General features: G+C 68.3%; 55 protein-coding genes and 1 tRNA gene (2 of these 56 cut by a window edge). 24 read left to right on the top strand and 32 right to left on the bottom strand.

The window, feature by feature from the left end:
• From F3H57_RS11755 to tig, 3 genes are all read left to right on the top strand, one after another.
• Positions 1-301: the 3' end of an NAD(P)H-hydrate dehydratase gene (locus tag F3H57_RS11755; protein WP_149756097.1), read on the top strand. The gene continues 551 nt to the left of window position 1, outside the view; only the last 301 of its 852 coding nucleotides appear in the window; its start codon lies beyond the left edge, outside the window; the stop codon is at positions 299-301.
• A gap of 129 nt (positions 302-430) precedes the next feature.
• Positions 431-515, top strand: a tRNA-Leu gene (locus F3H57_RS11750).
• Positions 516-542: 27 nt separating this feature from the next.
• Positions 543-1,874, top strand: coding sequence for a trigger factor (gene tig / locus F3H57_RS11745; RefSeq protein ID WP_149756096.1), 1,332 nt, complete (start codon positions 543-545; stop codon positions 1,872-1,874).
• Between the two features lie 74 nt (positions 1,875-1,948).
• On the opposite strand, the gene F3H57_RS11740 is transcribed toward tig, so the two are convergent.
• The 6 genes from F3H57_RS11740 to rpsF all read right to left on the bottom strand — a co-directional run bounded on the left by F3H57_RS11740 (position 1,949) and on the right by rpsF (position 5,669).
• On the bottom strand, positions 1,949-2,893 hold the full coding sequence (locus F3H57_RS11740; RefSeq protein ID WP_316633143.1) for an acyl-homoserine-lactone synthase: 945 nt from the start codon (positions 2,891-2,893) through the stop codon (positions 1,949-1,951).
• Between the two features lie 174 nt (positions 2,894-3,067).
• Positions 3,068-3,769, bottom strand: coding sequence for an autoinducer binding domain-containing protein (locus F3H57_RS11735; RefSeq protein WP_149756095.1), 702 nt, complete (start codon positions 3,767-3,769; stop codon positions 3,068-3,070).
• Positions 3,770-3,813: 44 nt separating this feature from the next.
• A complete protein-coding gene (locus tag F3H57_RS11730) occupies positions 3,814-4,191 on the bottom strand; it encodes a helix-turn-helix domain-containing protein (protein WP_149756094.1) in 378 nt (125 codons plus the stop codon).
• A 219-nt stretch (positions 4,192-4,410) separates the two neighbouring features.
• The gene (gene rplI, locus F3H57_RS11725; protein WP_149756093.1) at positions 4,411-5,046 is read right to left on the bottom strand and encodes a 50S ribosomal protein L9; all 636 of its coding nucleotides are present in this window, start codon (positions 5,044-5,046) and stop codon (positions 4,411-4,413) included.
• Between the two features lie 10 nt (positions 5,047-5,056).
• A complete protein-coding gene (rpsR, locus tag F3H57_RS11720; protein ID WP_043765662.1) occupies positions 5,057-5,284 on the bottom strand; it encodes a 30S ribosomal protein S18 in 228 nt (75 codons plus the stop codon).
• Positions 5,285-5,309: 25 nt separating this feature from the next.
• On the bottom strand, positions 5,310-5,669 hold the full coding sequence (gene rpsF / locus F3H57_RS11715) for a 30S ribosomal protein S6 (protein ID WP_149756092.1): 360 nt from the start codon (positions 5,667-5,669) through the stop codon (positions 5,310-5,312).
• Positions 5,670-5,910: 241 nt separating this feature from the next.
• Between rpsF and F3H57_RS11710 the strand changes: the two genes are divergently transcribed.
• Positions 5,911-6,189: a hypothetical protein gene (locus F3H57_RS11710; RefSeq protein ID WP_149756091.1), complete on the top strand. Its 279-nt coding sequence runs from the start codon at positions 5,911-5,913 to the stop codon at positions 6,187-6,189.
• A gap of 79 nt (positions 6,190-6,268) precedes the next feature.
• Positions 6,269-6,856, top strand: coding sequence for a YceI family protein (locus tag F3H57_RS11705; RefSeq protein ID WP_149756090.1), 588 nt, complete (start codon positions 6,269-6,271; stop codon positions 6,854-6,856).
• Positions 6,857-6,932: 76 nt separating this feature from the next.
• Here F3H57_RS11705 and F3H57_RS11700 read toward each other — a convergent pair whose 3' ends face one another.
• Positions 6,933-8,135 (bottom strand): cytochrome b/b6 domain-containing protein, encoded by a 1,203-nt coding sequence (locus F3H57_RS11700; RefSeq protein WP_149756089.1) that lies wholly within the window; start codon positions 8,133-8,135, stop codon positions 6,933-6,935.
• A 193-nt stretch (positions 8,136-8,328) separates the two neighbouring features.
• Between F3H57_RS11700 and fabD the strand changes: the two genes are divergently transcribed.
• The 3 genes from fabD to F3H57_RS11685 all read left to right on the top strand — a co-directional run bounded on the left by fabD (position 8,329) and on the right by F3H57_RS11685 (position 10,620).
• The gene (gene fabD, locus F3H57_RS11695) at positions 8,329-9,261 is read left to right on the top strand and encodes an ACP S-malonyltransferase (RefSeq protein ID WP_149756088.1); all 933 of its coding nucleotides are present in this window, start codon (positions 8,329-8,331) and stop codon (positions 9,259-9,261) included.
• A 111-nt stretch (positions 9,262-9,372) separates the two neighbouring features.
• Positions 9,373-10,110 carry a 3-oxoacyl-[acyl-carrier-protein] reductase gene (fabG, locus tag F3H57_RS11690; RefSeq protein WP_149756087.1) on the top strand — a complete coding sequence of 246 codons (738 nt, stop codon included), beginning with the start codon at positions 9,373-9,375 and terminating at the stop codon, positions 10,108-10,110.
• Positions 10,111-10,386: 276 nt separating this feature from the next.
• Positions 10,387-10,620 (top strand): acyl carrier protein, encoded by a 234-nt coding sequence (locus F3H57_RS11685; RefSeq protein WP_149756086.1) that lies wholly within the window; start codon positions 10,387-10,389, stop codon positions 10,618-10,620.
• A gap of 301 nt (positions 10,621-10,921) precedes the next feature.
• Here the strand turns inward: F3H57_RS11685 and F3H57_RS11680 are convergent, their stop codons facing one another.
• The 4 genes from F3H57_RS11680 to F3H57_RS11665 form a co-directional block, all read right to left on the bottom strand.
• Positions 10,922-11,923 (bottom strand): YihY/virulence factor BrkB family protein, encoded by a 1,002-nt coding sequence (locus F3H57_RS11680; RefSeq protein ID WP_188129667.1) that lies wholly within the window; start codon positions 11,921-11,923, stop codon positions 10,922-10,924.
• Between the two features lie 505 nt (positions 11,924-12,428).
• Positions 12,429-12,833, bottom strand: coding sequence for a DUF1499 domain-containing protein (locus F3H57_RS11675; RefSeq protein ID WP_149756125.1), 405 nt, complete (start codon positions 12,831-12,833; stop codon positions 12,429-12,431).
• Between the two features lie 40 nt (positions 12,834-12,873).
• A complete protein-coding gene (speB, locus tag F3H57_RS11670; RefSeq protein ID WP_149756084.1) occupies positions 12,874-13,848 on the bottom strand; it encodes an agmatinase in 975 nt (324 codons plus the stop codon).
• Between the two features lie 445 nt (positions 13,849-14,293).
• Positions 14,294-15,454, bottom strand: coding sequence for a M20 aminoacylase family protein (locus F3H57_RS11665; RefSeq protein ID WP_149756083.1), 1,161 nt, complete (start codon positions 15,452-15,454; stop codon positions 14,294-14,296).
• 61 nt (positions 15,455-15,515) lie between these two features.
• On the opposite strand from F3H57_RS11665, the gene mazG reads away from it, so the two are divergent.
• Positions 15,516-16,319, top strand: a complete 804-nt coding sequence (gene mazG / locus F3H57_RS11660) for a nucleoside triphosphate pyrophosphohydrolase (protein ID WP_149756082.1) — start codon at positions 15,516-15,518, stop codon at positions 16,317-16,319.
• A gap of 94 nt (positions 16,320-16,413) precedes the next feature.
• Here mazG and F3H57_RS11655 read toward each other — a convergent pair whose 3' ends face one another.
• Positions 16,414-16,695, bottom strand: coding sequence for a hypothetical protein (locus F3H57_RS11655; protein WP_149756081.1), 282 nt, complete (start codon positions 16,693-16,695; stop codon positions 16,414-16,416).
• 63 nt (positions 16,696-16,758) lie between these two features.
• Between F3H57_RS11655 and prfA the strand changes: the two genes are divergently transcribed.
• The 3 genes from prfA (at position 16,759) to F3H57_RS11640 (ending at position 19,699) form a co-directional block, all read left to right on the top strand.
• Entirely contained in the window at positions 16,759-17,808 is a 1,050-nt protein-coding gene (prfA, locus tag F3H57_RS11650; protein ID WP_149756080.1) for a peptide chain release factor 1, read from the top strand.
• Positions 17,805-18,656 carry a peptide chain release factor N(5)-glutamine methyltransferase gene (gene prmC, locus F3H57_RS11645; RefSeq protein ID WP_149756079.1) on the top strand — a complete coding sequence of 284 codons (852 nt, stop codon included), beginning with the start codon at positions 17,805-17,807 and terminating at the stop codon, positions 18,654-18,656. Before prfA ends, prmC begins: the two co-directional genes overlap by 4 nt.
• Before the next feature lie 206 nt (positions 18,657-18,862).
• Positions 18,863-19,699, top strand: coding sequence for a DUF4167 domain-containing protein (locus F3H57_RS11640; protein ID WP_149756078.1), 837 nt, complete (start codon positions 18,863-18,865; stop codon positions 19,697-19,699).
• A 7-nt stretch (positions 19,700-19,706) separates the two neighbouring features.
• On the opposite strand, the gene rsmA is transcribed toward F3H57_RS11640, so the two are convergent.
• The 10 genes from rsmA to F3H57_RS11590 all read right to left on the bottom strand — a co-directional run bounded on the left by rsmA (position 19,707) and on the right by F3H57_RS11590 (position 32,369).
• A complete protein-coding gene (gene rsmA / locus F3H57_RS11635; RefSeq protein ID WP_149756077.1) occupies positions 19,707-20,549 on the bottom strand; it encodes a 16S rRNA (adenine(1518)-N(6)/adenine(1519)-N(6))-dimethyltransferase RsmA in 843 nt (280 codons plus the stop codon).
• Between the two features lie 128 nt (positions 20,550-20,677).
• Positions 20,678-21,649 (bottom strand): 4-hydroxythreonine-4-phosphate dehydrogenase PdxA, encoded by a 972-nt coding sequence (pdxA, locus tag F3H57_RS11630; protein WP_149756076.1) that lies wholly within the window; start codon positions 21,647-21,649, stop codon positions 20,678-20,680.
• Positions 21,646-22,881, bottom strand: coding sequence for a peptidylprolyl isomerase (locus F3H57_RS11625; RefSeq protein ID WP_149756075.1), 1,236 nt, complete (start codon positions 22,879-22,881; stop codon positions 21,646-21,648). Before F3H57_RS11625 ends, pdxA begins: the two co-directional genes overlap by 4 nt.
• Positions 22,866-25,010 (bottom strand): LPS-assembly protein LptD, encoded by a 2,145-nt coding sequence (locus F3H57_RS11620; protein ID WP_149756074.1) that lies wholly within the window; start codon positions 25,008-25,010, stop codon positions 22,866-22,868. Before F3H57_RS11620 ends, F3H57_RS11625 begins: the two co-directional genes overlap by 16 nt.
• Positions 25,007-26,101 (bottom strand): LPS export ABC transporter permease LptG, encoded by a 1,095-nt coding sequence (lptG, locus tag F3H57_RS11615; protein WP_149756073.1) that lies wholly within the window; start codon positions 26,099-26,101, stop codon positions 25,007-25,009. The genes F3H57_RS11620 and lptG overlap by 4 nt, the downstream gene beginning before the upstream one ends.
• The gene (gene lptF, locus F3H57_RS11610; protein ID WP_316633128.1) at positions 26,098-27,225 is read right to left on the bottom strand and encodes an LPS export ABC transporter permease LptF; all 1,128 of its coding nucleotides are present in this window, start codon (positions 27,223-27,225) and stop codon (positions 26,098-26,100) included. The genes lptG and lptF overlap by 4 nt, the downstream gene beginning before the upstream one ends.
• Positions 27,226-27,454: 229 nt before the next feature.
• Positions 27,455-28,036, bottom strand: coding sequence for a retropepsin-like aspartic protease family protein (locus F3H57_RS11605; RefSeq protein WP_149756072.1), 582 nt, complete (start codon positions 28,034-28,036; stop codon positions 27,455-27,457).
• A 62-nt stretch (positions 28,037-28,098) separates the two neighbouring features.
• A complete protein-coding gene (locus tag F3H57_RS11600) occupies positions 28,099-28,734 on the bottom strand; it encodes a MarC family protein (protein ID WP_149756071.1) in 636 nt (211 codons plus the stop codon).
• Positions 28,735-28,929: 195 nt separating this feature from the next.
• Positions 28,930-30,783 carry an ABC-F family ATP-binding cassette domain-containing protein gene (locus F3H57_RS11595; RefSeq protein ID WP_149756070.1) on the bottom strand — a complete coding sequence of 618 codons (1,854 nt, stop codon included), beginning with the start codon at positions 30,781-30,783 and terminating at the stop codon, positions 28,930-28,932.
• Between the two features lie 131 nt (positions 30,784-30,914).
• A complete protein-coding gene (locus F3H57_RS11590; RefSeq protein WP_149756069.1) occupies positions 30,915-32,369 on the bottom strand; it encodes an alanine/glycine:cation symporter family protein in 1,455 nt (484 codons plus the stop codon).
• Positions 32,370-32,544: 175 nt separating this feature from the next.
• Between F3H57_RS11590 and ndk the strand changes: the two genes are divergently transcribed.
• Entirely contained in the window at positions 32,545-32,967 is a 423-nt protein-coding gene (gene ndk / locus F3H57_RS11585; RefSeq protein WP_149756068.1) for a nucleoside-diphosphate kinase, read from the top strand.
• An 80-nt stretch (positions 32,968-33,047) separates the two neighbouring features.
• On the opposite strand, the gene F3H57_RS11580 is transcribed toward ndk, so the two are convergent.
• Together F3H57_RS11580 and F3H57_RS11575 are read right to left on the bottom strand one after the other, a co-directional pair.
• Positions 33,048-33,491, bottom strand: coding sequence for a DUF4112 domain-containing protein (locus F3H57_RS11580; RefSeq protein WP_316633123.1), 444 nt, complete (start codon positions 33,489-33,491; stop codon positions 33,048-33,050).
• A 7-nt stretch (positions 33,492-33,498) separates the two neighbouring features.
• Positions 33,499-33,672: a YqaE/Pmp3 family membrane protein gene (locus tag F3H57_RS11575; RefSeq protein WP_149756067.1), complete on the bottom strand. Its 174-nt coding sequence runs from the start codon at positions 33,670-33,672 to the stop codon at positions 33,499-33,501.
• 308 nt (positions 33,673-33,980) lie between these two features.
• On the opposite strand from F3H57_RS11575, the gene cysS reads away from it, so the two are divergent.
• The 3 genes from cysS to F3H57_RS11560 all read left to right on the top strand — a co-directional run bounded on the left by cysS (position 33,981) and on the right by F3H57_RS11560 (position 37,947).
• Positions 33,981-35,372 (top strand): cysteine--tRNA ligase, encoded by a 1,392-nt coding sequence (gene cysS / locus F3H57_RS11570; RefSeq protein ID WP_149756066.1) that lies wholly within the window; start codon positions 33,981-33,983, stop codon positions 35,370-35,372.
• Positions 35,373-35,431: 59 nt separating this feature from the next.
• Positions 35,432-37,051, top strand: a complete 1,620-nt coding sequence (gene cimA, locus F3H57_RS11565) for a citramalate synthase (protein WP_149756065.1) — start codon at positions 35,432-35,434, stop codon at positions 37,049-37,051.
• A gap of 122 nt (positions 37,052-37,173) precedes the next feature.
• Positions 37,174-37,947: a squalene/phytoene synthase family protein gene (locus F3H57_RS11560; RefSeq protein WP_149756064.1), complete on the top strand. Its 774-nt coding sequence runs from the start codon at positions 37,174-37,176 to the stop codon at positions 37,945-37,947.
• Between the two features lies 1 nt (position 37,948).
• Here the strand turns inward: F3H57_RS11560 and F3H57_RS11555 are convergent, their stop codons facing one another.
• Entirely contained in the window at positions 37,949-39,163 is a 1,215-nt protein-coding gene (locus F3H57_RS11555; protein WP_149756063.1) for an MFS transporter, read from the bottom strand.
• 87 nt (positions 39,164-39,250) lie between these two features.
• Between F3H57_RS11555 and F3H57_RS11550 the strand changes: the two genes are divergently transcribed.
• Genes F3H57_RS11550 through F3H57_RS11540 form a run of 3 tightly spaced genes read left to right on the top strand, consistent with a single transcriptional unit; the run spans position 39,251 to position 41,252 of the window.
• Positions 39,251-39,976 carry a precorrin-6A/cobalt-precorrin-6A reductase gene (locus tag F3H57_RS11550; RefSeq protein WP_188129666.1) on the top strand — a complete coding sequence of 242 codons (726 nt, stop codon included), beginning with the start codon at positions 39,251-39,253 and terminating at the stop codon, positions 39,974-39,976.
• The gene (locus F3H57_RS11545) at positions 39,940-40,590 is read left to right on the top strand and encodes a DNA-3-methyladenine glycosylase family protein (RefSeq protein ID WP_149756061.1); all 651 of its coding nucleotides are present in this window, start codon (positions 39,940-39,942) and stop codon (positions 40,588-40,590) included. Before F3H57_RS11550 ends, F3H57_RS11545 begins: the two co-directional genes overlap by 37 nt.
• Positions 40,587-41,252, top strand: coding sequence for an alpha/beta hydrolase (locus F3H57_RS11540; protein ID WP_149756060.1), 666 nt, complete (start codon positions 40,587-40,589; stop codon positions 41,250-41,252). The genes F3H57_RS11545 and F3H57_RS11540 overlap by 4 nt, the downstream gene beginning before the upstream one ends.
• 142 nt (positions 41,253-41,394) lie before the next feature.
• Here F3H57_RS11540 and F3H57_RS11535 read toward each other — a convergent pair whose 3' ends face one another.
• Positions 41,395-41,820 (bottom strand): VOC family protein, encoded by a 426-nt coding sequence (locus F3H57_RS11535; protein WP_149756059.1) that lies wholly within the window; start codon positions 41,818-41,820, stop codon positions 41,395-41,397.
• A gap of 216 nt (positions 41,821-42,036) precedes the next feature.
• Between F3H57_RS11535 and F3H57_RS11530 the strand changes: the two genes are divergently transcribed.
• On the top strand, positions 42,037-42,621 hold the full coding sequence (locus F3H57_RS11530) for an HNH endonuclease (protein ID WP_149756058.1): 585 nt from the start codon (positions 42,037-42,039) through the stop codon (positions 42,619-42,621).
• Between the two features lie 280 nt (positions 42,622-42,901).
• Here the strand turns inward: F3H57_RS11530 and F3H57_RS11525 are convergent, their stop codons facing one another.
• The 4 genes from F3H57_RS11525 to F3H57_RS11510 all read right to left on the bottom strand — a co-directional run bounded on the left by F3H57_RS11525 (position 42,902) and on the right by F3H57_RS11510 (position 46,539).
• Complete coding sequence (locus F3H57_RS11525) at positions 42,902-43,459, bottom strand: bactofilin family protein (RefSeq protein WP_149756057.1); 558 nt, start codon at positions 43,457-43,459, stop codon at positions 42,902-42,904.
• A complete protein-coding gene (locus F3H57_RS11520) occupies positions 43,449-44,756 on the bottom strand; it encodes a M23 family metallopeptidase (RefSeq protein ID WP_149756056.1) in 1,308 nt (435 codons plus the stop codon). The genes F3H57_RS11525 and F3H57_RS11520 overlap by 11 nt, the downstream gene beginning before the upstream one ends.
• Positions 44,757-44,951: 195 nt before the next feature.
• Positions 44,952-45,767 carry a ferritin-like domain-containing protein gene (locus tag F3H57_RS11515; RefSeq protein WP_149756055.1) on the bottom strand — a complete coding sequence of 272 codons (816 nt, stop codon included), beginning with the start codon at positions 45,765-45,767 and terminating at the stop codon, positions 44,952-44,954.
• Positions 45,768-46,077: 310 nt separating this feature from the next.
• Positions 46,078-46,539 (bottom strand): peroxiredoxin, encoded by a 462-nt coding sequence (locus F3H57_RS11510; protein WP_149756054.1) that lies wholly within the window; start codon positions 46,537-46,539, stop codon positions 46,078-46,080.
• Between the two features lie 110 nt (positions 46,540-46,649).
• Between F3H57_RS11510 and F3H57_RS11505 the strand changes: the two genes are divergently transcribed.
• Both F3H57_RS11505 and queA read left to right on the top strand, forming a co-directional pair.
• A complete protein-coding gene (locus tag F3H57_RS11505; RefSeq protein ID WP_149756053.1) occupies positions 46,650-49,904 on the top strand; it encodes a YhdP family protein in 3,255 nt (1,084 codons plus the stop codon).
• A 9-nt stretch (positions 49,905-49,913) separates the two neighbouring features.
• Entirely contained in the window at positions 49,914-50,966 is a 1,053-nt protein-coding gene (queA, locus tag F3H57_RS11500; protein WP_149756052.1) for a tRNA preQ1(34) S-adenosylmethionine ribosyltransferase-isomerase QueA, read from the top strand.
• 1 nt (position 50,967) lies between these two features.
• Here queA and F3H57_RS11495 read toward each other — a convergent pair whose 3' ends face one another.
• Positions 50,968-52,254 (bottom strand): hypothetical protein, encoded by a 1,287-nt coding sequence (locus tag F3H57_RS11495; protein ID WP_149756051.1) that lies wholly within the window; start codon positions 52,252-52,254, stop codon positions 50,968-50,970.
• Positions 52,254-52,628: a TadE/TadG family type IV pilus assembly protein gene (locus F3H57_RS11490; RefSeq protein WP_188129665.1), complete on the bottom strand. Its 375-nt coding sequence runs from the start codon at positions 52,626-52,628 to the stop codon at positions 52,254-52,256. The genes F3H57_RS11495 and F3H57_RS11490 overlap by 1 nt, the downstream gene beginning before the upstream one ends.
• Positions 52,629-53,180: 552 nt before the next feature.
• On the opposite strand from F3H57_RS11490, the gene F3H57_RS11485 reads away from it, so the two are divergent.
• The gene (locus F3H57_RS11485) at positions 53,181-54,473 is read left to right on the top strand and encodes an MFS transporter (protein ID WP_149756049.1); all 1,293 of its coding nucleotides are present in this window, start codon (positions 53,181-53,183) and stop codon (positions 54,471-54,473) included.
• A gap of 140 nt (positions 54,474-54,613) precedes the next feature.
• Positions 54,614-54,716 carry the 5' portion of a DUF924 family protein gene (locus tag F3H57_RS11480; RefSeq protein WP_149756048.1) on the top strand. 476 nt of this gene lie beyond the right edge of the window, so 103 of the gene's 579 nt are visible here — the first part of the coding sequence; the start codon lies at positions 54,614-54,616; its stop codon lies beyond the right edge, outside the window.

Genomic DNA, 54,716 nt, shown 5'->3' with positions numbered 1-54,716 from the left:
CCGCGCCGGCACCACGGTGCTGCTGAAGGGCCGTGAGACGATCATCGCCGCCCCCGGCGGCGCGGTCTGGATCCACGGCGGGGCGGAGGGCGGCGACACGCCCTGGCTCGCCACGGCCGGCACCGGCGACGTGCTGGCTGGCTTCATCGCCGGCCTGCTCGCCCGCGGCCTCGCCCCGGCGGAGGCTGCCGCCACCGGCACCTGGTTGCATGCTCGATCCGCGGCCGAATTCGGCCCCGGCCTCGTGGCCGAGGATTTGCCCGAGACGCTGCCGCGCGTGTTTCGCGAGCTGGGCCTTTGACCGGCCCGGCGCCGGCCCGCTTGCGCCCGAAACCCGGCCCCATTTTCCGCTCGCGCTTGCGCCACCGCTTTGCTAGAGAGCCCGGCAACCGGGCACCCGCGCGATGCGGAGCGCCCGCGCAAGCTGTTCGCGGGTGTGGCGGAATTGGTAGACGCACCAGATTTAGGTTCTGGCGCCGCGAGGCGTGGGGGTTCGAGTCCCTTCACCCGCACCAAGAGTTGACGGAAGGACAAGGACGAACATGCAGGTCACCGAGACCCTGAACGACGGCCTCAAGCGCGGCTACGCGATCAAGCTCCCGGCCGAGGAGCTGGACGCGAAGGTCAACGAAAAGCTGACAGAGGCTCAGCCCGAAGTCGAGATGAAGGGCTTCCGCAAGGGCAAGGTGCCGCTGGCGCTGCTGAAGAAGCAGTTCGGCCAGCGCATTCTGGGCGAGTCGATGCAGGAAGCTATCGACGGCGCCATGAATCAGCATTTCGAGGAGACGGGCGATCGCCCCGCCATGCAGCCCGAGGTCAAGATGACCAACGAGGACTGGAAGGAAGGCGACGACGTTCATGTCGAGATGAGCTACGAAAAGCTCCCCGACGTGCCCGAGATCGATCTGTCGGAGATCTCGGTCGAGAAGCCCGTCGCCAAGGCCTCTGACGAGGACGTCGAAGAGGCGCTCAACAACCTCGCCGAGACGGCGCAGGACTTCGAGGAGCGCGAAGAGGGCGCCGCCTCCGAGGACGGCGACCAGGTCGTCATCGACTTCGTCGGCAAGGTCGACGGTGAAGCCTTCGAGGGCGGCGCGGCGGAGGATTACCCGCTGGTGCTCGGCTCCAACTCCTTCATCCCCGGCTTCGAGGAGCAGCTCGTCGGCGTCAAGAAGGGCGACGAGAAGGCCGTCACGGTCAACTTCCCCGAGGAGTACGGTGCGGAGCATCTCGCCGGCAAGGAAGCGGTCTTTGACGTGACCGTCAAGGAAGTGAAGAAGCCGGTCGCGGCTCAGGTGAACGACGAGCTGGCTAAAAAGTTCGGCGCCGAGGATCTCGAGGCGCTGAAGGGTCAGATCCGCGAGCGGCTCGAGGCCGAATACCAGGGTGCCGCACGCCAGGTCGTCAAGCGCCGCCTGCTGGATGCGCTCGACGAGAAGGTTACGTTCGACCTGCCGCCGAGCCTCGTCGACGCCGAGGCCAAGCAGATCGCCCATCAGCTCTACCACGAAGAAAACCCGGACGATCAGGGCCACGACCATGGCGAGATCGAGCCGACGGAGGAGCATCGCAAACTGGCAGAGCGCCGCGTGCGCCTCGGCCTCCTGCTGGCCGAAATCGGCAACCAGCACGAGGTGCAGGTCACCGACTCCGAGATGACCCAGGCGATCATGAACCAGGCGCGGCAATACCCCGGCCAGGAGCGTCAGTTCTTCGACTTCGTGCGCCAGAACCAGCAGATGCAGCAGCAGCTGCGCGCGCCGATCTTCGAGGACAAGGTCGTCGACGTGATCCTCGAGACCGCCCAGGTGTCCGAGTCCGAGGTCGGCAAGGAAGACCTTCAGAAGCTTCTCGACGAGCTCGACGAGGTCTGAGGCGCGGGTCTGCGGAACGGCAAAGAAAAACGGCGGCTCGATCGAGCCGCCGTTTTTTTCGGATGCCTGGGCGCTCAGTCCGCCATGTGCCGGAGCGCCGTTTCAAGCCGGACTCGATCCTTCTCGGACACCGTCTCGGTGATGCTGCGGACCAGCGCGCGAGCGGCGGCGCGCTCCTCGTGCGTGCGCGCGGCGTTGAGCTGATCGCGGCAATAGCTGGTCAGCGCGTTGAAGGTGCCGTGGTTGTCGTTCGCGGCGCGTTCCGGAAGCGTGCTGACGGTGTCGCTTGCGACCTCGGTCTGCGGGGTGCGCGATTTGTCGAACAGGGCGCGGCCCTCCTCATCGGTCAGAAATACGTCGGACTCGATGCCCGAAAAGGTACGGATGGCGGACACGCGCTCGTCGGTCGCGTCCAGCAGCGCGGCCATCGCGGGCACCTTGCCCATGGGCACGGTCTTGCCGACATAGTCGTAAGGCGCGTTCCCCGAGCGCTTGAGCACGCGGTTCATCACCGGATCGATCACGGTGACGATGTCGCTGACACCGGCATTCATGGCCGACTCGAGCGAAGCGATCATCAGCTCGCAGGTGGCATGGTTGACGCTTCCGCGACCGTTGCCACGGCCGAGCCGTTTGGTGTCGACGCAAAAGCGTGTCGATTCCCACATATGCGGGTCGCGAATCGGCGGCTCGCCATCGAGAATGTCGGCGAAGACGTCCGAGAGCATGTGCGGACCCGTCGTCTGCAGCGCGCGGACGCAGGAGACGACATTGCCGTCGTCGTCGAGGCCAATGGCATATGCCGGGTCGAGGTCGTCGAACTGGTCGCGTTCCATGCCGTCGACGATGTTGACCTCCCAGCCGAGGCGTTCCCCGAAGACCCGGGCTCGAAGCCGGAACATTTCTTCCAGGACGTCATGAAACTTGTGTTTGTTAATCGCGTCTACGACGAGAATCATTGGTGTACCCCTTGTACTGCCCAAGATGGCGGTGCCAGCCGGCATCCCCCGCCGGCGCATGTGCTAGTTCGTTAACAATACGGAAACTTGTGGCCCGGACTATTCGGGGAATCCCGTATCGGGAGGCATGACCTAGCGTTAGTGGCGTGGGGAGCGGGTCGTCGCCGACACCGGTGGCGCCGTACAGGCGGGGTTCCGCCCGGTGTTCACCGGTCAATCATCTCGAGCGGACGCTTACTCGGGGTAAATGAGTCCCCGCGCGATTGCCCTGCCGATGGCCTGGGCGGTGGTCAGCGCGTTCAGCTTGGTGCGGGCGGAGCGCAGATGCACTTCCACCGTGCGGTGCGAGATCGACAGGATCCCGCCGATATCCGCCTGGCTCTTGCCGGCGGCGATCCATTGCAGGATCTCGATCTCGCGCGTGGACAGTGCATGCTCGGTGAGCGCTGCCATCAGCTTGTCGTCGCGCATCACCTGATCGTGGATGTTCACGGCGTAGGATTGCAGGTGATAGATCACTTCTTTGCGGAGCTTTTCCCACTCTGAGCGAGGCAGGTTGCTGGTCACGCTGAGGCTGCCGACGTCCCCCAGGGGGCCGCGCACGGGGATCGTGAGACCGAGATTGCTGATTCCGAAATCGTGCGCGTCGCGGAAGACCTTGTCGAAGTTCTCGTTCGGCTCCAGGCGTGACCAGTCGACCGGCGCGATGGAGCGCCGGGCCTCGATCAGAGTGGGATCGATCCTGTGCAACTGGTTTTGAGCGTAGTGGGCCTGCCAATCGGCAGAATACGTCATGAAACCATGGACGCGACCCGAAATCGGATTCGCGCCGGCATAAGCGGCATCGTCCAATCCGTGTTGATCGCAAATCCGTCTCAGGAAATCGATCACGTGGGCCTCTCGGGTGCAGTTGGGTCGGTTCTCTCTAAGGTCCATACCCTTCCACGTGATCGCGGCAAAAGTTTGCCCTTACGGAGCGTTCATGTTCTCACATTTTCGTTGCCGTGCGCAAGCGAGCGCAGGAAGGCCATGACGGCGTCACGCTGCGACGTCTCCAGAGCTGTGAAGATATGTGCAAGTTCACGTGTCTGTGCCGGGCTGAGCGGCGTTTGCGCCGGATTGGACGCCTCCTGCGCTTCACTGAGATCGAGCGCTTCGAAGAAATGGCTGATCGGCATCTCAAGCACACTGGAGATGCGCCACATCTGCGCTGCTGAAATCCGGTTTTGCCCGCTCTCGTACTTCTGGATCTGCTGGAAACGGACGCCCAAACGTTCACCCAGGTCGCGCTGCGTGAGCCCACGCGCCTGGCGCTGCGCACGCACACGCGCGCCGATATGCTTATCTACTAAATTCACTGTACTCTCGCTTTCGGGTGGTATCACACCGCCATAATTCGCCGGAATAAGCAAGCATGACGTTAATCAAGGTCAGCGCCGAGGCGCGGACACTCTGTTGCCGTAAACGAATTAAAAGTCAATCGGGTAGACAAAAAGGCCGCGCCAGATAAAGCGCGGCCTTAATTTGCGACATGTTGTCGCAGAGGGGTTGCCTCCGCGAAAGAAGCCCGGAACCGATCAGTACCGGGGATCGTCGCTGTTGTCGGGCTCTTCCGATTCGGTGTCCTGGTCCGGCGCGGTCTCGAGGTCGTCGAGCTGCGCGGCACCGATGTCGTCGAAAAGCTCGGAGATCTCGAACTCCGCCTGCGCCTCTTCCTCGGCGGCGACGTCCTGGATCGACTTGCCGGCCTTCTGGATCTCCGCCTCTTCAGGCGAACGGGCGACGTTCAGCGTGACTTCCACGATGACCTCGGGGTGCAGGTGCACCTCGACGACGTGCAGGCCCAGCTCCTTGATCGGCTCGCGGATGATGACCTGCTTGCGGTCGACATCGAAGCCGGCCTCCTTGCAGACCTCGGCCGCGTCGCGCGTGGTCACCGATCCGTAGAGGTTGCCGCCGTCGGAGGCTTGGCGGATCACTACGAACTGTTCGCCACCGAGCTTGTCGCCGACCGATTCGGCTTCCTTGCGGCTCTCGAGGTTCTTGGCCTCGAGGTGCTGCTTCTCGGCTTCGAAGCGGGCGATGTTCTCTTTCGAGGCGAACAGCGCCTTGCCCTGAAGCAGGAGGAAGTTGCGCGCGTAACCGGGCTTCACGTCAACGACGTCGCCCATCTGGCCGAGCTTGGCCACGCGTTCCAGCAGAATGACTTGCATCTCTCTCTCCTTACTTCACGGCGTAGGGGAGAAGCGCGAGGAAACGGGCGCGCTTGATGGCGCGCGCAAGTTCGCGCTGCTTCTTGGAGCTGACGGCGGTGATGCGCGAGGGCACGATCTTGCCGCGCTCGGACACGTAACGCTGCAGCAGCTTGGTGTCTTTGTAGTCGATCTTGGGCGCGTTCTCACCGGAGAACGGGCAGACCTTGCGGCGGCGGAAAAACGGTTTTGCTGCCATGGTTTATGCTCCTTTTCTCGGGTGATCAGTTGCGGCGTTCGCGACGGCGGTCGTCGCGTTCGTCGCGTTTCTGCATCTGGATCGACGGGCCTTCCTCGTGCTCTTCGACTTTGATGGTCAGCACGCGCATGACGTCGTCGTGAAGGCGCATCAGGCGCTCCATCTCCTGCACCGCCTCGGCCGGGGCGTTGGTGCGCAGGAAGGCGTAGTGGCCCTTGCGGTTCTTGTTGATCTTGTAGGCCATGGTCTTCACGCCCCAGTATTCGCTGTCGACGAGCGTGCCGCCGTTGTCCGACAGGATGGAGGTGAAGTGTTCGACAAGGCCTTCGGCCTGCGCGCTGGACAGGTCCTGACGCGAGATAAAGACATGCTCGTAAAGCGGCATGCGGTCTCCGTATCGTTCTGGCGCATTTCAAAGGACAGGCATCAGGATCCTTTCGCGCCTGCCCACGAGAGACTGCGCGGGTTCCGACGTGATGTTGCGAAAGGAAGGCCCCGTATACACACATGCGCTGTCCGCGCAAGGGGATCGGGCGAAGGGCGTCAGGTTCGCGCCGAGGTTGTGCCTCATTGTCGCCGATTTGGTTAGGGATTGTTTAAGAAGGTGGAAGAAGAGGGAAGTCCCGATGTCGCATGGCGCAGATCGTCCGAACGGAACCGGCAATCCGTCGCCGGCAGAACGCCCCCTGCACGCCGCGCTGCGCCTCTTGAGCCTTGTCGCGGGTTCGGCGTTGGTGGCTGTCGCGCTGGCGCTGTGGGCGGCAGCGGCGGCTCCGGCGCAGCTGCCGGCGATGCCGGCGTTCAAGCTGGGCTTGTCGGTATTCCTTGGCCTGCCGGGCCTGTCTCTCCTGGCTGCGTCGACGCCGCGCCGCAGCACCGTGTTCAATGCTCAACAGGGTCTGTGAGCGCGGACGGAGTTGATCGCGCGGCGGCGAAGGACACCTCTTTGCGTGGCAAACGCCCATAACCCAAGAGGATATCCATATGACCCGTTTCGCTGCGGCCACCGCGCTCGCGCTTCTGCCCGCCACCGCCGCACTGGCCGAACCCGTCGCCTACGATGTCGACAGCTCGCACGCCCAGATCGTGTTCAGCTACGATCACCTCGGCTTTTCCACCGGCTACGGCATGTTCTCTGGCTTCGAGGGCGAGATCATGTTCGACCAGGAGGAGCCGGCAAATTCGTCGGTCGAGGTCTCCTTTCCCGTCCGTTCCATGCTGACCGGCTGGGAAGAGCGGTTCGAGCACTTCATGTCCGACGACTTCTTCGGTGCGTCAGAGGACGACATGGTGACCTTCACCTCCACCGGCATCGAGGTCACGGGCGAGAGCAGCGCCGAGATCACCGGCGATCTGACTCTGAACGGCGTGACCAAGGAGGTGGTGCTCGACGCCACGCTGAACCAGGCAGGCGAGCACCCGATGGAGGGCGAGCCCTGGGCCGGCTTCTCGGCGACCACGACGCTGATCCGCTCCGACTACAACCTCGGCATGTTCGCACCCTACGTGAGCGACGAGGTAGAGGTCGAGATCTCGCTGGAAGCGATGCAGGCCGACGACAGCGAAGGCTGATCGGTTCGCCCTATCAAGACGACGAACGGCCCGCCGGGATCCCGGCGGGCCGTATTTCGTGTGGAGGCGTGGCAGATCAATCCCCGGCAGCGCGCTCTGCGGTCAGAGACACGTCCACGCGCACGTTGCGTCCGACCTGACTCTCGCTTGTGCCGGTCCCGACGTCGTAGGCCAGGCGGTCAAGCGTTGTACTGCCCGACATGCGCGCGGTGTCGTCCTCCAGCTCCAGATCGAACGGCAACTGCACCCGCACCTCGCTGCCCTTGAGTGACAGGGTACCCTCGGCGACCCAACCATCCTCTGTTCGCAGAATGTCGGCGGCGAAGGTGGCGCGGGGATGGGCCTCCGCGGCGAGGAAGTCGGGCCCCGTCGCCTGTTTCGTGACCGACCCGATGGTCAGCGACCCGACCGCGATCTCCACGGTGACGGACCCCGCCCTGCCGGGGCTGTCCCGATCCTCGAAGGTGATGTCGGCGGTCCAGTCGTTGAAGGTTCCGGTGACCTCGTCGTTCATCTGCGTCACCGCGATGGCCAGCGTGCCGTCCTGCACCTGCCAGTCGGACGCGACCGCTTCGAGCGCCGGGGCGGGAGGCGCGGCGGCGTCGGACCGAAATGTGCCGAGCGCGGCGCCGGTGCCGAACGCGGCGGCCCAGACCAGCACCGCAAGACCTGCGGGCAGGGCGTGGCCCGGCCGCCCGGCGGTGCCGCCGGCGCGGGTGCGGCCCGGCAGCATGCGCCGCAGCGTGGCATCACCATCGACCAGGTGGTGCTTGAGTGCGCCGGCGACGTGGAGCGCGATGGACCCGGCCAGCACCCAGACCAGCACGACATGCACGGCCCAGGCGCCCTCGGCCAGCGCCGGGGAGGCGGGGACGAGCGGCAGGCCCTGTCCCAGCGGCCACCATATCGGCGCGAAGCCCTCGCTTGCCGCGTGCCCGATCCAGCCGGCCAACGGCACCGCGACAAGGCTGCCGTAGAGCAGCCAGTGCACCGTCTCGGCCGCCAGCGTCTCGGCGGGCCGCTCGGGGTGGAGCGGCGCGGGCTTGGGCTGGGTCAGGGCCCAGAGGATCCGCGCCAGCGCCAGGAAGAACAGTGTCACGCCCAGCGTCTTGTGGATCGAGAAGAGCGTCGTCTTCACTGTCAGCGCGCTGCCGGGATCGGTCGGCACCCAGACGGCGGCGAGTCCCAGGGCAAGGTTGGCGATGATGCCGAGGGCGGTCGCCCAGTGCAGGGTCTTGGTGACCGCGCCGTAATGGTCGGCGGCGTTCGTGGCGGCCATCTGTCGGGTCCTCCGGGTCAGGATGCGGCGGCGCCGCGGTGCAGCGTTCAATGTCGTTGGATGCTGCATTTAATGAGGCGGGCGGTATGCGCAATCGGCGCCATTGCACAGCCCCTGTGCCGATCCGTTGCGCCGCCCGGAGCGGGCCTGTAAAGGACCGCGAAACTCAGGCTGCGACAGGAGGAGCCGCACGATGAGCCGTGCCTTCGTATTCCCCGGGCAGGGGGCCCAGACCATCGGCATGGGCCGCGATCTGGCCGATGCCTATCCCGCCGCCCGCGCGGTCTTCGAGGAGGTCGACGATGCACTGGGCGAAAAGCTGTCCGCCCTGATCTGGGAGGGCGAGGCGGAGGAGCTCACGCTCACCCGGAATGCCCAGCCGGCGCTGATGGCGACGTCGCTCGCCGCGATGCGGGCGCTGGAGGCCGAGGGCGTGGCGGTGGCCGATGCCGCTTTCGTCGCGGGCCATTCGCTGGGCGAATACTCCGCCCTGGCGGCGGCGGGCGCGCTGAACGTGGCCGATTGCGCGCGGCTCCTGCGGATTCGCGGTCGCGCGATGCAGGAGGCGACGCCGGTCGGCACCGGCGCGATGGCGGCGATCCTCGGTCTCGACCTCGCATCCGTTCAGGAAGTCGCCGCGGAGGCGGCCGAGGGCGAGGTCTGCGAGGCCGCCAATGACAACGACCCGGCGCAGGTCGTCGTCTCGGGCCACCGCGCGGCGGTAGAGCGGGCGGTGGAGATCGCCAAGGGCCGCGGCGCCAAGCGCGCGCTCCTGTTGCCCGTCTCGGCCCCCTTCCATTGCGCGCTGATGGCACCGGCGGCCGAGGCGATGCGCGACGCGCTCGCGGACGTGGCGATCTCCGATCCGGCGGTGCCGCTCGTTCCCAACGTGCGCGCCGAAGCGGTGAGCGACGCCGCCACGATCCGCGATCTGCTGGTCGCGCAGGTCACCGCCGCCGTGCGTTGGCGGGGGAGTGTCGCGTGGATGGCCGGGCAGGGTGTCACCGAGGTCTGGGAAATCGGCGCCGGCAAGGCGCTGTCGGGTATGGTCAAGCGTATCGACCGATCGGTCGCCACGCGCGCCGTCGGCAGCCCGGCAGACGTGATCGCCGCCGCCGGCGCCTGAGGCGGGCAGTTGCCTGATCGTAAACAATAGATGTTTCTCACGGTTATCGTTGACGAAGTGGCGCCTCGACTGCGCATAGTTCCCGCCGGACTGGGAGGAAGGACGTGACGCATGTTCAATCTTGAAGGAAAGACCGCATTGGTGACCGGTGCCTCGGGGGGCATCGGCGGTGCCGTCGCCACGGCGCTGCACACCGCCGGTGCCACGGTGGCGCTCTCTGGCACGCGCGAGGCGCCGCTTCGCGAACTGGCGGATACACTCGGGGAGCGGGCCAACGTGCTGCCGTGCAACCTGTCGGACGCCGACGCAGTCAACGCATTGCCGAAGCAGGCCGCCGACGCGATGGGCGGTGTCGACATTCTGGTCAACAACGCAGGTATCACGCGCGACGGGCTGTTCATGCGTATGTCCGACGATGACTGGACGCAGGTGCTCGACGTCAACCTGACGGCGGCCTTTCGGCTGACACGCGGTGTGCTGCGCGGCATGATGAAGTCGCGTTGGGGGCGCATCGTGAACGTTTCGTCGATCGTGGGGGCCACCGGCAATCCGGGGCAGGGCAACTATGCCGCCGCCAAGGCCGGTCTGATCGGGATGACCAAGTCGCTCGCCTCCGAGGTGGCGCCGCGCGGGATCACCGTGAACGCGCTCGCCCCCGGCTTCATCGAGACGGCGATGACCGAGAAGCTGACCGCGGACCAGAAGGCTGACATGCTCAGCCAGATTCCCGCCGGGCGCATGGGCACACCCGAGGAGATCGCCGCCGCCGCACTCTACCTCGTCAGCCCCGAAGCCGGCTACGTGACCGGCGCGACCCTGCACGTGAACGGCGGTATGGCGATGCTGTGACGGGCCTCAAATGCAGACTGCGAAAGCGTTTGCCATCCCCGATCCATATGCTATAGGCGCGGGCAGCTTTGGCCCCGGCGGCGGTTGTGCCGTTTACGGGGACACGGTCCCAGTGCCCGGTCATGCGCCTCGAAGGTGCCGGCGGCGCGGGGCCGCGCGCCGAGGCAGAGGAACCAGAGGCGCCGCGCGGCGGCGGGCAAGACACATACCGGCCCGGCTTCAGGGCATGGACGAATCCGGGTCCGAGCGGCTCGAAACCATTGTGAGGAATAAGACATGAGCACCATCGAAGAGCGCGTGCGCAAGATCGTGGTCGAGCATCTGGGCGTCGAAGAAGAGAAGGTCGTCGACAACGCGTCCTTCATCGACGATCTGGGCGCCGACAGCCTCGACACGGTCGAGCTGGTCATGGCCTTCGAAGAGGAGTTCGGGATCGAGATCCCGGACGACGCGGCCGAGACCATCCAGACCTTCGGTGATGCCGTGAAGTTCATCAAGGACGCGACCTGATCCCAGGCGCGCCGATGGCGTGACGCGGGGCGGGCCTTCGGATCGAAGGTGCCGCCCCGTTTCTTTTTCGGGGGCGCACGTTGGCGTGCGGCCTCTGGCTGGCTCTGTTCGCGAGTGGACGGCGGGAAAAGCCCCGCGCGGAACTCGGGGCCGCAGGCCGCGGCGCATCACCGGCCGGCGATTTGCGGACGCTTGCGCGCCTCTGCAAGGAGTTTCGGAAGTAGCGGGACCAGAGCCCTGCCGCTCGGAGGTTCGTGTCGCCGAACTGCGGCTTGGCTCCGGGACCGGTGCAGGACCGCCTTCAGCGCGGGTGGGTACGGTCTGATCCCTGCGAGGCCGCTGTCGGCAGCGTGTCGGCCTTGACCGCGCCGCGCTCGCCCATCGGCCGACGCGGGCCGATGGTGGTATCGGCGCTGGTATGGTGCTCCATCTCGGCGTTGAACTCCGCCCCGAGGAGCACGATGAAAGCCGACAGCCAGAGCCAGGTGAGCAGGATGATCACGCCGCCGAGCGTGCCGTATGTTTCGTTGTAGCTGCCGAAATTCTGCACGTAGGCGGAAAAGCCGATCGTGCCGGCGACCCAGAGCAGTGCCGCGATCAGCGCGCCGGGCGACACCCAGCGCCATTGCGGGCGGCGTCGCGACGGCCCGAACCGGTAGAGGAACGACAGTCCGAACACGGTCATGGCCAGCAGGATCGCCCATTTCGACAGCCGCAGCAGCATGTCGATACCGGAGCCGAAGCCGACGAAGCCCATGATCGCGGGAATCACCACGACCGCGTTCAGCGCCACGATGACGCCGAAGAGCAGGGCCACGGTCAGCCCGACCGCGACGAGGTTGATGACGATGATGTTGCGCTTCTCCGTCTCGCCATAGGCGATGTTCATGCCCGCCATCAGCGTCTTGACGCCCCGCATCGCGCCGTAAATGGCCAGCGACAGCGCCAGGAGCGCGGCGAGCCCGGTGGCGGTCTGATCGCCGCCGGTGACCTCGAGCACCTGGTCCTGGATGATCGTTGCGGCGTCCTGCGGCAGCATCCCCGCCAGTTGGTCGAGTTGCTGGGTCAGGTCGGACGGGTCGAGCACGTAGCCCGCCAGCGAGATGAAGGCGGTCGCGGCGGGAAAGATTGACAGCAGCGTGTAGAACGCGACTCCCGCGGCGACCACGGAGATGTTGTCCTCCCCGGTGTTCACCGCGACGCGGCGCAGGATTCGCCACCAGCTGCGGCGGGGCAGATCGCGCGGCCGCTCCGCTTCGGGAAAGCGGGGGGCGGTTCTGGGCTCGGTGTCGCTGGTCGTCATTCGCTCCGGTCCTCGGCAGGAAGGTGCCGTCCTGCGCCGCGACATAGCGCATCGTACGCCAGTGGCGACGTGGCGTCGGCCCGGCAGGGAAGACGTGTTGCGCGAAAGCACGGGATTTGGCGGCTGCGTCTCTCACGTAGGAGGGCCGGTCCCGGTATGGCGATGGGGGCCCCGGCTCAGACCCGGCACCGATTGGGAAAGCGCCGGCCTGCCTTCACGTTTCGATGCCAGGGCCGAAGGACCACGCGCGCAGGGAAGACCGTCCGCCGCGCATCGCCGTGCCGTCCCCGGCCCGACGATTGGCGGATGTGCGGCGCGACGCTCTGAACGCGTTCTGATCCGGACGCCATAGACCCCGGCCGCTCGACCGTGGCGATCGCCGGGGCGCGGCCGGGTGGGCGATAGCTCGGGGATACGGTTCGTTTTTTGCAAGCAGTGAAGATACAGCTACCATCTACTGCCGGGCGCCGATGCCCTTCCGGCCTCGGGGACGAAGTGCGTCTGCTCAGGCGCCGGCACCGAGCCGCGACAGCCAGCCCTCGACCCGCTCACGGTTCACGTCCATGTCCGATTGGCCGAACCGCAGGCGCGCCCAGAGCTCGATTACGTCGTCCTTGCGGGCGATCGTCGTGTAGTCGGGAAAACCGAACCACTTGGACCGGGTGACGTAGGTCAGGTGCCCCTCCTCGACGCTGCCGGCCAAAAGCTCTGTTCGCGGCGTGGCAAGGATGATGGCGTTGAGACGCTCCAGAGTATCCTCACCGGCCGGAATGCGGCGGCGCACGCCGGTCGCCATGTCCTGATCCGCGGTCACCTGCGGATCGACATGCCACACCTCCGGGTCGGACGGGGCCAGCCGGATCCAGGCCAGTCCGCCGATGACCACGAGCAAGATGAGCCAGAACACCATTTTCAAGCCGAATGTCCCCGAATTGGATGCCACGGGCCGGTCATGCGCCGGCGCCCTTGCGCCGGGTCCAGCCCCAGAGGCACAGGATTTCCATCGCCACATGCGCGCCGGCAACCGCCGTCGAGCCGGTGACGTCGTAGGCCGGCGACACCTCGACGACGTCGCCGCCGACGATGTCGAGCCCGGCAATCTGCCGCAGGATAAGCGCCGCCTGGCCGGATGTCAGCCCGCCCCAGACCGGCGTGCCGGTGCCCGGCGCGAATGCCGGGTCGAGAGCGTCGATGTCGAAGGTCAGGTAGCACGGCCCGTCCGCGATCACCTCGCGGATACGCGCTGCGACGGCGTCGGGTCCGGTGCGGTGCACCTCGGGGGCGTCAATCAGGTTCACCCCCAGCATGTCGGGGTTCTCGGTCCGGATGCCCACCGCGACGGAGCGGGCGGGGTCGATCAGCCCCTCCTTCACCGCCTTGTAGACAAAGGTACCGTGGTCGATGCGCTCGGGGTCGTCGTCGGCCCAGCTGTCGGAATGGGCGTCGAACTGCAGAAGCGCCAGCGGCCCGTGGCGCTCTGCATGGGCGCGCAGCAGCGGCAGGGTGATGGAATGATCGCCCCCGAGGGTCAGGCAGGCCGCGCCCGTCGAGAGGATCCTTCGCGCATGATTCTCGATCGCCTGCGGGACGGAGGCGACCTTGGCGTAGTCGAAGGCGACGTCGCCGTAATCGATCACCGCGAACTCTTCGAGCGGTGAGAAGCCCCAGCCGTAGGGCGGGTCGTAAGGCTGCAGGCTCGACGCCTCGCGGATCGCGCGGGGGCCGAAGCGGCAGCCGGGGCGGTGCGTGACCGCCTGGTCGAACGCCACCCCTGTCACTGCGACGTCGACGCCGGCAAGATCCTTGGTATATCGCCGCCTCAGGAAGGAGGGCGCCCCGGCGAAGGCGTTCTCGTAGGACAGACCGCGCGCGTCGTCGCGCGTGAATGCGTGGTCGATCTGGTGCTTCGCGTCTTCGAGTGCCATTGCCGTCATCCGCTGCCGCGTGCGGGCCTTGGGCCCGCCCCCGTGTAGACGCGCTCGCAAGCGGCGATGCAAGCCCTTGGCGGTGCCGGCGACGGCGGACGGGCGGGGAGGCGCCGGGGACTACGGTGCGCCCCGAGTGCCTGTTCCGCGCGTGCCGTCCGGTTCGAGCTTGGAGCGAGCCGCGCATCGACGGGCCGCGGTCCGGCTATCCCGACCGTAGAACGGCAGCGCTTTTTGGCCGCCACCCTGGCACGACCTCGGAGCGAAGCTCAGACGTCACCCAATCGCCGGTCCGGCGGGGCGGCCCGGCGATGCGCGCTCCTCGGGCTTACGCCGCGCCACTGGCGCGACGGTCCCTCGTCGCCCTTCGGCCTTGATTCCGCGCTTGGGCATTGTTCGCCACGCAGTGCAGCCTCTGGGCTGACGGGACGCGAACGACCAGCCCTCAGCCCGCCGCCCCGTGCCGCCGTTCCACGATCCGCGCGAAGAGCGATGCGCCGATGGGGGCGATCTCGTCGTTGAAATCGAACGCCGGGTGATGCACCGACGGCCCCGCGCCCTGGCCGAGCTTGAGATAGGCGCCCGGCCGCGCTTCCAGCATGTAGGAGAAATCCTCTGCCCCCATGGCCGGGGCCGTCTCCGCGTTCACCTCTGCCGAGACCTCGCGTGCGACCTCCGCGGCAAAGGCGGTTTGCGCCGGGTGGTTCACCGTTGGCGGGTAGGATCGCTGGTAGTCCAGATCCGCCGCCACGCCGTAGCTCGCCGCCTGTCCGGCGACGATCTCGCGCACCCGCCGTTCGGCCAGATCGCGCAGGGCGGCGTCGAAGGTACGCACCGTGCCGGCAAGCCACGCGCGTTCGGGGATGACGTTGGTGGCCGATCCCGCCTGCACGAGCGTCAGCGACAGCACGATCTGCGCCATAGGATCCGCGTTGCGCGACACGACGGTCTGAAGCGCCTGTCCGGTCCCCAGCGCCGCCGGAATCGGATCGACCGTGCCGTGCGGGCGGGCGGCGTGGCCGCCACGTCCCGTCAGGACGATTTCGAAATCGTCCACCGCCGCCATGATCGGCCCCGGCCGGGTGGAGATCTTGCCCACCGGATTGCCCGGATCGGTGTGAAGCGCGTAGACCTCCTCGATCCCGAAGCGGTCCAGGACACCGTCCTCCACCATGATCCGGGCCCCACCAATGGTCTCTTCTGCCGGCTGGAAAATCAGCGCCACGGTGCCGGAAAAGACGCGCGTCTCCGCCAGGTATCGCGCAGCGCCAAGGAGCATCGCGGTGTGACCGTCATGGCCGCAGGCGTGCATGCGGCCGGGCACGGTGGAGGCATGGGGCGCGCCGGTCTCTTCGGTGATCGGCAGCGCGTCCATGTCGGCGCGCAGGCCGGTGACGGGCCCGGGCCCGGAGCCATGAATCAGACCCACGACGCCGGTTTCCGCCAGCCCCTCGTGCACCTCGTCGACGCCGAACTCGCGCAGTCGCGCGGCGACGAAGGCGCCCGTCTCGTGGCATTCGAGGCCAAGCTCGGGATGCGCGTGCAGGTGCCGTCGCCAGGCCGTCATGTCCGGGGCGAAGGCGGCGATGCGGTTGAGGACGGGCATGGACAAGGCCTCGGGCTTTGGGTCAGGTGCGCGAGAAAACCGCAGAACGGAGGCGCGCGCAATGTCGGACGATCTGGTCTTCGATCCCGAGGGTGGGATGCCGCGCCTGCGCGAGATCATGCGCCGCCTGCGCGACCCGGAAACGGGCTGCCCCTGGGACATCGCACAGGACTTCGCCTCCATCGCGCCCTACACGATCGAGGAAGCCTACGAGGTCGCCGACGCGATCGAGCGCGAGGCGTGGGGCGAGTTGAAGGGCGAGCTCGGGGACCTGCTGTTCCAGTCGGTTTACCACGCGCAGATGGCGGACGAGGCCGGGCTGTTCGATCTGGACGATGTGGCGAACGCCATCGCCGACAAGATGGTGGCGCGGCACCCGCATGTCTTCGGGAACGAATCGAACGCCAAGAGCGCGGAGCAGCAGACCCGCGACTGGGAAGCCGTGAAGGCGGCCGAGCGCGCCGGGCGGGCCGAGACCGGCGTCCTGGACGGCGTGGCGCAGGGGCTGCCGGCGCTGACCCGCGCGGTGAAACTGCAGAAGCGGGCGGCACGGGTCGGCTTCGACTGGCCCTCGACTGACGAGGTCATCGACAAGATCGTCGAGGAGGCGCGCGAGTTGCGCGAGGCCGAGGGCTCGGCGCACCGTGAGGAGGAGTTCGGCGACCTCCTGTTCGTCATGGCCAACCTCGCGCGGCACATGGACATCGACCCAGAGGCGGCGCTGCGCGCGGCCAGCGCCAAGTTCACTCGCCGGTTCGGGGCGATCGAGGCGGCACTGGCGCGCGACGGCCGCACGCCGTCCGAGAGCGATCTGGCCGAGATGGACGCGCTCTGGGACGCGGCGAAGGCAGCGGAGAAGGGGTAGGCGCAGGACAGGGCTCTAAGGCGCCGGGCCGGGAAGCGCGGGGCTCGGCAGTGAGGCCTTACATCGCACACGACGTCTGGACGATGTCGTTCCGCTACCGCAGCGCCGCGAACGCGGCCGGCGCCGAGTCGGCCGGCGCCTCCAACTTGGCGCCAACGCAGCCCTCGTGCAGCTCCCGCCACATCGGGTTGTTCAGCGACATCTGGCATTGCGCCGTGAACACGCGTCCGCCGACCTCCAGGCAGATCGTCTCGCCCATCTCGACACGGCCGCCGGTACTGTCCGTGCAGTAGCACTCGATCACCCGACCGCCGCCGACGCTGTCCGCCAGGGCGGGCAGGGGCCAGAGCAAGGCAAGCGCGGCGATCCTGTACATGTGCGTATACTACCACGCGCGCCCGCTTGACCAAAGCGCGCCGATGGCCGACAGACACCGCCCATGGTCCCCGAAGAACGCCTTGCCCAGATCGTAGACAGGTTCGAGTATCTCGAGGCCCGCATGGCCGAGGGTTCGGGTGACATCGCCGCGCTCGGGCGCGAATACGCGGAACTGAAGCCGGTGGTGGAACGCATCTCGGAATGGCGTGACCTGCGGCGCGAACTCGAAGAGGCCGAGGCGCTGGCGGACGATCCCGAGATGGCGGACCTCGCCGAAGAAGAAGCGACCCGTCTGCGCGCCGAACTGCCCGAGGCCGAGCACGCGCTCGAGATAGCGCTTCTGCCGACCGATTCCGCCGACGCGCGCCCGGCGATCCTGGAGATCCGCCCCGGCACCGGTGGAGAAGAGGCGGCGCTTTTCGCCGCCGACCTGCAGCGCATGTACACCCGCTACGCCGAGGCGCAGGGATGGCGCGTCGAGGTGATCGAAGAGCAGCCGACCGAACTTGGCGGCCTGCGCGAGCTCGTCGCGCGGATCTCGGGCGAGGGCGTCTTCGCCCGGCTGAAATACGAATCGGGCGTCCACCGTGTGCAACGCGTGCCCACGACCGAAAGCGGTGGGCGCATCCACACCTCCGCCGCGACCGTCGCGGTGCTGCCAGAGGCCGAGGCGGTGGACATCGACATTGACCCGAACGACCTGCGCATCGACACGATGCGCTCGTCGGGGGCCGGCGGGCAGCACGTCAACACCACCGATTCGGCGGTGCGCATCACCCACGTGCCCACCGGGCTTGTCGTCACATCGTCCGAAAAGTCGCAGCACCGCAACCGCGAGATCGCGATGAACGTGCTTCGCGCGCGGCTCTACGACATGGAGCGGCAGAAGGCAGCGGCGGAGCGGTCGGACATGCGCAAGACGCAGGTCGGCTCCGGCGATCGCTCCGAGCGCATCCGCACCTATAACTTTCCGCAGGGGCGGATGACGGACCACCGCATCAACCTCACGCTCTACAAGCTGGACCAGGTGATGGCGGGCGACCTCGACGAGGTCATCGATGCGCTCACCGCCGACGCACAAGCGGCGATGCTGGCCGAGATGCAGGCGTGACCGGCACCGAGGCGCTGGCCCGCGCCACCCGTCGTCTGGCCGAGGCCGGGGTGGCGGAGGCCGCCCGTGACGCCCGGCGGCTTCTGGCGCACGCGCTCGACATCGCGCCGGGGCGGTTGAGCCTCGCCGCACCCGAACCGCTCACTGAGTTGGCCCGCGGCCAGTTCGAACGGCTGGTGGAGGCGCGCGCGTCCCGCGTGCCCGTCAGCCACCTGACCGGCACACGCAGTTTCTGGGGCCGCGACTTCCGCGTCACGCCCGACGTGCTCGATCCCCGCCCGGAGACCGAGACGCTTGTCGCCGAAGCGCTGTCGGCGTCTTTCACGCGGGTGCTGGACCTCGGCACCGGATCGGGCTGTATCCTGCTGAGCATTCTGGCCGAAGCGCCCGAGGCGACCGGGCTCGGCACCGACATCTCCGGGCCCGCCCTTGCCGTCGCCCGCGAGAACAGCGCGCGGCTCGGGCTGGAGGGCAGGGCGGAGCTGCGGGAAGGTACGTGGGTGGGGCCGCTCGCCGCGGACGACCGCTTCGATCTCGTGGTCTCGAACCCGCCCTACATCGCGGCGGCGGAAATGGCGGGCCTCGCCCCCGAAGTCAGGAACCACGAGCCGCCGGCGGCGTTGACTGACAATGGCGACGGGCTTTCGGCCTATCGCGCCATCGCCGCCGCCGTGCCCGGGCACATGACGCCGGGCGCCCGCATCCTCGTTGAAATCGGGGAAAGCCAAGGCGAAGCGGTCGCCCGCATCTTTGCCACCGCGGGCCTGACAGAGCCGCGGATTCTGCCCGATCTCGACGGGCGCGACAGGGTCGTGATGGCCACCAACGCGGGAATCGCCTCGAATTGACGCTTTTTTGGGGGCTATCGGGTTGTAATGTGCGAGGGGACATGTTTACTGCGGGATCAGTCGAGCCGGAGGACGGCGTGCGGTCCCGCTCGACGGTAAGCCGAACACTGACGTGACCGGGCAGACAGGGCGCAAGCGGCGCCTCGCTCAATTCCCGCACAGGGTCACGCAGCAGACCAGTCACAAACAAGGCTGACACTCGTAAAATGCGATCTTCCAAATCACGCTCGCGGTCGAAGTCGAACCGCAACCGGAACAACATCGGAAACGTGGTCAACCGCGTCTTCGACAGCTCCGGGCCGGACGGCAAGGTGCGCGGCACGCCGCAGCAGATAATCGACAAGTACAACCAGCTCGCCCGCGACGCCCAGCTTTCGGGCGACCGGGTCGCGACCGAGAATTTCCAGCAGCACGCGGAACACTACCTGCGCATGCTCTCCGAGGCCCAGCGAGAGCAGGACCAGCGGCGCGAGCAGCAGGAACGCGAGAACCGCGAACGCCAGGCGCAGCGCGACCGCGATCGCGGGGATAAGCAGGACAACGACCAGCCGAGAGGCGACCAGAAGTCCGACGGTGACGGCGCTCAGGGACCGGCCCAAGGTGGCCAGAACGATGCCGACGGTAACGGCAAACCTTCCCGCGACAACGCGCAGCCCGACACGGCGACCCAGGGCCCGGCCGAGGCGCCGCAGCAGCAGCGGACCGCCACCAGCGAAAGCGACGTGGTCGAGTTCGCCGAGGACGATGACAGCAGTAGCGGCCTCGTGGAAACTCCGGAAAGTGCCGCGGAAGAGACCCCGAAACCCAAGACGCGCCGCCGCGCGCCTTCTGCGCGCGCGAAGAAGCCCAAGGACGACGCGGCCAAGCCCGATGAGGGAAAGACAGATCCGGCGGCCGACGGTTCCGAGAGCGGAAGCGGCGCGGCTACGGCCGAAGGCGGCAAGAAACCCGCGCGGTCCCGCGGTCGCAAGAAGTCAGGCGGCGAGGGCGAGTCGTCCGATAGCGGCGACGACACATCGTCGGAGACCCGCGCCGCGGAGTGATCCGCATTCAGCGCGCCGCCGCCACCGCGCGGGCGAGGGCGCAGAAGGCCTCAAGGGGCACGCGCTCGGCGCGGTCGGTGGGGGCGATGCCGACCTCGCGTAACAGATCCTCGATCGCCGGGTGCAGTCCGCGCAATGACGCGCGCAGCATCTTGCGGCGCTGGTTGAAGGCCATCGCCACCACGCGTGACAGCACCTCCGGATCGGCCGGAAAGCGCGGCTCGGGCAGCGCGGTCAGATGCACCACGGCCGAGGACACTTTCGGCGGCGGCGTGAAGGCTCCCGGCGGCAGCGACATGGCGATGCGCGCCTCGCAGCGCCATTGCGCGAGCACGGCAAGCCGCCCGTAGGCTTTCGATCCCGGCGCCGCGACGATGCGCTCGGCGACCTCGCGCTGGAACATCAGGGTCAGGCTCGACCAGTCCGGCGGCCAGGCGGCAGGCGTCAGCCAACGCACCAGTAGCTCCGTTCCGACATTGTAGGGCAGGTTCGCCGCGACGGCGTAGGGCACCGACAGGTGCGCACGCGGGTCGACCTGTAGCGCGTCGCCCTCGATCACCTTGAGTCGCCCAGGATAGATCTCCGCGATCTCGGCAAGCGCCGGCAGGCAGCGCGGATCCTTCTCCACAGCCAGCACCGACCGCGCGCCCTCGGCCAGCAGACCACGGGTCAGCCCGCCCGGCCCGGGCCCGACTTCCAGAACGTCGGTGCCGCTCAGATCGCCCGCCAGCCGCGCGATCTTCGCCGTCAGGTTCAGGTCCAGAAGGAAATTCTGCCCCAGCGCCTTGCGCGCCGACAGATTGTGTCGCGCGATCACCTCGCGCAGCGGCGGCAGCGTGTCGATCGCCATTCAGCAGGCGCCCCTGGTTTCATCCGTCCAAGAATATCCCGGTGGGCCGCTATTGGATCGCCATTGGTCCGGGCGAGAATGGCGGCCGGCAGAGCCTCCATCCGTCCCAACCCACACGTCGCGCCCGCTCATACAGATCCCCCCGCCAGCCGCCACGCCAGCTTCAGCGCCTCCACCGTCGAGGTCGCGTCGGCCCGCCCGGTCCCCGCGATGTCGAGCGCGGTGCCGTGGTCGGGCGAGGTGCGGATGAAGGGCAGGCCCAGCGTCAGGTTCACGCCGCGGTCGAAATCGAGCGTCTTGATCGGCACCAGCGCCTGGTCGTGGTACATGCAGATCGCCGCGTCATAGCCTGCGCGGGCGCGCTCGTGAAACATCGTGTCGGCGGAATGCGGGCCGGTGACCGCCATCCCCTCGGCGGCGAGACGGCCGATCAGGGGGGCGATGATCTCCATCTCCTCGCGGCCGATGCGTCCGCCTTCGCCGGCATGCGGGTTGAGTCCCGCAACCGCGATTCGCGGTGCCGCGATCCCGAAGAGCCGGAGCAGCGCCTCGTGGGTGATGCGGATCGTGCGTTCCAGCTCATCCGCGCGCAGGGCCTGCGGCACCTCTGCCAGCGGGATGTGGATTGTTGCCGGCACCACGCGCAGCCGGTCCGAGGCGAGCATCATCACCACATGGTCGACGCCTGCCTTGTCGGCGAGGTACTCGGTGTGGCCCGGGAACGCGAAGCCGGCGCCGTCCGCCAGCGCCTTCTTGTGGATCGGCAGGGTGCAGATCGCCGAGGCGCGGCCGGCGACCGTCAGGTCCACACCCCGCGCGATCGCCTCGACCACCTGAACGGCCTGTCCGGGCTGCGGCGTACCAGGCACTCGCGGCCCACTGAAGCGGAGCGGCAGGACCGGCACCCCGCGCGTTGCGGCGTCGGGGACATCCTCGATCCGGTCGATCCGGACGACCGGGGCACCCTCCGGAAGATGCGCGGGATCGCCGATGAACGCGAAGGGCAGTCGGTCCCTCAGCTCCTGCCATGCTGCGACGGCAAGCTCCGGGCCGATGCCCGAGGGCTCACCGCAGCTGAGGGCGACGGGTGCCGGCGTCATTCCTCGGCGATGTAGGCGTTGGCGCGCAGGTCGGCGAGGTAGCGCTCCGCGATCTGGCCGACGCGGCGGTTGCGCAACTGGAGGCGCACCTCGTCGCGGCGCGCGTCCTCGTCCTGTCCCTCCGGGGTCGCTTCGCGGTCGCGCGAGCACAGCATCAGCATCATCAGCGTTTGCCCGTTCGACCGCGTCAGCGCCGCCGAGGTCTCGCCGGGATCGAGCTTCGACAGCTCGATGGCGATGTCGTCCGGAAGCTGCGACGGCGCCGCGGTGCGCCGTTCGAGCACGTTCGCCGGCTGGCCCTTGGCGATGCCGTAGAGGTCGTCGCAGCGGTCCGCCTTGCTGGAAATGACGCGCGCGCGCGCCTGCGCCTCGGCCGACAGCCCACCGGGGATGAGGTAGGTGGCGTAGTCCACCTGTGCGATCTCGGGCGCGGTATAGCCAGTCTCCTCGATCCCGCGCAGCTGGAACAGCGCCACGCCGTTGGTGATCGGCAGCGGGTCCGACACCTCGCCGGGCGACAGGCTCTGCGCGACCCGGCGCAGGACCGGCGGCAATTCCTGGATGTCCTGCCACGGCAGGCGCCCGCCGTTCTCGCGGCTCTGGGTCGCCGAATACTCACGCGCGGCGGCGGAGAATTGCGCCTCTGTCGTGTAGGTCGAGATCTCCTCGGCGATCGCGCGCGCCCGCTCGGCCTGCGGCGGCGGGGCGGGGATGATGATCTCGGACAGGAGCACGCGGATGTTCGATCCGGTGCGGTTGCCGGCGATGGCGCGGTCGACCTCCACGTCGAACACCTGCGCCTCGCCCGGGAAGCGTTGGCGTACGAAGGACCGCCAGGCGACTCCGGCGCGCACGAAGTCGCGGAAGGTCTCCTCGGCGATGCCGCCCTGGGTGAGCGCCTGCAGGAATTCCTCGCGGCTTAGATCGGCCCGTCCGGCGAATTCCTCCATGCCCTCGAGAATCTCGGCCTCGGTCACCTGGACACCGATGGAGCGCGCCGCCTGCAGGCGCAGCCGGTCGTCGATGAGATCGTCCCGCGCGGTTTCGGCCGCATTTCCGGGGGAATTCAGGAGCTCCAGCATCGCCGCGCGCTGCTGAAGCTCGTAATTCGTGATCACGGCGTCGTTCACGCGGATCGCCGGGGCAAACAGGTTCTGCGCGGGGGCGGCCACCGGCGCCAGCATCAGCGCGGCGATCAGGGCGGGCAGGGTGCGGCTCAGAAAGACTGGCATGTGCGTCGGTACTCCTTCGCGCTGCCGCCGGTGCTGAAGCCCTTCAGCGCGACGGTCAAGCCGAAATCGGTCGATGGTTCGAGGTTGGTGGAAGAGGCGAAGCGCCGCTCGACGGTGAAGTTGGCGCTGACGCATTCGTTTTCCCAGGTCACACCCAGGCCAGCCCGGGCAAAGCGGTTGTCGACGAGATTGTAACGTCCGTAGGCCTCGCCCGACCAGTCCCGGTTGAAGTCGTATTCACCGTCGAAGGACCATTCCGACGTGGCGCGGTCGCGGTCCTCGGCGCTGTCCTGCCCGACGAGCAGGTAGGACGCTTCGAGGTCGAGCCGCATGTTGGTCCAGGTCATGCGCGCCTCGGCCTTGGTGAAGCTGCCGTTTTCCTGGTCCAGCAGCCCGCGGGCGGAGAAGGCGTAGCCCTGGTCGGTGGCGAGGTAGCCGGCGAGCAGGTAATCGGATTGCTCGTCCTGAAGGCCCGATGAGCGGGTGAAGGCCAGATCGCTGTCCTCGCGCCAGACCCGGCCGAGGGTGAAGCCCGTGGACCAGCCCTCCGGCGCGGTATGGGCAAAGCGTAGGCCGGCCGCGGATACGCGCCCGCGTTCGCGCCGGTCGGCGGCAGGAAAGCGCGACAACGACAGTAGGTTGCCTTCGTCGAATTCTACCCGCGTGCTTTCGTCGTTCGGGATGCGCGGCCGCTCGCCACCGACCCAGGCGGTCTGGAACACCGGTTCGATCAGCGACCGGCCGCCGTCCGCGCCGGCGCGGGTTAAGGGCCAACGCAGTTCGGCCGCCGCCGCAGGCGTCAGCTGCGAGGCGCTGCGCGCCGAGGCGCGGTCCTGCCGGATCTCGAACCGGTCGGCCCAGAACTGCGCCGTCACACCGGCGCGCAGCCCGCCCGCGAGCGTCCAGCGCCGGTGCCAGGAGGCTTCGGCGGTGGCGCGCGCAACGTCGCGCCCGTCGACCACATTGTCTTCGTCATCCGAGTCGATGTCGAGGTCGGAATAGCGGTAGTGCCCCTGCGCCACTCCTCCGAGCCGAAGCTCGCCGCCCCAGATCCCGGGAAAGCGGCGTTCATACTCCGAATGCAGTACCAGTGTCGGCTGGGTGGCGTTGCGCTCCTCGTCGCGGAGCGTCTGGTAGTGGATGAACTCGGACTCGAAATAGCTCAGCGGCGCGGCGCGGCTGAGCGTGATCGCGCTGTCGAGCCGGTCCGAGTCGGAATAGTCGTAATCGCTGAGATAAGCCTCGTCCGAGGTCGTCTCGATGTCGAAGCTCAGTTCGAACCGGCGCGGTAGGCGGAAGCTGCCTTCGGCGAAAAGGTAGGCGCGCGCGGTCTCCGATTGCAGCGTGTCCTGGCTGAACGCGGTGTTCACCTCGATCTCGCCATAGCGGAAGGCTTGCCGGTAGCGCGTCTCCAGCGTGCGGGTGACGGGCGACAGATACGGTGTGAAGGTCAGATCGCGGCTTGGGCCGAGGGGGACGAAATACGGCACCTTCACCCCGAATCCGAGCAACGTGGAAGAGCGGATCGAGGGTGTCAGGAAGCCTTGCACGCGCTCCAGCGTCGGGTCGGGGACGCGCAGACGCGGGAAGTAGAGGACCGGCAGGTTGAGAACGCGGAACTGCGCGCCGTCGAAGTAGATCTGCCGCTCCTCCTCGTCGTGGACGACGCGGCGCGCGCGGATCTGCCACAGCGGCACCTCGTCCGGGCCGCAGACCTGGCACGATGTCACGGCGACCTTGCTCATCGCCGTGTAGCGCCCGTCCACCCGCTGCGCCTCCACCGAGGCCAGTTGGAGCTGTTCGTCGAGCACGAGGCGCGCGCCGCGCAACAGGCCGTTCTCGAACTCCTGGTCGAGCTCGGCCCGGGTGGCGACCAGCACGTTGCCCTCCGGGTCGGTGATCCGGATCGGTCCCTCGATGCTCAGATCGCCGCTGTCCTGATCGTAGGTGACCGACGTCGCCTCGAGCCGGGTGCCGTCGTAGAGTGCCTCGACATTGCCGGTGGCGACGAGCCGGGACCGGTTCTCCACCACCACGCTATCGGCAACGAGCAGCGCGGCCCCGTTCTCCTGCGCGGCGGCGAGGGCGGGGATGAGCAGCGCCAGAATCAGAAGCGCGCGCACGATCATCCGTCCTCCCTTTGCAATATCAGCCCGAGCGCGAACAGCAGCGAGGCCACGGGCGGCACCCAGGCGGCCGAAATCGGAGGGATCTGGCCGGTTTCCCCGAGGATTTGCGCGAAGTTGCGGACGTAGTAAAGCCCGAAGCCCAGCAGAACCGCCGTCAGCACCGACAGCCCGGTACGCCCCAGCCGCGCATGGCGCATGGTGAAGCCCGCGCCGAGCAGCACCAGCGACACCAGAAACAGCGGGCGGGCCATCTCCATCCAGAACCACACGACGTGCCGGCGGGCCGAGAACCCGGCGCGTTCCAGATCGTCGATATAGGCCGGCATCGCCCAGATCGAGATCGAGGACGGCCGGCCGAAGCGGTCGCGGATGTTCTCCCGTGTGAGGCTCGAATCGACCTTCAGCGTCTCGAAGCTCTGCGACAGCGCCTCGGCGTTCTGGCCGGGGGCGAGCGGCCAGGCCTTGGCGTCCCGCAGCGTCCAGGCGCCGTCGCCGAGCTCCGCCTGCTCCGCGGCGATGCGGCGCACCGGGCCGACGTCGCGGTCGTAGGTCACGAAGGTCACGTCGTAGAGGATCGTGGCGTCCGAATTTGCGCGCGCGGCCTGGATCACGGTCTGGCCCGCGGTGTCGCCCTGGCGCAGCCACAACCCTTCGGAGCCTATCGACAGCACGTCCGTTTCGCCGCTGGAGTAGCGCTCGGACAGCGTTTCGAAGCGCTTCGAGGTGGCCGCGGCGATCGGATTGCCGATGGCCACCGCGGCAAGCCCGAGGATCGCCGCAACAATGGTCGGGCCGATCAGGACCGTGAGGCCGGACCGCCCGGCCGCGCGTGCCACCACCAGTTCGGACGACCGGGCGAGGGACAGGAAGACCGCTACCGAGGACAGGATCATCACCAGTGGCAGCATCTCGTAAAGTGATGCCGGCATGTTCAGCAGCGTCAGCAGCACCACGCGCCCGAACGTCACCTCGCCGTCGAAGCGGCGCAACTGCTCCACGAGGTCGAGAAGGCCGAGGAACAGCACGAAGATCGCGAAAATGCCGAGGAACATCGTCAGGAACCGGCGCGCGAAGTAGAGGTGCAGGATCATGCAGTTGCCTCCCGCGCGGGGCGGGCCCGCCGGAAAGGCCGGCTGGCGACATGCAGAAGCGCCGCGACGATGGCCAGTCCGATCAGCGTCGGCAGGTAGATCAGCGGCCAGAGCGCACCGTTCGCGCGCACCGGTGTCGTCACCACGCTCTCGGTCAGTTTGACGAGGACCAGCAGGAAGATCGCGAAGACGATCTGTCGCCCGAGCCCGAAGCGTGAATACCCGCCCACCATCAGTGCCGCATAGCCCACCAGCGCGGCGACCAGCGCCAGGAGCGGCTGCTGTATCCGGCCATGGGCCTCTTCCAGCACCTCGCCGATGCTGTCATCGGCGATCTCGGCCATCTCCGCGGTGCGGAAGAAGAGCTCGTAGCTCGACATCGCGTAGGTGCGTCGCCGGCGGCTGCCGCCGTCGTCGATCAGCGCGGTGATGTCGTAGGTCAGATCCGAGAAGGTGGTGGTCGACAGCCTGTCTCCGCCGTCCTCGTAGGTTTGTGCGAGGCCGTTCAGCATCACCAGGTTCATGCCCCCGGCCTCGCGCAGCACATAGGCGGTGTCCGCGGTGTAGGTGACCGCGCGGCCGCCCTGCCGGCGGTCGGAAAGGAACACGTCCCGCAGCTCTCCGTCCTGGGTGATCTCGCGGATGAAGAAGGTGACGTCGTCCGACGGGTGAAGGAACTGTCCCTCGCGCAGGAGCTGGGCGGAGACGCTTTCGGCGATCTCGCCCTCGCGTTCGCGCAATTGCGCCAGCGAGGCGGGGACGAGCACATGGGACAGGACCAGCATCATCGCCATGACGAGCACGCCGAAGGCCAGCGCCGGCCGCGCGAGCCGCCAGGGCGAATAGCCGGTCGCCTGGACGACGATCAGCTCGCTGTCCGCCGAGAGGCGGTTGGTGACGTAGGTCGTCGCGGCGAACGCGGCCATCGGCAGCACCAGACGGATCACGTTGGGCAGCGAAAGGGCGGTGAATTCGAGGAAGATCGCGGCCGAATGGCCGTCGCCGATGAGCCGGTCGAACAGAAGAACCGCCCGGTTCACCCAGTAGACGGAGACCAGCACCAGCGCGAAGAAGCCGAAGAGCACCATGAAGCGCGACAGCATGTATCTGTCGAATCTGCCCACGCTGCGCCGTCCCCCGAGAAGCCTTCCGCGGGGAGGACCCTAGCCGAAGCGGCCGGCGGCGGGAAGTGCGCGCGAGGGTACCGTTGGTCGGATGAGGTGCGGGCCGTTCTCGTGAAGGGGCGGGACGATTGGCGAGGACGGGGAGGGCGCTGGCCTCGCGCGCCCGACGCGATCGGCGGCCCCAAAGACGCAGGGACGGCGGATGTGCCGTCCGGCCGGGGACCGGCGCCTAGCGTTCGAGGATCAACTCGCCGTCCGCGATCTCGATCCGGCCGTAGCGTTGCAGGTAGCTCATGCCGAGCAGCGACTGGCTCATCTCGCCTTCGTTCACGTAGGCCGGTACGCGCTCGTCCGTGAAGGGGCCGAGCGCGACAGTATCGAGCCGGACCGGCGCCGTGCGCACCATGCCGTTGGCCGTCATCGCTTCGGAGTAGAAGGCCAGTTCGTCGTCTTCGAGACCTGCGCGCTCCGCGTCGCGGCGGGTCAGGACCGTCCCGCTCGCCCCGGTGTCGACCATGAAGCGGATGGGCGAGCCGTTGACCTCGAGCGTGGCATAGTAGTGTCCGTCCGGCGCTTGCGGCAGCGCGATGCGGCCATCCTCGGCCATCACCGTCTGTTGCGGCGCGACGGTGCCGCGAATGTCGCTCCATAGCCCGATCACCGCGAGCGTGCCGAGGAAGATCAGCACCCAGGCCGCCATCTGCTGCAGCGTCCGGCCGAGTTTCTGCCGGCCTTGCACGAAGTACCAGAACGCGAGGACCGAGCCGAGAAGGCCCAGGTAGATCAGTTGCCCGTAATCGTCGCCGGTCATGCACGCCCCTTGTCCCCGTTGCCTCTGACCTAGGGCCGGCGGGGGCGAAAGTTAAGGGCGGATCACCCCGGCCGCGGCGTGCCGAAGCCGAAGGCAAGCAGGCCATCGGCGACGAACTGCACAGACAGCGCGGCGAGAAGAAGGCCGAGAAGCCGCGTCACGACGGTGATGCCGATGCGTCCGAGCGCGCGCTCGATCAGCCCGGCCGCCAGCAGGAGGATCAGCGCGATCAGGAGGACCGAGAACATCACCCCCAGCACCGCTGCGGTGCCGGCGGCATCCTCCGTCCGGCCGATGAGCAGGATGACCGTGGTGATGGCGCCCGGTCCGGCAAGAAGCGGGATCGCCATCGGGAACACGGACGGGTCGTCGTGCTCTTCCTCGGCCTCTTCGGCCTTGCCCTCGCGGCGCTTGGTGCGCCGCTCGAAGAGCATGTCGAGCGCGGTGAGGAACAGCAGGAGACCTCCGGCGATGCGGAAGGCGGGCATGGTGATGCCGACGAAGTCGAGCACCGTCTCTCCGAGAAAGGCGAAGAGGCACAGCACCGCTGCCGCCACGAGGCAGGAGCGCAGCGCGATCGCCCGGCGCATGCGCGGCGCCATCCCGCGGGTCAGCGCGATGAAAACCGGCGTGGTGCCCACGGGGTCCATCACCACGAAGAGCGTCGCGAAGGCGGAGACGAGAAAGGCGCTGTCCATGCACCGGCGATACGCGCCGCGGCGGGACCGGGCAAGGGTGATACGGCGGTGCGCGTGCCGCGCGCTCGATGTTTGGGGGGAGCCCCCAAACCCCCGGTGGGGGGCGCTGCCCCCCACGCCCCCCGGAGTATTTGCAGGCCCAAAGAAGCCAGGGAGGCGTTTGGCCGGCGTGGGTCCTTGGGTGATTTGCCCGGCTCAGGACGTCTCGGCGGTCTCCAGCTTCTCGAGCGCGGCCATCCAGAGGGCCTCGGCGCGGTCGAGTCCTTCCATGACTTCGGCGTACTTGCGGTTCCAGGTCGCGAGCTCGTTCGTGCGCGTCTCCTCGTAGAGGTCTGGATCGGCCAGCTTGGTCGCCAGCTTGTCGCGCATCTCGTTGAGTTTCTCGACCCGCGCCTCGCATTTGCGCACCTCCGAGCGCAGCGCGAGGATCGTGTCGCGCGACGGTCGCCTGGGCTTCGGCGCCTCGGGCGCGGGCTTCGGCGGCGGCTTGTCCGAGGTCAGCAGCATCCGGCGATAGGCGTCGAGATCGTCCTCGTAGGGCCGGACCGTGCCGTCCTTGACCAGCCACAGCCGGTCGGCGACGAGGCTGAGAAGGTGCATGTCGTGGCTGACCAGGATCACCGCACCCTCGTAGGCGTTCAGCGCCTCCATCAGCGCCTCGCGGCTTTCGATGTCGAGGTGGTTCGTCGGCTCGTCGAGGATCAGCATGTGCGGCGCGTCGAGCGTCGCCAGCAGCAGCGACAGCCGCGCCTTCTGCCCGCCCGAGAGGCGCGCGACCTCCGTGTCCGCCTGTGCCGCGCCGAGCCCGAAGCCGGCGAGCCGCGCGCGCAATTGCGGCGGGGCGACGCCGGGGCGTGCCCGGGCGATGTGCTGAAGCGGTGTTTCGTCGACGCGCAGCTCGTCGACCTGGTGCTGGGCGAAGTAACCCACGCGCAGCTTCGAGGCCTGGGTCTTCTTGCCGTCCATCATCGGAAGGCGGTCGGACAGGAGCTTGGCCAGCGTCGATTTGCCCTGGCCGTTCTTGCCCAGAAGCGCGATGCGGTCGTCCTGGTCGATCCGGAGGTTCAGCCGCGACAGCACCGTGCGGCCCTCGTAGCCCGTGGCGCCGCCCTCGATGTTGACGATGGGCGGCGACAGCTCGTCCGGCTGCGGGAAGGTGAAGACGCGCTTGGCCGCCTCCTCGGGCAGGGTGATCGTGTCCATGCGCTCGATCATCTTCACGCGGGCCTGCGCCTGCTTGGCCTTGGAGGCCTTGGCGCGGAAACGGTCGACGAATTTCTGCAGGTGCGCCTTGCGGGCGTCCTGTTTCTTGACCTGTGCGGCAAGCTGCGCGCGCTGCTCGGCGCGCTGGCGGGCGAACTGATCGTAGGGACCCTGCCAGTAGGTCAGCTTTTTCTCCGACAGGTGCAGGATGCCGCCAACCGCGCGGTTCAGTAGGCCGCGGTCGTGAGAGATGATGATGACCGTGTGCGGGTATTTCGCGAGGTAGCTTTCGAGCCAGAGCGCGCCTTCGAGGTCGAGGTAGTTGGTCGGCTCGTCGAGCAGCAGAAGGTCGGGTTGAGCGAAGAGTACCCCGGCCAGCGCCACGCGCATCCGCCAGCCGCCGGAGAAGGCCGAGCACGGCATCTTCTGTTCGTCGTCGTCGAAGCCGAGGCCCTTCAGGATCGCCGCCGCGCGCCCCTCGGCCGACCAGGCGTCGATATCGGCGAGCCGGGTCTGTACCTCGGCGATGCGGGTCGCGTCGGTGGCGGTCTCGGCTTCGGCGATCAGGCCCGCGCGTTCGGTGTCGGCGGAGAGCACCGTGTCGAGAAGCGAGGTCTCCGAGGACGGCACTTCCTGCGCGACACCGCCGATGCGGGCGCGGGCGGGCAGGGCGATCTCGCCCCCGTCAAGGGTCAGCTCGCCCCGGATCAGCCGGAACAAGGTCGTCTTGCCGGTGCCGTTGGCGCCCACGAGACCCACCTTGTGGCCCTCGGGGATGGTGGCCGAGGCGTTCTCGAAGAGCGGGCGGCCTTCGACGGAATAGGAGATGTCGGCGATCTGCAGCATGGCCGCGCTCTAGCAGAGCCTCCAGGCGTCGGAAAGCACCTCCGCGCGCCCTTCATCCGGCCCGATAAATCTCGGGGGTGACTTGACCGTCGCAGGCGGCCGAGAGGGGGCAGATAGCCCCCTCCGGTCCCTCAGGTCTTGCCCGCCGCCTGGTGCTCTTCCTCGACGTGGCGGTTCCAGATCGTCTCGTCGATGCCGCGGCTCAGGCCCTCGTGCTTGCGGATGCGGAAGATCGGCTCCTCGCCCGCCTTGCGCTGCGCGAAGTAGTCCTGCGTCAGCCGCCTGACCGTGCCCGCCAGCATCACCAGCGCGACGAGGTTGATGGTGGCCATCGTCGCCATCGCGGCGTCGGCGAAGTTGAACACCCGCGTGACCGGCTGCACCGCACCCCAAAGGACCATGGCGAGCTGCATGCACTTGAACACGGTCAGCGGCGTCTTCCCGGCAAGGCCCAGGAACTCCAGCACGTTCTCGGAATAGGCGTAGTTGCCGATAATCGAGGTGTAGGCGAAGAACAGGATCGCCACGGCGATGAAGATCGGCCCGGCCGCGCCGACATGCGCCTGCAGCGCGTTCTGCGTCAGCTCCATCCCCGTGACCCCGTCGGGGCCGTAATCCACCGCGCCCGAGAGCAGGATCATCAGCGCCGTCGCCGTGCAGATCAGGATGGTGTCGATGAAGACGCCAAGGCCCTGCACCAGCCCCTGCGAGGACGGGTGGTGCGGTTCGGGCACCGCCACCGCGGCGATGTGCGGGGCAGAGCCCATGCCCGCCTCGTTCGAGAAGAGCCCGCGCTTGACCCCGTTCAGGATCGCCGCGGTAATGCCGCCGGTGAAACCGCCGACCGCCTGGTCGAAGCCGAAGGCGGATTGCACGATCATCGCCAGCGCGCCGGGGACCTCGGTTATGTTGATCGCGATGATCACAAGCGCGACGAGCAGATAGAGCCCGGCCATGAACGGCACGATGCGCTCGGCCACCCGTGCGATCGACGGGATACCGCCGAAGATCACCAGCGCCACGAGGCCCGCGATGACGACACCTGTCGCGATCTTGGGGATGCCCATCGCGCCGTCGGCCGCATCTGCGATGGAGTTCGACTGCACCGCCACGAAGATCAGGCCGAAGGAGCACAGGAAGAAAAAGCAGAACACGTAGCCGAGCCACTTCGCGTTCAGCCCGTGCCACATGTAATAGGCCGGCCCGCCGCGGTAGCGCCCGTCGGCGTTGCGTACCTTGTAGAGCTGCGCGAGCGTCGATTCCGCGTAGGCCGTGGCCATGCCGACGAGGGCCACCATCCACATCCAGAACACCGCGCCGGGACCGCCGAGATAGATCGCCACCGCGACACCGGCGAGGTTGCCGGTGCCGACCCGGCTGGCGAGACTGATGGTCAGCGCCTGAAGCGGCGTGATCCCGTCCGATCCGGTGCTGCGCGAGGAGGCGATGACACGGAAGAATTCCCCGAAATGGCGGAATTGCAGTCCCGACAGGCGGAAGGTCAGAAAGATCCCGACCGCAAGAAGCCCCCAGACAAGCACATAGCCCCAGAGCACCGTGTTCAGAAAATCGACGATGGCGTTCATCCGTCCCTCCCGTCCGCTTATTATCTCAATGAGATGCGCACAATTGGGTGGACAACGCGAAGACCCCCGGACGGGGTCCGTCACGAGGAGTGTTTTCAAGTCCGGAGGGCCATGCTACGGGAGCGCCGATCCGAGAGCCCGCCCGATGCGCGGGCGGCAACCCGAAAGGCTTATCATGGCGACCGAACGCACCCTGTCGATCATCAAACCCGACGCGACCAAGCGCAACCTCACCGGCAAGATCAACGCCAAGTTCGAGGAAGCGGGCCTGCGCATCGTCGCGCAGAAGCGTATTCTGCTCACGCCCGCGCAGGCCGGCGAGTTCTACAAGGTCCACGCCGAGCGTCCGTTCTACGGCGAGCTGTGCGAATTCATGGCCTCCGCACCGGTGGTGGTGCAGGTGCTGGAAGGCGAGGGCGCTATCGCCAAGAACCGCGAAGTGATGGGCGCGACCAACCCCGCCGACGCGGCCGAGGGCACGATCCGCGCCGAGTTCGCGGAATCGGTCGGAGAAAACTCCGTCCATGGCTCGGACGCGCCCGAGACCGCGGCCGAAGAGATCGCCTTCTTCTTCTCGGGTCTGGAAATCGTCGGCTGAGACGCCCGCGATCCCGCGAGCCGACCGACGAAACGGGAGCCATTCGGCTCCCGTTTTTCATTGCGTGGGGGCGTGTTCGCTCAGACGTGCGCGCCGCGCGCCGGGGCGAGCTTGCCGCCGTGCTTTTCTTCCACGAACGCCCGGACCAGTGCGGCATTCTTGCGGTTCGACTTGTAACCGACGTCGAAGATCGTGCCGATCACCGGGATGGAGCCGATCGCCCAGTCGATCCCGGTGTTGAAGGCCATCCGCCCGATCAGATGCGAAGGCGCGCCCATGCGCCAGGCCGACTGGAAGATATAGGCAGCCGGCGCCAGCGCCAGCGTGTCGCCGATGCCCGGCACGATGCTGAGAACGCCGTCCCAGCCGAAGCGGATGCCGGTGCCGGGGATGCGGAAGGCGCTGTCCATGCGCACCGCAATGCGCTCGCAGCGTTCGACCGTCATGAGATCCTCGTGCGGCAGCGCGCCTGTGCCCCGGCTCACCACCGGTGTATCGCCTTGGAATGCTGTTGTATCGCTCATGGCTGCGTCACGCGGTCCGCGGGCCGGTGCGGGCGATCACCCATACCGCATGCACGATGCCGGGGATGTAGCCGAGGATGGTCAGCAGGATGTTGATCCAGAAATGCTTGCCGATCCCCACCTGCAGAAAGACGCCCAGCGGCGGCAGCAGGATCGACAGGATGATGCGGACGAGGTCCATGACGTGTCTCCGGGGTTGAGGCGTGATTGGCCGATGAACGCGCGCGCGCTGGCGGATGTTCCCCGTGGGCTGCCGCTGGGAAGCGCAGGGCCGGCGCCGGTGGTTCGCCCAATCCGACGCGCGCGGATGCGTGCCGGACCTTGGCGCGGGGCGCGACTTCGTGCTATGCGCGTTGCATGAGCCCTGCACGCACCATCATTTCCTGCTGCATTCCCTGCTGAACCTTCGGCGGGCCGCTCTTTTCGTTTTCTCCCAGGATCGAACTTGCTAAAGCCCGCCGCGAGCCCGAGGCCCCGCGCGAGGACGCCATGACGATCCGCCTTCACAACACCAAGACCCGCCAGCGCGAGGACTTCGCGCCGATCGACCCTGAAAACGTGCGCATGTATGTCTGCGGGCCGACGGTCTACGACCGCGCGCATCTGGGCAATGCAAGGCCGGTGGTCGTGTTCGACGTGCTCTTCCGCCTGCTGCGGCACGAATACGGTGCGGAACACGTGACTTACGTGCGCAACTTCACCGACGTCGACGACAAGATCAACGCTCGGGCGGAGGAGACCGGCCGCGATATCGGCGAGATCACCGAGGAGACCATCGGCTGGTTCCTGTCCGACATGGGCGCCCTCGGCGCGCTCGAGCCGACGCACGCGCCGCGCGCGACGCGGTATATCGGAGAGATGATCGCGATGATCGAGGGGCTGATCGAGCGCGGCCATGCCTACGCGGCGGAGGGGCACGTGCTGTTTTCGGTCGACAGCTACGCGGAGTACGGCGCTTTGTCGGGCCGCTCGGTCGAGGACATGATCGCCGGCGCCCGGGTGGAGGTCGCGCCGTACAAGCGCGACCCGATGGATTTCGTGCTGTGGAAACCCTCCGACGAGGGGCTGCCGGGCTGGGACTCGCCCTGGGGCCGGGGCCGCCCGGGCTGGCACATCGAATGCTCGGCCATGGCGGACGCGATCCTGGGCAAGAGCTTCGACATCCACGGCGGTGGCAACGACCTGATGTTTCCCCACCATGAGAACGAGCTGGCGCAGTCGTCCTGCGCCCATCCGCACGGGGATTTCGCGAAGGTCTGGCTGCACAACGAGATGCTGCAGGTCGAGGGCAAGAAGATGTCGAAGTCGCTCGGCAACTTCTTCACCGTGCGCGACCTTCTGGACGAAGGCATCCCGGGCGAGGTGATCCGCTTCGTGTTCCTCTCGACGCATTACCGAAAGCCGATGGACTGGACGGCGGCGAAGGCAAAAGCGGCCGAGGAAGAGCTGTATAAATGGGCACTGGCCACCGCGGATGCCGAGGCGGGAGAGAGCGTTCCGAACGAGATTCTGGCTGTCTTAGCCGATGATTTGAACACGCATGGCGCAATTACCGCATTGCGACTCATGTATCGCGAGGGGCAGTTCAGAGAACTGAAGGCCGGGTTGCAGTTTCTCGGTATTTTAATGCCGATACCTGAGGGAGACCTCGAAGCTCACTATTACATTCTTGACTACGAGACATATCGTCCGGTCATCGCCGGTCTTCTCGAACGTCGACAAAAAGCGCGAAAGCAGAAGGAATTCGCCGAAGCCGACCGGATTAGAGATGGCTTGGCTTCTGCGGGAGTAGACGTAAAGGATGGGCCCGACGGACCAACAATCAGGTTGGAAAAGTCCTTTGATCCTATAGCACTAGAGGCGCTAGCTTCTGATGAATAGTGCTCATGCAAAGCTTGGCGTTAGCCCAAAGCTCAAACTCCTCAGCAGAGAAACCTGCAATGCCTGAGCGCCTTTACCTCTACGACACCACGCTCCGGGACGGGCAGCAGACGCAGGGTGTGCAGTTCTCCGTTGCCGAGAAGATGAAGATCGCCAAGGCGCTCGACGGGCTCGGCATCGACCATATCGAGGGCGGCTGGCCCGGCGCCAACCCCACCGACAGCGCCTTCTTCGATGAGATGGCGCCCTCGTGCGCGACCATGACCGCCTTCGGGATGACCAAGCGCGCGGGGCGCTCGGCCGAGAACGACGACGTCCTCGCGGCGGTGCTGAACGCGAACACGCCGGCGGTCTGCCTTGTCGGCAAGACCCACGATTTCCATGTGGAGACGGCGCTGGGGATCACGCTCGAGGAGAACGTGGAGAATATCCGCGCCTCGGTCGCCCATTGCGTGGCACAGGGGCGCGAGACGCTGTTCGACGCCGAGCACTTCTTCGACGGCTACGCCGCGAACCCCGATTACGCGCTGGAGTGTCTTCGCGCGGCGCGGGACGCGGGCGCGCGGTGGATCGTCCTGTGCGACACCAACGGCGGCACGCTCCCCTATGGGATCGGCCGCGTCGTGCGCGCGGTGATCGAGGCCGGCATCCCCGGCGACCGGCTCGGCATCCACACCCACAACGATACCGAGACCGCGGTCGCGGGATCGCTCGCCGCCGTCGAGGCCGGCGCGCGGCAGATCCAGGGCACGCTCAACGGCCTCGGGGAGCGCTGCGGCAATGCCAACCTCGTGTCGCTGATCCCGACGCTCCTGCTCAAGGAGCCCTATGCCGGCCGATACGAGACCGGCGTGTCGCGTGACGCGCTGGCGCGGATCACGCAAGTGAGCCGGATGCTCGACGACGTGCTGAACCGGGTGCCGCTGAAGCAGCTTGCCTATGTCGGCGCCTCGGCCTTCGCGCACAAGGCGGGGCTACACGCGAGCGCGATCCTCAAGGATCCGTCGACCTACGAGCATGTCGATCCGGCCAGCGTGGGCAACGAACGCTTCATTCCGATGTCGAACCAGGCCGGCCAGTCGAACCTGCGCCGCCGCCTGATGGAGGCCGGGATCGAGGTCGCGCCGGGCGATCCGGCGCTCGCCCGCATCCTCGACAAGGTGAAGGCGCGCGAGAACGAGGGCTACGCCTACGACACCGCGCAGGCCTCCTTCGAGATGCTCGCGCGCGCCGAGCTGGGGCAGGCGGCGGAGTTCTTCGAGGTCAAGCGCTACCGGGTCAGCGTCGAGCGGCGCAAGAACAAGTACGACCGGATGGTGACGCTGTCCGAGGCGGTCGTGGTGGTCAAGATCGACGGCGAGAAGAAGCTGTCGGTGAGCGAGTCGATGGACGAGACCGGCTCGGACCGCGGCCCGATAAACGCGCTCTCCAAGGCGCTCGGCAAGGACCTCGGGCGGTACCAGGAGATCATCGACGACATGCACCTCGTGGACTTCAAGGTGCGGATCACGCAAGGCGGCACCGAGGCGGTCACGCGCGTTATCATCGACAGCGCCGACGGGCAGGGGCGGCGCTGGTCCACGGTGGGGGTGTCGCCGAACATCGTCGATGCCTCCTTCGAGGCGCTTCTCGACGCGGTGCGCTGGAAGCTGTCGCGGGACGCGGTCGCGCTTGCCTGAGGCCGTGGCTCTCGGAGGGGACAGGAGCGAGGGGCCAGCCCCTCGCGCTCCCCGGAGTATTTGAGGCCCAAAGAAGCAGGCCGCGGGCTTTTCGGGGGCGGCGCGGGGGATAGGTTCGCACCATGGAGTTCGATGACGATCTGAATGCCTGCGCGGCGATGGTGGAAGAGGGCGATCCCGACCGGTTCCGGGCGGCGATGGCGGTGCCGGTCCGGGCGCGGTCGGTGCTGTTCCCGCTCTATGCGTTCAACATCGAGGTGTCGCGCGCGCCCTGGGTGACCGAGGAGCCGCTGATCGCCGAGATGCGGCTGCAATGGTGGATCGACGCTCTGGACGAGATCGGCAGCGGCGGCGTGGTGCGCCGGCACGAGGTGGTCACGCCGCTGGCGCATGTGCTGGATGCCGAAGGGGCGGAGATATTGACCGGGGCGGTGGAGGCGCGGCGCGCCGATGCGTCGCGCGAGGACGTGACCGAGATCAGGGATCTGGACGCCTATCTCGCGGCGACCGGGGGCGGCCTTCTGTGGACCGCGGCGCGCGCGCTCGGCTCGGACCAGGAGGCGCGGGCGCGGGCGGCCGGTTTGCGCGGGGCGCGGGCCAACTGGCTGCTGGGCGCCTCGGCGCTGCAGCGGCGGGGGCGCCGGCCGTTTCCGCAGATGGAGGCGGAGGCGATCGGTCGGGTCGCCGCACGCTGGCGCGACGACCGCGCGGGCCTGGGCGAGGCGCCGTCGGCGGCGCAAAGGCGGGCGGAGCTGGCGGTCTGGCGGGCGGACGCGGTGCTGCGCGAGGCTGCGGCGGCGCCGCGGCGGGTGCTGGAGGGCACGCTCGGGCAGGCGGTGATGCGCCCGCGCCTGAGCCTGGCGTTGCGCGCCGCGGGGATCGGGCGCGCGGTCTGACCTACTCGGCCGGCGCCTCGCGGGGGCGAAGGGCCAGCCAGATCAGCGCGGCGCCGGCGAGGCAGATCAGCGGCACCATCGCGACGTTGACCGCCGTCCAGCCCTCCTCCGCGGTGCCGCCGGCGCAATTCATCAGCCCGCCAGAGGCGAGCGAGGCCAGCGTCACGCCGCCGAAGACGATGAGGTCGTTCATGCCCTGCACGCGGCCCCGTTCCTCGGGCCCATGCGAGGCGGCGAGCATCGAGGTCGCGCCGATGAAGCCGAAGTTCCAGCCGAGCCCGAGCAGCACCAGCGCGCCGAAGAAATTGGCGAGGTCGACGCCCGCGAGGCCGACCGCGCCTGCGCAGCCGAGCAGCAGGAGGCCGGCGGCGACGATGCGCTCCGCCCCGAAGCGGGCGATCAGGTGGCCGGTGAAGAAAGACGGCGCGAACATCGCGACGACATGCGCGCTGACCACGTCGGCGGCGGCGTTCTGCGAGAACCCGCAGCCCACCACGGCGAGCGGCGTCGAGGTCATCATCAGGTTCATCAGCGCGTAGGAGACCGTCGCGCATATCACCGCGACCGCGATGCGCGGTGTCGCCAGAAGCTGGCCCACGCTGCGGCCGGCCGGGGCGCCGGTTTCCGGCCGCGGGGGCCGGGGGATGTCGAGGAAGGCAAACAGCGTCGCGCCGAGAATGTTCACCGCGATCACCGCGGCATAGGTGCCGAGGAAGGGCACGACGTAGGCGTCGGCCGTCAGCTTGACGATCTGCGGGCCGATCAGCGCGGCGGCCAGCCCGCCGGCCAGCACGTAGGAGATCGCCTTGGGCCGGAATGCCTCGTCGGCGGTGTCGGCGGCGGCGAAACGGTAGAAGTTCTGCGCCGACATGTAGGTGCCGGTCAGGAAGGATCCGGCAAGGAAGACCTCGAACGAGGCGAGGTAGAGCCCCCAGGCCCCGACCGCCCCGCCGGCCGCTCCGAAGAGCGCGCCGAGCACGAAGCCGGGGCGCCGTCCGAACCGCTGCATGATCGTCGACATGACCGGCGCCGAGAGCATGGACCCCAGCACGATCAGCGTGATCGGCAGCGTGGCGAGGCAGGGATTGCCGGCGAGCGACTGCCCTGCGAGCCCGCCGATGGTGAAGATCATCGGCATCTGCGCGCCCAGGAGCGCCTGCGCAAGCACGAGCACGGTCACGTTGCGGCGGGCGCGGAAGGCAGGGGCGGCACTCATGCAGCGATGGGTAGGCCGCGCCGGCGGCAACCGCAAGCGCCGGTTTTGCCATGGGCATCCGCGGCGCGGCGCGGTATCAGAAAACCGATGAAGGACAGCCCTTCCACCCCCGTCGCGATCGTCGGCGGCGCTGGCGAGGCGCGCCGGCTCGCCGCCGCCTGCCCGGGCGCGCCGGTGCGCCTGCCAGACGGGGAACGCGTGCCGCGCCGCTGGCCGGGGGCGGTCTCTGTCGGGCCGGTCACGGCCGAGTGGCTGGCCGGGACCGGGGCGGGTGCGCTCGTAATCGCCGCGCACCCGTTCGACACCGCCACCGCGGCGTCCGCCCGCCTGGCCGCGCGGACGCTGGCAATCCCCTTCGTCACGATCCTGCGCCCGCCCTGGCGGCGGCGGCCCGGCGAGCGCTGGCACCGCGCCGCCCATGCCGACGACCTGGCGCGCGTGATCCCGCCGGGGGGCCGCGTCTTCGCGGCGACCGGGCGCGAGGATCTGGCCGCGCTGCGACGGCTTCGGGCGGAAGTGCACCTGCGCCAGATCGGCGGCGCCGACCCGGCGCCGGGGATTCGGGTGCATCCGGGGGCGCCGCCCTTCACCCCGGCGGGCGAGGCGGCGCTGTTTCGGCGGCTCGGGATCGACTGGCTGGTCCTGCGCAATGCCGGCGGCGCGGGGGCGCGGCCGAAGCTCGACGCCGCGCGCGGGCTCGGGCTCAACGTGGCGATGATCGAGCGGCCGCCTCGCCCTTCGGGGCCGGTCGCGGGCACTGTGGAAGAGGCGCTGAAATGGCTGCGACATACCACCCGGTCGCCGGTCGGTTGATCGTCGGCGAGGCCTGCGTGGCCGAGGGCGCGGACTGGCTTGCACGGGCGGAGCCTCGCTTTGCCTCCGCGCTGGCACGCACGGGGCCACTGCCGCTGCGCCGCGCGCCGGACGGCTTCGATCAGCTTCTGACCGCCATCGTCGGCCAGCAGGTCTCCGTCGCCTCCGCCCGCGCGATCCGGGCGCGGCTCGAGGCGGCTGGCATGACGACGCCGGAGGCTATCCTCGCCGCCGGGGAGCCGCGCCTGCGCGCGCTCGGCCTGTCGCGGCAGAAGGCGTCCTACGCGGTGGCGCTGGCGGAGGCGGGGATCGACTACGCCGCCCTGCGCGAGGCCCCGGACGCGGAGGTCGTGGCGACGCTGACCCGCGTGAAGGGCATCGGCGTCTGGACGGCCGAGATCTACGCCATGTTCAGCCTCGGCCGCGCGGATGTCTTCGCGCCCGGCGACCTGGCGCTGCAGGAGGGCGCGCGGATCCTCTTCGATCTGCCCGAGCGGCCGAAGGATCGCGCCCTGCGCAGCATGGCCGAGGCGTGGAGCCCGTGGAGATCGGTTGCGGCGCGCGCGCTCTGGGCCTACTACCACGTCGCCAAGGATAGGGAGGGCATCGCATGACCCGCGTTCTGCAGGCCGGCCGCCGGCCGCCCGTCTCCGGAGACACGCGCTCGGCCGTGATCTTCCTGCACGGTTACGGCGCCAACGGGGCGGACCTTCTGGGGATCGCCGATGCGCTCGGGGAGCATCTGCCCGACACGCTCTTCGTGGCGCCCGACGCGCCCGAGACCTGCGCGGTCAATCCGATGGGCCTGCAATGGTTCCCGATCCCCTGGATCGACGGATCGAGCCAGGAGGAGGCGGAGCAGGGCATGCGCGCCGCGATCGCCGATCTCGACGCCTTCCTCGACGCCTTCATGGTCGACGAGGATCTGCTACCGGAACAAGTGGTGCTGTTCGGCTTCTCGCAGGGCACGATGATGGCGCTGCATGTCGCGCCGCGGCGCGAAGACGCGGTCGCGGGCGTCGTCGGCTTCTCGGGGCGCCTTCTGCAGCCCGAGCTCTTGGTCGACGAGGCGGTCAGCCGCCCTCCGGTCCTGCTTGTTCACGGGGATCAGGACGATGTGGTCCCGCCGCAATCCATGCCCGACGCCGCCGATGCGCTTCAGAAGGCCGGCTGGACAGAGGTCTACGGTCACGTGATGAAGGGCACCGCGCACGGCATCGCCCCCGACGGGCTGTCGGTCGCGCTCGCCTTCATGCGCGACAAGTGCGGCCTCTGAGTCGCGCCTCCCGGCTTCTTTGGGCCGAAAAATACTCCGGGGGATGTAGGGGGCGGAGCCCCCACCTACGCGACCTCTCGGCCCGCGCCCGGCCGGCGGCGGCGGCGCGATAAAGTGTGCAATCTGCCCGCCACGAGCGCACTCACATCCAGAGTCTCGGTTCCGCCAGTTCCAGCGAATTGCCGGCCGGGTCGCGGATATAGATCGACCGTGCGCCCGTCGGCCAGCGAAAGTCGGCCTCGATCTCGACCCCGGCGGCCTCCAGATGCGCGCGCCAGGCATCGAGCGCCGCGCCGTCCACCGCGAGGCAGGCATGGCCCGGCCCTTGGGCGCCGTGCGGCGGCACCGGCAGGTCCGGGTTCTTCGGCGGCTGCGCCGTTGCCCTGGGATCGAAGACCAGCAGCACCCCTGTGCCGCAGCGGAAGAAGACGTGTCGACCCGGCACGCGCACGACGACATCGAGCCCCAGCACCCCGGTAAAGAACGCTTCCGCCGCCTCCAGATCCTCGGCGTAGAGCGCGGCTTCGAGCAGGTGGCTGGGTGGGACGGGACGCGGTTCATCTGACATGGCGGGACGGTAACAGCATGCGGCCGCGCCGTCACCGCTGGCACTTGTCCACATTGTCATGCACATGTTTCAATCAGCTACTATTCCGCCGGGTGACACCGCATATGCGGGACTTGTCGGAATCGGATCGCGATATATAGTGATCCCAAGCTGGGGCGGGGCTCCCCGCTCTGGTGCTTCGGAAGACGGGCAGGCAGGGCGAGGACCGAGTCGCAGATGAACGGGGAATTCAGGACACATTTCGTGCGCGAGCCGGGGGCGCTGAAGCGCCATCCGGCGCTGGTGCTGAACGCGGATTACCGGCCTTTGTCGTATTATCCGCTGTCGCTCTGGCCATGGCAGGAGGCGGTGAAGGCCTCCTTTCTCGACCGGGTCGACATCATCGCGGAATACGACGAGGTGGTGCGAAGCCCGTCGATGACGCTCAGGATACCGAGCGTCGTGGTGCTCAAGGATTACGTCAAACCCCAGAAGCGCGTGGCCTTCACGCGCTTCAATCTTTTTCTGAGGGACGAATTCTGCTGCCAGTACTGCGGATCGACCGGGGACCTGACCTTCGATCACGTGGTCCCGCGCGCCGCGGGCGGCATCACAAGCTGGGAAAACGTCGTCGCGGCCTGCGCGCCGTGCAACCTCCGCAAGGGGTCCAAGAGCCTGCGCCGTTCGGGCCTGAGCCTGCGCAAGCCGCCGCGCCAGCCCGGCGCGGAAGAATTGCGCAACATGGGCCGGCGCTTCCCGCCGAACCACCTGCACCATAGCTGGATCGACTTTCTCTATTGGGATGCCGAGCTGGAGCAGTGATCGCCAGCGCGGCCTGAACCCGACCCATTCCACCCCCGCGGCAGGGACCGCCGACCTGGCCCGTTGTGCGCCTGCGGCGGCGCAGCGATCTGTGTGAGCGCGTTGTCGATGCCAGTAGCGGTGCCGGAATGCGCGTGATCATGACCGCCGCCGACATTAAGTGCCTGCGGCGCCGCTCCGTAAACAGATCGTCATCGGAAACGGGCCGCCGCGTGTCTGCGGTGACCCGTGGCTTGGTGGGCATGTCTTCGGCCGCACCCGACAACCGGGCGCGCCGGCGTCAGCCCGTCTGCTGCTGCGACTTCTGCGCCGGCTGAGCCTGACCGCCGCCTCCCTGCTGGCCGCCACCGGCCTGGGGCGCCGACGCGCCGGCGCTTTTGCCCTTGTTGGCCGAGAGCGGGTCGTCCTGGCGCTGCACCGAGCCTTCGAAATGGGCGCCGGATTCGATCGCGATGGTCTTGTGGATGATGTCGCCCTCGACCCGCGCGGTCGCGGTCAGGCGCACCTTCAGTCCGCGCACGCGGCCGACGATGCGGCCGTTCACGACGACGTCGTCGGCAATGCACTCACCCTTGATCGTCGCGGTCTCTCCGACGGTGAGAAGGTGTGCGCGGATGTCGCCTTCGACCGTGCCTTCGACCTGGATGTCGCCGGTGGTCTTGACGTTGCCGGTGATGTGAAGATCGCTGGACAGGACCGACGCGGCCGGCTTCGCCTTGGGGGCGGCGGGTTTGAAATCGGTGGACTGGCGCTGCGGCGCTGCCTGGGTCTCGGGCGCGGCCGGCTTGCCCTCCTCCGGTTTCGGCGCCGGATCGTTGATCTTGCTCTTAGAAAACATCGTTCGCAGCCTTGATATAGGTCATGGGATTGACGGCCTTACCGCCGACACGGACCTCATAGTGCAGATGCGTGCCGGTCGAACGTCCAGTGTTTCCCATAGCAGCAATCTTCTGGCCGCGCGAGACCCTTTGCCCTTCGGAGACGTACAGTTTCGAGTTGTGCGCGTAGCGGGTCTCGATCCCGAATTCGTGCTTGATCTTCACCAGCCGGCCATAGCCCGACATCCAGCCGGCATGGGTCACGACGCCGTCGGCGGTGGCGTAGATCGCGGTGCCGTGGGGCGCCGCGAAATCGGTGCCCTCGTGCATCCGTCCCCAGCGGCGGCCGAACCCCGAGGTGAAGCGGAACGGGTCCTTCAGCGGCGAGGCGAAGGGCACGCGCTGCGCGGCGATCCGGTACATGTTCAACCGGTCCATCTGGCCGAGGATGTCGTTGGCGCGGCTGGCGTCGGCGCCGAGATCCTCGCCGCGGGTGGAGAAGGACAGCGGCGTCAGCGGGCCGCCCTGGCCGGAATAGCCGCGGCGCACCTCGTTGATGATGCGGTCGGGGTCCATGCCGGCGCGTTCGAACATCTTGTCGAGCGGCTTGACCGACACGGTCATCGCTTCTTCGAGCTGGCGGAAGATCATGTCGTTCTTCTCTTCCATCAGCCGGATCTCGGTCGCCATCTCGTCGGCGCGCATCAGCGCGTCCTGCGCATCGGCGACCACGCGGTCGCGTTCCTCGGCGGTGCGCGACAGGGCGGTGGTCAGCAGGTCCACGGTGCTGTCGTCGCCACCTTCGGCAACGGCGGTTCCGCCTTCCTCGATGCGCTGGCGCAGGGTGGCGTACTGGTCGCGGAACGCCTCACGCTCCTTCATCGTGTCGCCCAGCGTGGCCTGCACGACGTCGAGCCCGGTTTCCAGCTCGCGCCGCTGCGCCTCGCTCTGTAGGAGCTGGGACTGCATCGCGGAGACCTCCGCGAGTGCGGAATTGAAGCGCTGCTGCGCCGCCAGGGCCTCTGCGGCGCGGGCGTCGCGTTCGGCGGCCACTGCGTTCAGACGCTGCTGGTAGGTGACCTGATCGCGGCGCGCCTGTTCGCGGTAGGATCCCGCGCCGATGGAATCCATCAGAAGGACCGCCGTCGCCACGATCGACCAGGCCACCACCGCGGTGGCGCCTGCGAAGGCGACGGCCTGCGTTTCGGGCCTGAGGCGGATGAACCGTGTGTCGTTGTCGGAGCGGAGGAACAGTCGGCGTTCCGGAAAGAAGCGCTCCAGGAGCGCATGTGTCTTGATCGCGAAGCGCGTTCTCACGTGGTGGCCCTCTGTCCCGTGTCACCCGGCTCAATATCTGGCGCTCGGTTCCCCAATAAGACCGGCGCCTTGGGGCAAGGGCTTACTGAGGCAGCGTTGGTGTTGCAACAATTTGAGGCAGGTCACGCGGATGCGGGCGCGTAAAGGCGCCGAAACGGCAGAAATCCGCCGATTCCGGAATGCGTTGCGCCCAAGTCAAGGGCGCGGCTCGCCTGCGAGGGGCCAGTAGAAATCCGGTGCAAGGCCGGCCTCTGCCCGTTTCTCTTCATTGAAGGGCGGTTTCAACGCTCCCTTGAAATAGTGCCGCACGAGGGCGTGGAACTGTGGCAGAGGATCCACGTCGTGCCTCCCGCAGAGGAAGTGATACCACTTGGAGCCGTAGGCGACGTGGCCGACCTCCTCGGCGTAGATCGTCTCGAGCGCGGCGACGGCGCTGTCTGCGCCGGCCTTGCGGAAGATCTCGATCATGCCGGGCGTGACGTCGAGGCCGCGCGCCTCCAGCACCATCGGCACGACGGCGAGGCGGCCGAAGAGGTCCTCGGCGGTGTCCTCGGCCGCGCGCCACATGCCGGCATGGGCGGGCAGGGCGCCGTAATGCGATCCCGCCTCCTCCAGGCAGTCGCACATCAAGTTGAAATGCTTGGATTCCTCGTCCGCCGCCTTGACCCAGTCGTCGTAGAATCCCGGCGGCAGGGGCGTTGCGGCGAAGCGCGGGATGATGTCCCAGTGCAGGTCGACCGCGTTGAGTTCGATATGCGCGACGGCGTGAAGAAGCGCGATGCGTCCCTGCGGGCTGCCGGGCTTGCGCTTGGGCACCTCGCGTGGATCGAGCAGGGCCGGCGCCTCGGGACGTGCGGGGCGCAGGGGCGGCGTGGCGGTGCCGATCGGGATTTCCTCGCCGGCGGCGCGGGCGTCGAACCAGCGCGCGGCGTAGGCGCGGCTCTTCGCGGTCTTCTCGCGGCCGTCCGCGGTGGTCAGGACGTCCACCGCCATTTCGCTGAGAGTCTGCATGTATGGCTCCTGTCTGGCATCGGTATGGCAGGCGTCCGGTCACGGGGATGGCCATAAAGGGTACGGCGGTGGGTGTCGAACTGGGCGCTGTCCCGGGTTCGGTCCATGGTGCCAAGCCGCGCAGCGACGGGCCGCGGATCGGCGATCCCGACCGTCGAGCGGCGGTGCTTTATGGCGGCCACGTCCGGGCAACCTTCGAGCTTTGCGCGAGCGTCGACAAATCGCCGGTCCGGGGGGCGGCCCGGCGATGCGCGGCGGCCTGCGGCCGCTGTTTCGCGCGGGGCGCTGTCGAGCCGGAGCGAGCGCCTCCTCAGAGCGCCTTGACCGCCTCCAGCACCTCCTCGGCGTGGCCGGGGACCTTCACCTTGGGCCAGGCGCGGACGATCCGGCCGTCGCCTCCGATCAGGAAGGTCGCGCGGGTGATCCCCATGAAGGTCTTGCCGTACATCTTCTTTTCGCCCCACACGCCGTAGCGTTCGCAGACGTCGCCGTCCTCGTCCGACAGCAGCGGCACCGTCAGCGACTTCTTGGCCATGAACTTGTCGTGGCTGGCGATACTGTCCTTGGAGATGCCGAAGACCTTCGCGCCCGCCGCCTCGAACTCCGGCAGAAGCGCGGTGAACGCCTCGTTCTCCTTGGTGCAGCCCGAGGTGTCGTCGCGCGGGTAGAAGAACAGCACCACCGGCGCGGGGTGCAGGGCGGAGAGCGTGACCTCGCCGCCGCCGGTGACCGGCAGCGTGAAGTCGGGGGCGGTATCGGCGGTATCCAGCATGATGAGGGGCTCCTGTTGGCTGTTGCGGCACGGCCCCCCGTGGTCAATCCCGGGGTGGCGCGCCATAGTCCGGCGAGACGGGATCATAACGCGCGAAGGGCCGACGACCAGTGACCGCCGACACACCGCCGACACCGCGGCGCCGCCGCTGGCCGCTGCGCCTGGCGACGGCCATCGTGCTGCTGCTCACGGCGGCGACGCTGACCGCCGGCGCGCTGGTCGGGCGGCCCTTGGTGGTGCCGGACTGGGTGGCCGAGCGGATCGAGGCACGCATCGCCGACCTCGTCCCCGGCGCCACCATCGGATTCGAGCAATTGCGGCTGGTGATCGGCGATGCCGGTCTCGTGCGCGTCCGGCTCGACGACGCGGCGCTGCGCGCAATTGACGGCACGCCCATCGCCGCGCTGTCGGAACTGGAGATCGCGGCCCGGCTCCCGCCGCTTCTGAAAGGCGACGTGGAGCTGCGCGAGGCGCGCGTGTCCGGCGCCTTCCTCACCGTGCGGCGGGCCGAGGACGGGCGCCTTGGTATCGGCCTCGGCATCGCGCGGGAACAGCAGAACCCGAGCGTGCCCGAGGTTATCGCGGGCATCGACGCGGCGCTTGAGGATCCGCGCCTCGCGGCGCTGGACGGCGTCACGCTCGACGGCCTGACGATCCGTTTCATCGACGCGCGGCTGGGGCGCGAGTGGCTGGCCGATGGCGGCCAAGTGTCGGTCGAACGCACCGGCGGCGACCTTCGGGTCTCCGGAAGCGCGGCGCTGCTCGGGCAGGGCGACAGCGCGGCGAGCCTCTCGCTCAACGCCGAGAGCCCGATCGGTGCGACCGACGCCTCTTTCGGGCTGTCGCTCGACAACCTCCAGGCACGGGACATCGCCACGCAGAGCCCGGCACTGGCCTGGCTGGAGGCTTTGCGCGCGCCGATCTCGGGCGCGCTGCGGGGCTGGACCGCGCCGGATGGGGCACTCGGCGGGCTCGACGCGACGCTGCGCATCGGCGCGGGGGTCCTGCAACCGACCGAGGCGGCCGAGCCCCTGCGCTTCGAGGGGGCGCAGACCTACCTGTCCTACGTGCCTTCGACCGGGCGGATCGAGTTCACGGAGATCGCGGTGGAGACCGCCGCAGGAGACGCGCGCGCCACCGGGCGGGCGCAGATCGGCGCGGCGGAGGGCGGCTGGCCCGAGGCGATCACCGGCCAGTTCGTGCTCTCCGACCTCACCGCCAATCCCGGCGGCGCCTTCGCGGGCCCGGTGCGCGTGGACCGGGCGGAGCTCGACCTGCGCCTGCAATTGTCGCCGTTCCAGATCGACATCGGCCGGTTGCGCATCGCCGACCCCGAGAAGGCCCTGCGCGCCAGCGGCCGGGTCAGCGCCGGCGAGGCGGGCTGGTCGGTGCGGGTGGACGCGCAGGCCGACCGGGTGACGCCGGACGCGCTTGCGGCGCACTGGCCCGTGGCGCTGGCCCCCCAGACGCGACAATGGGTGGTCGAGCGCGTCACCGGCGGGCGCGCGCGGGATGCCACGCTGGCGCTGCGCTGGCAGCCGGGCAACCGGCTCGATCTCTACTTCGACCTCGATTTCGTGGATGCCGCGGTCCAGTTCACTGACACGCTGCCGCCGGTTACGGACGCGGTCGGGCGGCTGGTCTATGACGGTGACCGCCTGTCGGCGCGGCTGGAGGCCGGCACGCTGACCCCGCCCGAGGGCGGCGGCATCGACCTCGCCGGCAGCGCCTTCGTCATCCCCGACACGCGGCAGGACCCGGCGACGGGGGAGATCCGGCTGGAGGCGGCCGGCAGCGCGACGGCGGCGCTGTCGCTTCTCGACCAGCCGCCGCTGTCGTTGCTGGAGAAGGCTGGCCGCGGGACCGACCTTGCCACCGGGACGGCTCAGGTTTCGGGGACGATCATCCGCCCGCTCGGCCCCGGCGTGACGCTGGCGGAGACCGGGCTGGACCTCTCCGGCACGCTGAGCGGGGTGGAGAGCACCAAGGCCGTGCCCGGCCGGCGCATCGCCGCCGATACGCTGGAGCTGAGCGTGACGGACGAGGCGGTGCGTATCGCCGGCGCGATGACCTTCGACGGCGTGCCCTTCGACGGCGCCTGGACCCGGCCGCTGGGTGAGGGCGATGCGCGGATCGAGGGGACCGCGCGGTTGAGCGCGGCGGGGGCCGAGGCGCTCGGCGTGGCTCTGCCGGACGGGCTGATCTCGGGCGCCGGGCCGGCGCAGGTGCGCGTCGATCTGCCGGCGGGCGGGGCGCCGCGGTTCCGGCTGACCTCGGAGCTCGCCGGGATCGGCATGGCGATCCCGCAGGTGGGCTGGTCGCTGGCGCCGGGCACGCGCGGGACGCTGGAGATCGCCGGGCGGCTGGGCGATGCGCCGGATATCGACACGCTTCGGATCGACGCCGGGGGGTTGCGAACCTTGGGGCGCGTGGCCCTGCGGGCGGATGGCGGGCTGGACCGGGTGAGCCTCGACCGGGTGCGGGTGGGGTCGTGGTTCGACGCGCCGGTGACGCTGATCGGCCGTGGCGGCGCGGCGCCGGAGGTGCGCGTGACCGGCGGTCGGGCCGACCTGCGCGGCGCCAATTTCGGCGCCGGCGGTGGCGGCGCTGGGGGCGGCGGAGGCACGCCGCTTCGGATCGCGCTCGACACCCTGACCATCGCGGAGGGGATCGTTCTGCGGGACTTCGCGGGGCGCTTCGCCGCGCGGGCCGGCGGGCTCGACGGCGGGTTCACCGCCGGGATGGCGGGGACGAGCGCGGCGCTGACCGGGCAGCTTCTGCCGCAGAACGGCGGCACCGGGCTGCGCGTGTCATCCGAGGATGCCGGCAACGTGCTGGAATCGACCGGCATCCTGAAGACCGTCGCGGGCGGACGGATGGTGCTGAACCTCACGCCGACGGGCGCGCCGGGCACCTATGACGGCGCCGTCACCGTGACCGAGGCGCGGCTGCGCGACGCGCCGGCGATCGGCGCGCTGCTCGACGCGATCTCCATCGTCGGGATCATCGACCAGCTGGAAGGGCCGGGGATCTATTTCGAGGAGGCCGAAGGGCGGTTCCGCCTCTCGCCCGACCGGGTGACGCTGTCGCAGTTCAGCGCCGTCGGCCCGTCGATGGGCGTGTCAGTGGACGGCTACGTCGATCTGGGGTCGGGCCAGCTCGACCTGCAGGGGGTGCTGTCGCCGATCTACGTGCTGAACTCCATCGGGTCGATCTTCACGCGGCGGGGCGAGGGGCTGCTGGGTTTCAACTTCACAGTCACCGGGCCGTCCTCGCAGCCGCGGGTTGCGGTCAATCCGCTTTCGGTGTTCACCCCCGGCATGTTCCGCGAGATCTTTCGCCGCCCGCCCCCGACCGCAGAGTGAGCCCGGCCGATGCGCCTCGACGAGTTCGACTTCGATCTGCCCGAAGAGCTGATCGCGACGCGCCCGGCGCGGCCGCGCTCCGCCGCGCGGCTGCTGGTGGCCGAGGGCGACCGGATCACCGACGCGGTGGTGCGCGATCTCGGCGACTGGCTGCGGCCGGGCGACCGGCTGGTGCTGAACGACACGCGGGTGATCCCGGCGCGGCTGTCGGGGATGCGCACGCGCGCCGGGGCCGAGGGCGAGACCTCCGCCCGTATCGAGGCGACGCTGCTGGAGCCGGGCGCGGACGGGACATGGTCGGCGCTGGTCAAGCCGCTGAAGAAGGTGCGCGAGGGCGAGACGATCCGCTTTTCGGAGGCGCTGTCGGCGGTGCTGGAGGCCAAGGGCGACGGGCAGGGGCGGCTGCGCTTCAACCTCTCCGGGGCGAAGTTCGACGCCGCGCTGGCCGAGGCCGGGGCGATGCCGCTGCCGCCCTACATCGCCGGGCGCCGCGCGGCGGATGCGCAGGACCGGGAGGATTACCAGACGGTCTGGGCCGACAAGCCGGGCGCGGTGGCCGCGCCGACCGCGTCGCTGCACTTCGATGCGCCGCTGCTGGACGGCCTCGCCGCGCGCGGCGTGACGTTCAGCCAGTTGACGCTGCATGTCGGCGCCGGTACCTTCCTGCCGGTGAAGGTGGAGGACGTGACCACCCACCGCATGCACGCCGAATGGGGCGAGGTCTCGGAGCGCGCGGCGGCGGAGATAGCGGAGACCCGCGCGGCGGGCGGGCGGATCATTCCGGTCGGCACCACGGCGCTGCGCCTGATCGAGACGGCGGCGCGCGCCACCGGCCAAGTGGAGCCGTGGCGGGGCGAGACCGACATCTTCATCTATCCCGGCTTCACCTTCCGCGCGACGGACGCGCTGATGACCAATTTTCACCTGCCGAAGTCGACGCTTCTGATGCTGGTGTCGGCACTGATGGGGCAGGAGAGGGTCCGCGCGATCTATGCCCATGCGGTGGCAGAGCGCTATCGCTTCTTTTCCTACGGGGACGCGTCCCTGCTGATCCCGACATAATTCAGCGCAGCATCACGGTATTGCGGTCCAGCATCGGTTCGAGCCCGACGCAGATCGGCAGCAGATCGAAGTCCGAGGCGATCCGGCTCACCTCTTCGGAGACGTCGCCGAGCAGGCTGCCGGTCACGTCCAGCACGTCGCCGAGTATGCCGCCCGTCTCCGCAACGGCCGCTTCGATGAGTGTGCCGACCGGCGTGTCGGGCGACACGATGGCCGGAATGTCCGACACGATGTCGAGATCGGCGAAGAGCAGGATGCGCACGCCGTCGCCGGCCATGCAGGGCGGGGAGCCGGGCAGCAGGGCGTCGGGCGTGAGCTCGACCTCTCCCAGGTCGGTCAGCAGCGACGTGACGTTGGACACCACGAGGCTCGCCTTCAGCCGCACGTCGGTGCCGAAGCGGATCGGACAGTCGGCGAAGATCGCGGCGTTCTCGACCACGAAGCCGTCGCCCAGCCGCGCCACGCCGCGGTCGTCGCATTGCACGCGGAAGCTGCCGTCGCTCAGCACCGATATGTCGTCGAGACTCGCGGCATGGATATTGCGCGTGGCGGTCGCTACCGCGTCGCGCAGGTGCCGGGCGGTGACGGCGCCGCCGTTCAGGCCGAACAGATCGACGCCGAGCGAGTCCGGGGATGTCGCGGTGCGCACGAGCGCGTCGATCAACCCGGCGACGTCCTCGTTTTTCCAGATCGGTGCATCGCCGTAATCGACCGTTCCATTGGCGTACAGGCAGATGCCGGCGAACACGTCCTTCTCCGACACGTCGACACGCGCCTGGAGCGACAGCAGCGGATCGCCGCAGCGCGCCGAGGGAGCGGCGCGGAACGTCGCCACCGCGTCGCCCTGCAGAGACCACGGCGAGAAACCGAAGGGAAAGATGAGCCGCAGGGGCTCGGGGGTGCCGCGTTCCTCCGTGCGACGAAGCGTGACGCGCACCGCGTTGGCCGGCAGCACGCCGGCATCGAAGGGCTGGCCGTCATCGATCCGCCCCATGACGACGCTATCGTGCTGCCAGGCGTCCTCCAGGCCCGCCACGCGAAGCGCCTGGCGGCTGATCCGCTCGGCCACCGCCTCGGGGCTTTCGGACAGGCGCGGCTCGGAGGCGCGGACGGCGGCGCCGTGCGCGGCCGCCTCCGCGGTGGATTGCAGGATCTCGCGGACCCGCCACCCGTTGGCGATGTCGACCGCGGCGCCGCCGACCAGCAGGGTGCAGGTCAGCAGGAAGAAGGATGCCACGCTTCCGACCGCGCCGTCCTCGCTGGTGAATTGCGCGATGTACCGGCGCATCAGGCCGGCTCCATCAGCATTCTGAGCGAGGCGCCTATGGTGCCTTCGTAGAATTTCGGCAGGAACGGGCTCAGCGCAGTGTCCTCGCCATCGACCAGGACCTGTATGTGAACCTCGTCGTCCGCGACGTTAATTCCGAACCTGTATTCGACGTTGCGCGGGAACATCCGTTCCGCGAAGAGGGCCGCTGCCTCGTCGGTGGCGACCCGTCGCTGGGCCACGGCCCGGGCGGTATCGCGCGATGCGTTCCAGAGCCCGGCATCGACGATCATCATGTAGGACAGATCGAGGATAAGCATGAGGCCGGCCGCAAGGAGCGGCGTCCAGATCACGAATTCGACGGTGGTCGAGCCTTCTTCATCGCGGCGCAGCATTATCAACCAATTCCCAGTGCGAGTCATGTCGAACCTCCGCTGCCAGCACTCGGTGCGAGCGGTCAGTCTTGTGGCGAATAGGGGCTGCAATGCGGCGATTTCGACATTGATGTGTCGTCAATGTGCAGTTTGGGGGAATTTTCATTTAAAACGATAACTTGGGTTTGCGTTTTTATTGATCGGGGCCCCACATGCTGCGAAGTCCGGAATGAATTAACAGCGGGGGGAATTTCAACGCGGGGCCTCCGGTCGAGGCAGTTAATATTCGTTAACTTTTCCCGAGGCTTCCGGATTTTCCTTTGCGCGCAGGGGCAAGCCGGTGCCAGTTCGGCAATATTTCGTTTTCATGCCAATGATATTGCGGAAGCGTTCGCGACCAAGGCGCCGATTCGCTTCCGTGGTAGGTCGAGAGGGCAGTTTCGCCATATTCGCGCGCCCGAGGGAGGCGACGAAAAGCGGCGGAGTGTCGAAATCCGAATGGACGGCCAACACCGGCGGATGTAGCGGGTGCCGGGGGACGGACGTGCCGGCTTCTGACGAAGGATAGACCTGATGGTGAACGTGTTTCTGAGCTCCTGGCCGCTGTTCTTCGGGGTCATGCTGCTGATGGTCGGCAACGGCCTGCAGGGCTCTCTCATGGGGGTGCGCGGCGGCGCGGCGGGGTTTTCGCCCTTCATCATGTCGGTGGTGATCTCGGCCTACTTCCTCGGATTCATGATCGCCTCGCGCATGACGCCCGAGATGATCCGCCGGGTCGGGCATGTGCGGGTCTTCGCCGCGCTCGGCTCGCTGATCTCGGCGGCGCTGATCATCTTTCCGACGCTGGAGCATCCGGCGGTCTGGATCGCCATGCGGGTGATCCTCGGCTTCGCGTTCTGCGGGGTCTACGTGACCTCCGAAAGCTGGCTGAACAACGCGGCGACCAACGACACGCGCGGGCAGGCGATATCTCTCTACATGATCACGCAGATGGTGGGGATCATCGCCGCGCAGGCGCTTCTGGTGGTGCCGGACCCGTCGGGCTACCTCTTGTTCGTCATCCCCTCGGTGCTGGTCTCCATAGCCTTCGCGCCGATCCTCCTGGCGATTTCGCCCACGCCGGCGTTCGAATCGACCAAGCCGATGAACATCACGAAGCTGTTCACGACCTCGCCGCTGGCCTTCGTGGGGATGTCGCTGATGGGGGCGGTCTTCGCGCTGCAATTCGGCATGTCGGCGGTGTTCGCGACGGAGGCGGGAATGACGCTGCAGCAGACGTCGGTCTTCGTTGCGGCCTTCTACGTCGGCGCGCTGGTCTGCCAGTACCCGCTGGGCTGGCTGTCGGACCGTATGGACCGCCGCGTGCTCATCGCCTCCACCGCGCTCGCCGGGGGCCTCGCGGGGGTGGTCGGGCTGACGATGTCGGACAGTTTCCTGGTGCTCGTCGGCGTCGCGGCGGTGATCGGCGGGTCGGCCAACCCGCTCTATTCGCTGCTCATCGCCTATGCCAACGATTTCCTCGATGTGGAGGACATGGCCAGCGCCTCGGCGGGCCTGATGTTCGTGAACGGAGTGGGCGCGGTGATCGGCCCGATCCTCACCGGCTGGTTCATGGAGCAGATGGGCGCGCGCGGCTACTTCGTGCTGATCGCGGTGCCGATGCTGGCGCTGACCGGGTACGGCATCTACCGGATGACCAAGCGGCCCGCGCCGTCCGTCGACGAGACCGGCAGCTACACCTACTACGCGCCGACGGGGACGGTCGTGGCGATGGAATACGCCCAGGAGGCCGCCATGGAGGCCGCCGAGGCGGAGGCCGAGGCGCAGGCGATCGCCTCCGAACGCGAATCCGGCGCCTCCGGGTAGGGCGCCGGAGCGGGAGGATCGGCCGATCCGCAACACCGCGCGATCAATCTGACACCATGCGACATCAATCGTGATTATCAAGCCGGGTGCCGCCGGGTTACCACAACAGGACTGGGGTGTGCCCAAAGGAGGAGTGTTCCGTGGCGGGACCCGAAGAGATTCTGAGTTTCTGGCTCGACGAGGTCGGACCGGAGGGGTGGTACAAGCAGGATGCGGCGCTCGACGCCGAGATCCGCGAGCGGT

It is taken from the genome of Roseivivax sediminis (genome assembly GCF_900112685.1).
GTDB lineage: Bacteria > Pseudomonadota > Alphaproteobacteria > Rhodobacterales > Rhodobacteraceae > Roseivivax > Roseivivax sediminis.
This window is presented reverse-complemented; position numbering and strand designations above follow the sequence as displayed.

Excerpts from the sequence above, each read along its gene's own strand:
- F3H57_RS11675 (WP_149756125.1), bottom strand. The coding sequence starts at position 12,833 with ATGGTGTTCTGGCTCATCTTGCTCGTGGTCATCGGCGGACTGGCCTGG.
- F3H57_RS11530 (WP_149756058.1), top strand. The coding sequence starts at position 42,037 with ATGAACGGGGAATTCAGGACACATTTCGTGCGCGAGCCGGGGGCGCTG.
- F3H57_RS11640 (WP_149756078.1), top strand. The coding sequence starts at position 18,863 with ATGCGATCTTCCAAATCACGCTCGCGGTCGAAGTCGAACCGCAACCGG.
- rplI (WP_149756093.1), bottom strand. The coding sequence starts at position 5,046 with ATGCAAGTCATTCTGCTGGAACGCGTGGCCAAGCTCGGCCAGATGGGC.
- rsmA (WP_149756077.1), bottom strand. The coding sequence starts at position 20,549 with ATGGCGATCGACACGCTGCCGCCGCTGCGCGAGGTGATCGCGCGACAC.
- ndk (WP_149756068.1), top strand. The coding sequence starts at position 32,545 with ATGGCGACCGAACGCACCCTGTCGATCATCAAACCCGACGCGACCAAG.
- cimA (WP_149756065.1), top strand. The coding sequence starts at position 35,432 with ATGCCTGAGCGCCTTTACCTCTACGACACCACGCTCCGGGACGGGCAG.
- F3H57_RS11515 (WP_149756055.1), bottom strand. The coding sequence starts at position 45,767 with ATGCAGACTCTCAGCGAAATGGCGGTGGACGTCCTGACCACCGCGGAC.
- F3H57_RS11580 (WP_316633123.1), bottom strand. The coding sequence starts at position 33,491 with ATGAGCGATACAACAGCATTCCAAGGCGATACACCGGTGGTGAGCCGG.
- pdxA (WP_149756076.1), bottom strand. The coding sequence starts at position 21,649 with ATGACGCCGGCACCCGTCGCCCTCAGCTGCGGTGAGCCCTCGGGCATC.
- F3H57_RS11550 (WP_188129666.1), top strand. The coding sequence starts at position 39,251 with ATGAAGGACAGCCCTTCCACCCCCGTCGCGATCGTCGGCGGCGCTGGC.
- F3H57_RS11705 (WP_149756090.1), top strand. The coding sequence starts at position 6,269 with ATGACCCGTTTCGCTGCGGCCACCGCGCTCGCGCTTCTGCCCGCCACC.
- F3H57_RS11575 (WP_149756067.1), bottom strand. The coding sequence starts at position 33,672 with ATGGACCTCGTCCGCATCATCCTGTCGATCCTGCTGCCGCCGCTGGGC.
- F3H57_RS11555 (WP_149756063.1), bottom strand. The coding sequence starts at position 39,163 with ATGAGTGCCGCCCCTGCCTTCCGCGCCCGCCGCAACGTGACCGTGCTC.
- F3H57_RS11485 (WP_149756049.1), top strand. The coding sequence starts at position 53,181 with ATGGTGAACGTGTTTCTGAGCTCCTGGCCGCTGTTCTTCGGGGTCATG.
- fabG (WP_149756087.1), top strand. The coding sequence starts at position 9,373 with ATGTTCAATCTTGAAGGAAAGACCGCATTGGTGACCGGTGCCTCGGGG.
- cysS (WP_149756066.1), top strand. The coding sequence starts at position 33,981 with ATGACGATCCGCCTTCACAACACCAAGACCCGCCAGCGCGAGGACTTC.
- F3H57_RS11740 (WP_316633143.1), bottom strand. The coding sequence starts at position 2,893 with ATGCGCCGGCGGGGGATGCCGGCTGGCACCGCCATCTTGGGCAGTACA.
- rpsF (WP_149756092.1), bottom strand. The coding sequence starts at position 5,669 with ATGCCGCTTTACGAGCATGTCTTTATCTCGCGTCAGGACCTGTCCAGC.
- lptG (WP_149756073.1), bottom strand. The coding sequence starts at position 26,101 with ATGATCCTGCACCTCTACTTCGCGCGCCGGTTCCTGACGATGTTCCTC.
- F3H57_RS11600 (WP_149756071.1), bottom strand. The coding sequence starts at position 28,734 with ATGGACAGCGCCTTTCTCGTCTCCGCCTTCGCGACGCTCTTCGTGGTG.
- F3H57_RS11595 (WP_149756070.1), bottom strand. The coding sequence starts at position 30,783 with ATGCTGCAGATCGCCGACATCTCCTATTCCGTCGAAGGCCGCCCGCTC.
- F3H57_RS11510 (WP_149756054.1), bottom strand. The coding sequence starts at position 46,539 with ATGCTGGATACCGCCGATACCGCCCCCGACTTCACGCTGCCGGTCACC.
- prfA (WP_149756080.1), top strand. The coding sequence starts at position 16,759 with ATGGTCCCCGAAGAACGCCTTGCCCAGATCGTAGACAGGTTCGAGTAT.
- F3H57_RS11700 (WP_149756089.1), bottom strand. The coding sequence starts at position 8,135 with ATGGCCGCCACGAACGCCGCCGACCATTACGGCGCGGTCACCAAGACC.
- F3H57_RS11665 (WP_149756083.1), bottom strand. The coding sequence starts at position 15,454 with ATGCCCGTCCTCAACCGCATCGCCGCCTTCGCCCCGGACATGACGGCC.
- F3H57_RS11560 (WP_149756064.1), top strand. The coding sequence starts at position 37,174 with ATGGAGTTCGATGACGATCTGAATGCCTGCGCGGCGATGGTGGAAGAG.
- F3H57_RS11525 (WP_149756057.1), bottom strand. The coding sequence starts at position 43,459 with ATGTTTTCTAAGAGCAAGATCAACGATCCGGCGCCGAAACCGGAGGAG.
- fabD (WP_149756088.1), top strand. The coding sequence starts at position 8,329 with ATGAGCCGTGCCTTCGTATTCCCCGGGCAGGGGGCCCAGACCATCGGC.
- F3H57_RS11620 (WP_149756074.1), bottom strand. The coding sequence starts at position 25,010 with ATGATCGTGCGCGCGCTTCTGATTCTGGCGCTGCTCATCCCCGCCCTC.
- F3H57_RS11625 (WP_149756075.1), bottom strand. The coding sequence starts at position 22,881 with ATGCCAGTCTTTCTGAGCCGCACCCTGCCCGCCCTGATCGCCGCGCTG.
- F3H57_RS11495 (WP_149756051.1), bottom strand. The coding sequence starts at position 52,254 with ATGCGCCGGTACATCGCGCAATTCACCAGCGAGGACGGCGCGGTCGGA.
- F3H57_RS11490 (WP_188129665.1), bottom strand. The coding sequence starts at position 52,628 with ATGCTGCGCCGCGATGAAGAAGGCTCGACCACCGTCGAATTCGTGATC.
- F3H57_RS11710 (WP_149756091.1), top strand. The coding sequence starts at position 5,911 with ATGTCGCATGGCGCAGATCGTCCGAACGGAACCGGCAATCCGTCGCCG.
- mazG (WP_149756082.1), top strand. The coding sequence starts at position 15,516 with ATGTCGGACGATCTGGTCTTCGATCCCGAGGGTGGGATGCCGCGCCTG.
- F3H57_RS11735 (WP_149756095.1), bottom strand. The coding sequence starts at position 3,769 with ATGGACCTTAGAGAGAACCGACCCAACTGCACCCGAGAGGCCCACGTG.
- F3H57_RS11655 (WP_149756081.1), bottom strand. The coding sequence starts at position 16,695 with ATGTACAGGATCGCCGCGCTTGCCTTGCTCTGGCCCCTGCCCGCCCTG.
- F3H57_RS11535 (WP_149756059.1), bottom strand. The coding sequence starts at position 41,820 with ATGTCAGATGAACCGCGTCCCGTCCCACCCAGCCACCTGCTCGAAGCC.
- F3H57_RS11685 (WP_149756086.1), top strand. The coding sequence starts at position 10,387 with ATGAGCACCATCGAAGAGCGCGTGCGCAAGATCGTGGTCGAGCATCTG.
- rpsR (WP_043765662.1), bottom strand. The coding sequence starts at position 5,284 with ATGGCAGCAAAACCGTTTTTCCGCCGCCGCAAGGTCTGCCCGTTCTCC.
- tig (WP_149756096.1), top strand. The coding sequence starts at position 543 with ATGCAGGTCACCGAGACCCTGAACGACGGCCTCAAGCGCGGCTACGCG.
- queA (WP_149756052.1), top strand. The coding sequence starts at position 49,914 with ATGCGCCTCGACGAGTTCGACTTCGATCTGCCCGAAGAGCTGATCGCG.
- F3H57_RS11605 (WP_149756072.1), bottom strand. The coding sequence starts at position 28,036 with ATGACCGGCGACGATTACGGGCAACTGATCTACCTGGGCCTTCTCGGC.
- speB (WP_149756084.1), bottom strand. The coding sequence starts at position 13,848 with ATGGCACTCGAAGACGCGAAGCACCAGATCGACCACGCATTCACGCGC.
- F3H57_RS11540 (WP_149756060.1), top strand. The coding sequence starts at position 40,587 with ATGACCCGCGTTCTGCAGGCCGGCCGCCGGCCGCCCGTCTCCGGAGAC.
- F3H57_RS11545 (WP_149756061.1), top strand. The coding sequence starts at position 39,940 with ATGGCTGCGACATACCACCCGGTCGCCGGTCGGTTGATCGTCGGCGAG.
- F3H57_RS11590 (WP_149756069.1), bottom strand. The coding sequence starts at position 32,369 with ATGAACGCCATCGTCGATTTTCTGAACACGGTGCTCTGGGGCTATGTG.
- F3H57_RS11680 (WP_188129667.1), bottom strand. The coding sequence starts at position 11,923 with ATGACGACCAGCGACACCGAGCCCAGAACCGCCCCCCGCTTTCCCGAA.